Origin of the sequence: Streptomyces poonensis, assembly GCF_014650915.1 — a bacterium.
Classification (GTDB): domain Bacteria; phylum Actinomycetota; class Actinomycetes; order Streptomycetales; family Streptomycetaceae; genus Streptomyces; species Streptomyces poonensis.
The window spans coordinates 228,038-285,708 of sequence record NZ_BMVW01000007.1 but is presented as its reverse complement, the minus strand read 5'-3'; the positions used below and the strand labels follow the sequence as shown (position 1 = coordinate 285,708).

The 57,671-nt window shown below is 71.0% G+C and carries 46 protein-coding genes, 1 tRNA gene and 1 riboswitch (2 of these 48 running past the window's edge); of the genes, 17 read left to right on the top strand and 30 right to left on the bottom strand.

The genetic code is table 11. From position 1 onward, the window contains the following. The 10 genes from eno to IE242_RS19860 all read right to left on the bottom strand — a co-directional run. Window positions 1-130, bottom strand: the beginning of a protein-coding gene (gene eno, locus IE242_RS19905) for a phosphopyruvate hydratase (protein WP_189861111.1). Its footprint begins 1,151 nt before the window's first position; 130 of the gene's 1,281 nt are visible here — the first part of the coding sequence; it begins with the start codon at window positions 128-130; its stop codon lies off the left edge, out of view. Window positions 131-579: 449 nt separating this feature from the next. After that, window positions 580-1,302, bottom strand: coding sequence for a LysM peptidoglycan-binding domain-containing protein (locus IE242_RS19900; RefSeq protein WP_189861109.1), 723 nt, complete (start codon window positions 1,300-1,302; stop codon window positions 580-582). Between the two features lie 5 nt (window positions 1,303-1,307). Then, a riboswitch (cyclic di-AMP (ydaO/yuaA leader) is annotated at window positions 1,308-1,486 on the bottom strand. A 218-nt stretch (window positions 1,487-1,704) separates the two neighbouring features. Next, on the bottom strand, window positions 1,705-2,787 hold the full coding sequence (locus IE242_RS19895) for a LysM peptidoglycan-binding domain-containing protein (RefSeq protein ID WP_189861107.1): 1,083 nt from the start codon (window positions 2,785-2,787) through the stop codon (window positions 1,705-1,707). Window positions 2,788-2,938: 151 nt separating this feature from the next. Next, on the bottom strand, window positions 2,939-4,282 hold the full coding sequence (locus IE242_RS19890) for a cytochrome P450 family protein (protein WP_189861105.1): 1,344 nt from the start codon (window positions 4,280-4,282) through the stop codon (window positions 2,939-2,941). A 121-nt stretch (window positions 4,283-4,403) separates the two neighbouring features. Further along, window positions 4,404-5,429, bottom strand: a complete 1,026-nt coding sequence (locus tag IE242_RS19885; protein ID WP_189861103.1) for a nucleoside triphosphate pyrophosphohydrolase — start codon at window positions 5,427-5,429, stop codon at window positions 4,404-4,406. Window positions 5,430-5,483: 54 nt separating this feature from the next. Continuing rightward, window positions 5,484-6,146, bottom strand: coding sequence for a SurA N-terminal domain-containing protein (locus IE242_RS19880; protein WP_189861101.1), 663 nt, complete (start codon window positions 6,144-6,146; stop codon window positions 5,484-5,486). Between the two features lie 148 nt (window positions 6,147-6,294). Further along, window positions 6,295-7,125, bottom strand: coding sequence for a glycoside hydrolase domain-containing protein (locus tag IE242_RS19875; RefSeq protein WP_189861099.1), 831 nt, complete (start codon window positions 7,123-7,125; stop codon window positions 6,295-6,297). Between the two features lie 87 nt (window positions 7,126-7,212). Next, window positions 7,213-8,706, bottom strand: coding sequence for a serine/threonine-protein kinase (locus IE242_RS19870; RefSeq protein ID WP_268249471.1), 1,494 nt, complete (start codon window positions 8,704-8,706; stop codon window positions 7,213-7,215). Between the two features lie 58 nt (window positions 8,707-8,764). Further along, window positions 8,765-9,427 carry a hypothetical protein gene (locus IE242_RS19865; protein WP_189861095.1) on the bottom strand — a complete coding sequence of 221 codons (663 nt, stop codon included), beginning with the start codon at window positions 9,425-9,427 and terminating at the stop codon, window positions 8,765-8,767. 147 nt (window positions 9,428-9,574) lie between these two features. Continuing rightward, complete coding sequence (locus IE242_RS19860) at window positions 9,575-11,707, bottom strand: N-6 DNA methylase (protein ID WP_189861093.1); 2,133 nt, start codon at window positions 11,705-11,707, stop codon at window positions 9,575-9,577. A 192-nt stretch (window positions 11,708-11,899) separates the two neighbouring features. On the opposite strand from IE242_RS19860, the gene IE242_RS19855 reads away from it, so the two are divergent. Continuing rightward, window positions 11,900-12,730, top strand: coding sequence for a DUF4190 domain-containing protein (locus IE242_RS19855; RefSeq protein WP_189861091.1), 831 nt, complete (start codon window positions 11,900-11,902; stop codon window positions 12,728-12,730). A 103-nt stretch (window positions 12,731-12,833) separates the two neighbouring features. Here the strand turns inward: IE242_RS19855 and IE242_RS19850 are convergent, their stop codons facing one another. From IE242_RS19850 to IE242_RS19830, 5 genes are all read right to left on the bottom strand, one after another. Further along, window positions 12,834-13,577, bottom strand: coding sequence for an HNH endonuclease family protein (locus IE242_RS19850; RefSeq protein ID WP_373299543.1), 744 nt, complete (start codon window positions 13,575-13,577; stop codon window positions 12,834-12,836). 60 nt (window positions 13,578-13,637) lie between these two features. Further along, window positions 13,638-14,099 (bottom strand): cupin domain-containing protein, encoded by a 462-nt coding sequence (locus IE242_RS19845; RefSeq protein WP_189861089.1) that lies wholly within the window; start codon window positions 14,097-14,099, stop codon window positions 13,638-13,640. 137 nt (window positions 14,100-14,236) lie between these two features. Next, the gene (gene mfd / locus IE242_RS19840) at window positions 14,237-17,767 is read right to left on the bottom strand and encodes a transcription-repair coupling factor (RefSeq protein ID WP_189861087.1); all 3,531 of its coding nucleotides are present in this window, start codon (window positions 17,765-17,767) and stop codon (window positions 14,237-14,239) included. A gap of 299 nt (window positions 17,768-18,066) precedes the next feature. Then, on the bottom strand, window positions 18,067-20,646 hold the full coding sequence (locus tag IE242_RS19835) for an ABC transporter permease (protein ID WP_189861084.1): 2,580 nt from the start codon (window positions 20,644-20,646) through the stop codon (window positions 18,067-18,069). Next, window positions 20,643-21,431 (bottom strand): ABC transporter ATP-binding protein, encoded by a 789-nt coding sequence (locus tag IE242_RS19830; RefSeq protein WP_189861082.1) that lies wholly within the window; start codon window positions 21,429-21,431, stop codon window positions 20,643-20,645. The genes IE242_RS19835 and IE242_RS19830 overlap by 4 nt, the downstream gene beginning before the upstream one ends. A 463-nt stretch (window positions 21,432-21,894) precedes the next feature. Here IE242_RS19830 and IE242_RS19825 point away from each other — a divergent pair, with 463 nt between their 5' ends. Further along, a complete protein-coding gene (locus tag IE242_RS19825) occupies window positions 21,895-23,391 on the top strand; it encodes an MFS transporter (protein ID WP_189861080.1) in 1,497 nt (498 codons plus the stop codon). A 79-nt stretch (window positions 23,392-23,470) separates the two neighbouring features. Here the strand turns inward: IE242_RS19825 and IE242_RS19820 are convergent, their stop codons facing one another. The 4 genes from IE242_RS19820 to IE242_RS19805 form a co-directional block, all read right to left on the bottom strand. After that, window positions 23,471-23,860, bottom strand: coding sequence for a hypothetical protein (locus IE242_RS19820; RefSeq protein WP_189861078.1), 390 nt, complete (start codon window positions 23,858-23,860; stop codon window positions 23,471-23,473). 110 nt (window positions 23,861-23,970) lie between these two features. After that, complete coding sequence (locus tag IE242_RS19815; RefSeq protein WP_189861076.1) at window positions 23,971-24,855, bottom strand: cellulose-binding protein; 885 nt, start codon at window positions 24,853-24,855, stop codon at window positions 23,971-23,973. A gap of 335 nt (window positions 24,856-25,190) precedes the next feature. Next, complete coding sequence (locus IE242_RS19810) at window positions 25,191-27,923, bottom strand: SUKH-4 family immunity protein (RefSeq protein WP_189861276.1); 2,733 nt, start codon at window positions 27,921-27,923, stop codon at window positions 25,191-25,193. Window positions 27,924-27,931: 8 nt separating this feature from the next. Continuing rightward, window positions 27,932-28,921, bottom strand: coding sequence for an SMI1/KNR4 family protein (locus IE242_RS19805; protein ID WP_189861074.1), 990 nt, complete (start codon window positions 28,919-28,921; stop codon window positions 27,932-27,934). Between the two features lie 235 nt (window positions 28,922-29,156). Between IE242_RS19805 and IE242_RS19800 the strand changes: the two genes are divergently transcribed. Next, a complete protein-coding gene (locus IE242_RS19800; protein ID WP_373299542.1) occupies window positions 29,157-29,666 on the top strand; it encodes a YwqJ-related putative deaminase in 510 nt (169 codons plus the stop codon). 101 nt (window positions 29,667-29,767) lie between these two features. Continuing rightward, window positions 29,768-30,337 (top strand): SUKH-3 domain-containing protein, encoded by a 570-nt coding sequence (locus tag IE242_RS19795; protein ID WP_189861069.1) that lies wholly within the window; start codon window positions 29,768-29,770, stop codon window positions 30,335-30,337. Window positions 30,338-30,448: 111 nt separating this feature from the next. Here the strand turns inward: IE242_RS19795 and IE242_RS19790 are convergent, their stop codons facing one another. After that, window positions 30,449-31,894, bottom strand: a complete 1,446-nt coding sequence (locus IE242_RS19790; RefSeq protein WP_189861068.1) for a sensor histidine kinase — start codon at window positions 31,892-31,894, stop codon at window positions 30,449-30,451. A 167-nt stretch (window positions 31,895-32,061) separates the two neighbouring features. On the opposite strand from IE242_RS19790, the gene IE242_RS19785 reads away from it, so the two are divergent. From IE242_RS19785 to IE242_RS19755, 7 genes are all read left to right on the top strand, one after another. Beyond that, window positions 32,062-32,925, top strand: a complete 864-nt coding sequence (locus IE242_RS19785; RefSeq protein WP_189861067.1) for a hypothetical protein — start codon at window positions 32,062-32,064, stop codon at window positions 32,923-32,925. 14 nt (window positions 32,926-32,939) lie between these two features. Next, window positions 32,940-33,012: transfer RNA gene (locus IE242_RS19780), tRNA-Gln, on the top strand. A 129-nt stretch (window positions 33,013-33,141) separates the two neighbouring features. Next, complete coding sequence (gene glmU, locus IE242_RS19775; RefSeq protein WP_189861065.1) at window positions 33,142-34,590, top strand: bifunctional UDP-N-acetylglucosamine diphosphorylase/glucosamine-1-phosphate N-acetyltransferase GlmU; 1,449 nt, start codon at window positions 33,142-33,144, stop codon at window positions 34,588-34,590. A 103-nt stretch (window positions 34,591-34,693) separates the two neighbouring features. After that, window positions 34,694-35,674: a ribose-phosphate diphosphokinase gene (locus tag IE242_RS19770; RefSeq protein ID WP_189861064.1), complete on the top strand. Its 981-nt coding sequence runs from the start codon at window positions 34,694-34,696 to the stop codon at window positions 35,672-35,674. Window positions 35,675-35,900: 226 nt separating this feature from the next. Then, on the top strand, window positions 35,901-36,494 hold the full coding sequence (locus IE242_RS19765) for a 50S ribosomal protein L25/general stress protein Ctc (protein WP_189861062.1): 594 nt from the start codon (window positions 35,901-35,903) through the stop codon (window positions 36,492-36,494). A 159-nt stretch (window positions 36,495-36,653) separates the two neighbouring features. Beyond that, complete coding sequence (gene pth, locus IE242_RS19760) at window positions 36,654-37,256, top strand: aminoacyl-tRNA hydrolase (RefSeq protein WP_189861060.1); 603 nt, start codon at window positions 36,654-36,656, stop codon at window positions 37,254-37,256. Between the two features lie 114 nt (window positions 37,257-37,370). After that, entirely contained in the window at window positions 37,371-37,880 is a 510-nt protein-coding gene (locus IE242_RS19755) for a hypothetical protein (protein WP_189861058.1), read from the top strand. A 69-nt stretch (window positions 37,881-37,949) separates the two neighbouring features. Here IE242_RS19755 and ppc read toward each other — a convergent pair whose 3' ends face one another. Continuing rightward, complete coding sequence (ppc, locus tag IE242_RS19750) at window positions 37,950-40,682, bottom strand: phosphoenolpyruvate carboxylase (protein WP_189861056.1); 2,733 nt, start codon at window positions 40,680-40,682, stop codon at window positions 37,950-37,952. 303 nt (window positions 40,683-40,985) lie between these two features. On the opposite strand from ppc, the gene IE242_RS19745 reads away from it, so the two are divergent. The 3 genes from IE242_RS19745 to IE242_RS19735 all read left to right on the top strand — a co-directional run bounded on the left by IE242_RS19745 (window position 40,986) and on the right by IE242_RS19735 (window position 43,496). Next, window positions 40,986-42,092, top strand: a complete 1,107-nt coding sequence (locus IE242_RS19745) for an acyl-CoA desaturase (RefSeq protein ID WP_373299541.1) — start codon at window positions 40,986-40,988, stop codon at window positions 42,090-42,092. Window positions 42,093-42,099: 7 nt separating this feature from the next. Next, window positions 42,100-42,765 carry a TetR/AcrR family transcriptional regulator gene (locus IE242_RS19740; RefSeq protein ID WP_189861054.1) on the top strand — a complete coding sequence of 222 codons (666 nt, stop codon included), beginning with the start codon at window positions 42,100-42,102 and terminating at the stop codon, window positions 42,763-42,765. A 101-nt stretch (window positions 42,766-42,866) separates the two neighbouring features. Next, window positions 42,867-43,496 carry a Uma2 family endonuclease gene (locus tag IE242_RS19735; protein WP_189861272.1) on the top strand — a complete coding sequence of 210 codons (630 nt, stop codon included), beginning with the start codon at window positions 42,867-42,869 and terminating at the stop codon, window positions 43,494-43,496. Here IE242_RS19735 and IE242_RS19730 read toward each other — a convergent pair. Next, window positions 43,483-44,298 carry a trans-aconitate 2-methyltransferase gene (locus IE242_RS19730; RefSeq protein ID WP_189861053.1) on the bottom strand — a complete coding sequence of 272 codons (816 nt, stop codon included), beginning with the start codon at window positions 44,296-44,298 and terminating at the stop codon, window positions 43,483-43,485. The genes IE242_RS19735 and IE242_RS19730 overlap by 14 nt on opposite strands. 124 nt (window positions 44,299-44,422) lie before the next feature. On the opposite strand from IE242_RS19730, the gene tamR reads away from it, so the two are divergent. Then, window positions 44,423-44,920, top strand: a complete 498-nt coding sequence (gene tamR, locus IE242_RS19725) for a MarR family transcriptional regulator TamR (protein WP_189861051.1) — start codon at window positions 44,423-44,425, stop codon at window positions 44,918-44,920. Here tamR and IE242_RS19720 read toward each other — a convergent pair. Further along, window positions 44,879-45,646 carry a LuxR C-terminal-related transcriptional regulator gene (locus IE242_RS19720; protein WP_189861049.1) on the bottom strand — a complete coding sequence of 256 codons (768 nt, stop codon included), beginning with the start codon at window positions 45,644-45,646 and terminating at the stop codon, window positions 44,879-44,881. The two genes, tamR and IE242_RS19720, sit on opposite strands and share 42 nt — an antisense overlap. A 301-nt stretch (window positions 45,647-45,947) precedes the next feature. Here IE242_RS19720 and IE242_RS19715 point away from each other — a divergent pair, with 301 nt between their 5' ends. Continuing rightward, the gene (locus IE242_RS19715) at window positions 45,948-46,403 is read left to right on the top strand and encodes a GNAT family N-acetyltransferase (protein WP_189861047.1); all 456 of its coding nucleotides are present in this window, start codon (window positions 45,948-45,950) and stop codon (window positions 46,401-46,403) included. A gap of 36 nt (window positions 46,404-46,439) precedes the next feature. Here the strand turns inward: IE242_RS19715 and IE242_RS19710 are convergent, their stop codons facing one another. The 7 genes from IE242_RS19710 to IE242_RS19680 form a co-directional block, all read right to left on the bottom strand. Beyond that, a complete protein-coding gene (locus IE242_RS19710) occupies window positions 46,440-47,537 on the bottom strand; it encodes an endo-1,4-beta-xylanase (protein ID WP_189861045.1) in 1,098 nt (365 codons plus the stop codon). Window positions 47,538-47,582: 45 nt separating this feature from the next. Continuing rightward, window positions 47,583-50,702, bottom strand: coding sequence for a glycosyl hydrolase 115 family protein (locus IE242_RS19705; protein WP_189861043.1), 3,120 nt, complete (start codon window positions 50,700-50,702; stop codon window positions 47,583-47,585). 208 nt (window positions 50,703-50,910) lie between these two features. Beyond that, window positions 50,911-52,104 (bottom strand): elongation factor Tu, encoded by a 1,194-nt coding sequence (gene tuf / locus IE242_RS19700; RefSeq protein ID WP_189861042.1) that lies wholly within the window; start codon window positions 52,102-52,104, stop codon window positions 50,911-50,913. Window positions 52,105-52,279: 175 nt separating this feature from the next. Next, the gene (gene fusA / locus IE242_RS19695; RefSeq protein WP_189861040.1) at window positions 52,280-54,406 is read right to left on the bottom strand and encodes an elongation factor G; all 2,127 of its coding nucleotides are present in this window, start codon (window positions 54,404-54,406) and stop codon (window positions 52,280-52,282) included. 39 nt (window positions 54,407-54,445) lie between these two features. Beyond that, window positions 54,446-54,916, bottom strand: a complete 471-nt coding sequence (rpsG, locus tag IE242_RS19690) for a 30S ribosomal protein S7 (protein ID WP_003998848.1) — start codon at window positions 54,914-54,916, stop codon at window positions 54,446-54,448. Between the two features lie 2 nt (window positions 54,917-54,918). After that, on the bottom strand, window positions 54,919-55,290 hold the full coding sequence (gene rpsL, locus IE242_RS19685; protein WP_003948652.1) for a 30S ribosomal protein S12: 372 nt from the start codon (window positions 55,288-55,290) through the stop codon (window positions 54,919-54,921). Between the two features lie 347 nt (window positions 55,291-55,637). Beyond that, window positions 55,638-56,684, bottom strand: a complete 1,047-nt coding sequence (locus IE242_RS19680) for a glycosyltransferase family 2 protein (protein WP_268249470.1) — start codon at window positions 56,682-56,684, stop codon at window positions 55,638-55,640. A gap of 136 nt (window positions 56,685-56,820) precedes the next feature. Between IE242_RS19680 and IE242_RS19675 the strand changes: the two genes are divergently transcribed. Beyond that, window positions 56,821-57,671, top strand: partial view of a putative hexosyltransferase gene (locus tag IE242_RS19675; protein WP_189861036.1) — the 5' portion only. It continues 460 nt past the right edge of the window; 851 of the gene's 1,311 nt are visible here — the first part of the coding sequence; the start codon lies at window positions 56,821-56,823; the stop codon falls past the right edge of the window.

The window sequence follows — 57,671 nt, the reverse complement described above, 5'->3', positions numbered from 1 at the left end:
CCGTGGAGGCACCGGACGGAACGGCGGCACGACCCGTGCTGCCGTCGTCGAGGCCGACCTCGACCTCGACCGTGGGGTTGCCTCGGGAGTCCAGGATTTCCCGGGCTACGACGACGTCGATGGACGGCACGAGCATCTCCTTCTGGGATGTGACGCGGGTACGAGGGCAGTGGCCCTGCGGGATGAGCCTAACCGCCCCGGGGGGATCGGCCAGCCTGCCGGTCACCCCGTGGGCGAAACCGAGAGTAAATTGTTTCTGAACGGAACAAACGCGGTTCCGGTGAAGTCGGCGCTCTCCCGGCGCCCTCCGGCGCTCTCCCGGCGCTCTTTCACCGCTCCCCCGACGCCCTCGCGACGCTCTCCGGCCGCGGTTCACGGCCGCTCACGCGAAAAGCCCCGCCCCGGTGCGTACGGGGGAACACGCACCGGGGCGGGGAGCCCGTGGGGTCGGGGGGTGGCCCTCACGAGGCCTCCAGTGTGGAGGACCCGGATATGAGGGCGCTGTGTTCGGGCTGGGAGCCGACTGGGCGATCGGCCGGGAACCGGCGGGCGGTCCGGCCGTCACCGGTTCGGCCGTCGTCAGCTCAGGTGCAGCTGCTGGCCCGGGTAGATGACATCGGCGTTCTCGACGATGTCCTTGTTCAGCTCGTAGAGCTTCTCCCAGCCGCCCGCGACGTTCTTCTCCTCGGCGATGCCGCTCAGGGTGTCACCCTTGACGACCTTGTACTCGCCGTCGCCCTTCTTGACCTTCTCACCGGTCGGCGTCTCGACGGTGGCCCGCTCCGAGGAACGCGAGGCCCGCTGCTCCTGGGTGCTCTCGCTCTGGGCGCTCTCGCTCGGCGCGCTCTGCTCGGTGGAGGCGGAGCCGGAGTCCGGGGTGGACGGGGCGGCCGCGGCGCCGTCGTACGCGGCGCTGGACAGGCCCGTGCCGCAGACCGGCCAGGCGCCCTTGCCCTGGCCCGCGAGGACCTTCTCGGCTATCTGGATCTGCTGGGTCTTGGAAGCCTGGTCGGCGGTGGCGGCGTACTGGGTGCCGCCGTACGCGGCCCAGGTGGAGGCCGAGAACTGCAGACCGCCGTAGTAGCCGTTGCCGGTGTTGATCGACCAGTCGCCGCCGGACTCGCACTGGGCGACGGCGTCCCACTCGGAGGAAGTGGCGGCGGAGGCGGAGCCGGCCGCCAGCAGCGGGGCGGCGATGGCGGCACCGGTGACCCCGGCGAACGCGACGACCTGGGCGGCCCTGGACGGACGGCGGTGCTTGCCCTTGGTGCTCTCGGTGCCCTTGTTGCAGGAACGCAGCATGAAGTTGATCCCCTCACCGACGCCTGCGAGGTGAGCTGTCGGGTTCGGGCCGGTTGAGTTGCCCGGCCGCGCGTCCTCGTCCTGCGACGCGCGGCTTCACCCCAAGCCGTTCCCGGTGTCTCTCGACTCCCGGGTCCGGCGCCTACCTTGGTTCCCCCGCTCCTGCCCACGGCGCTTACGCGTCGACTGTCCCGTACGGCCGTTGGCAGGATTCGGCGTGACGACCGCAGGGGCCCGCTGTGGCGAGCGATCACGACGGTAGACACGTGTTGCGCCGGATTTCAAAGACGATCAGGGCTTCTGTGACTCATCTCCCATGGAGATCAAATCGGGCATTCAGCGCTAATACGTACCTGAACTACCGCCGGTCCGGGCGCCTTTCGGAGGCTCGTCGCCTCCTCTTCACTCACCGGACCGCTCGTCGACCTCCAGCGTCTGACCGGGGAGGATGCGATCCGGGTCGGCACCGATCGTCTCCTTGTTCCCGGCGTACAGCTCGGTCCATCCGCCGTCCACGCCGAGGGAGTCGGCGATGGACCACAGATTGTCGCCGGAGCGGACGGTGTACGAGCCGTCCGCCGCACCCCGGGAGGCGGTGCCGGACGAGTCACCGTCACGGGAGGCGTGCCGTCCGGCGGAGTCGGCGGATCCGTCCGCGAGGGCGTCGGCCGGGTCCTCGTCGGCGCTGTCGCCGCGGTGGCGTCCGGTACCCGCGGCCGCTTCCCCGGAGCCCGTGGCGGAACCGGCGGCGAGGTCCTCGTCGGTGCCGCTCGCGCCGCTCGAAGAGCCGCTGTTCTTCGTCGGGTTGCCCGCGGCGTCCGAGTCGTCGTCCTGCGCAGCACTGCCCGACTTGTCACTCTTGGTCGTGTTGTCCGTGTCGTCGGCGCCAGTGCCGGACTTCCGGCTGCCGCTGCCGCCGCCCCGGGAGGCGTCCTCGTCGGAGTCGGCGGAGTCCTTGCCGGCGGAACCGGTCTTCCCGGTGTCCGCCTTGGTGGACCCTTCGGCATCCGAGGAGTCCGAGGAGTCCGAGGAGGAGTCCGAGGAGCCGGACCCGTCGGCCGATCCGGAGGAGTCGGCCGCCACGCCGGTGTCGACGCCCGCCGCCTGCTCGTCGTCCCCGAGTCCGGAGAGGAGCCCGCAGGTGGGCCAGGCACCGGCACCCTGGTCGGCGAGGATGTTCTCGGCCACGGCTATCTGCTGGGAGCGGCTCGCCTGGTCGGCGCTGGGCGCGTAATCGAGACCGCCGTACGCCTCCCAGTCGTCCTGGGACAGCTGAAGCCCGCCGTAGTAGCCGTTGCCGGTGTCGGCGCTCCAGGAGCCGCCGCTCTCGCACTCCGCCACCTGGTCCCAGGTCGATCCGCTGGCCGCGCTCGCCCCGGTGGCGCCGAGCAGCGGGATCGCGATGGCGGATCCGGTGACTCCCGCCGCGACGAGCAGGGCCGGAGCCTGGCGGGGGCGACGGTGACGACCGTTCCCGGAGAGCATGCGGTTGCCTTTCACACGACAGCAGGGAGCAGCGTGACGGACGCGACATCGAGGCGCCGATCACGCTGATGCGTGAACGTAGCCGCAGTGGATCACTTGTCACAAGTCAATGCAGCACAGATCACGTGCAGATCACAGAGTTGAGAAAGTGTCACTTTTTTGTGTGGTCCGTGGTCCCGGGAAGCGTGTCTGACGTGCACTTCCGGCGTGTCTGCCGAACCGGTGTGAACTCCACGGGAAGCGTGCGCAATCCCCGCATAATGAGCCCGCCGCGCCAGCGCAAATCGGCCGGATCCGTCGCAAGTTCCAGGTCGGGGAGACGGGTGAGGAGCGTCGCGAGCGCGGTCTGTCCCTCCAGCCGGGCGAGGGGGGCACCCAGGCAGTAGTGGATGCCGTGCCCGTATCCGAGGTGTTGGTTGTCACGGCGGGAGAGGTCGAGGACATCGGGGTCGGCGAACCGCTCCGGGTCGCGGTCGGCCGCCGCGAGCACGACGAGCACGGGGTCCCCGGCGGCGATGTCCTGGCCGCCGATGGTGAGCGGCTGGGTGGCGAAGCGCCAGGTGGCGAGCTCCACGGGGCCGTCGTAACGCAGCAGCTCCTCGACCCCGGTAGCGAGCAGTCCGCGTTCGCCGGCGGCCAGGGACCGCTGGAGCCTCTCCCGCTGGCCGGGGTGGGTGAGGAGGGCGTACGTGCCGTTCCCGATCAGGTTGACGGTGGTCTCGAACCCGGCGAACAGCAGGATGAACGCCATCGCCGCCGCCTCGTTCTCGGTGAGGTGCTCGCCGTGGTCGGAGGCGCGGATGAGCCCGGAGATGAGGTCCTCGCCGGGGGCGGGGGTGTCGGGGAGGGCCTCGCGCTTGCGGTGGATGAGGTCGGCGAGGTAGCCGCGCATCTTCTTCACGGACCGGGCGACGCCGCCCCGCGGCCCCCCGCCGTGCCGGATCATCATGCCCGCCCAGTCCCGGAAGTCGTCCTGGTCCTCGCGGGGGACACCGAGCAGGTCGCAGATCGCGTAGATGGGGAGCGGGAAGGCGAACTCGTGGATGAGGTCGGCGCTGCCGCGCTCGGCGAACCCGTCGATGAGCTGATCGGTGAGTTCCTGGACGCGGGGGGCGAACTCGGCGACGCGCCGCGGGGTGAACGCCTTGGAGACCAGCCGCCGCAGCCGGGTGTGGTCCGGGGGGTCGATGTTGAGCAGGTGAGTCATCAGGTCCGCCTTGCGCTCGCCGGGGATGCCGGTCTTCCCCTTGGCGTGGGCGGGCTCGTCGTGGTGCGCCGGGTTCTTGCTGAGCCGCGGGTCGGCGAGGGTCTGCCGGGCGTCGGCGTAGCGGGTGACCAGCCAGGCCTCCACCCCGCTGGGCAGCCGGGTCCGGTGCACGGGCGCGTGCTCGCGCAGCCAGGCGTAGGCGGGGTAGGGGTCGGTGGCGAACTCCCAGGTGAAGAGGTCGGGAGCGGGGTCGGGAGCGGGGTCGGCGGGCTGAGGCTGGTGGGTCACCTTTCGACGGTATCCGGCAGGCCGCGGACGCAGGATGTCAGCCCTCGTCGGTCCTCCCGGTCCGCGCCCTCGTCAGCTGTCGTCGGCCTCGCCCGCGTTCCCGGTCAGCCCGCGTTCCCGGTCAGCCCTCGTCCTCGCCGCCCACGCCCTCCACGGCCCGTATCGCGTCCCGGTACACACGGGCCGCCGCCCGCAGGGCCGCCTCGGGGTCGACGCCCGCGGCTTCGGCGCGTGCGGCCAGGGCCAGCAGCTCGTATCCGATGCCCTCGCCCGGGTCCTCGCCGTCCCCCTCGGGAAGCGGGACGTCCAGTCCCGCGGTCCGCACGCGCGACGCCAGCTTCGCCGCCAGGGCCAGGCCCGGCTGGCCCAGGGGGATGCCCTCGGTGACCGACGTCCGCTGCTTCTCCACCGCCTTGGTGCGCAGCCAGTGCTCCTTGACCTCCTCGGGCGTCGTTGCGGTCTCGTCGCCGAAGACGTGCGGGTGGCGGTGGATCAGCTTGGCGACGATGCCGCCGGCCACGTCGTCGACGGAGAAGGGCGCCTCGGGGTCCTCCTCGGCGATACGGGAGTGGAAGACCACCTGGAGCAGGACGTCGCCCAGCTCCTCGCGGAGCTCCTCCCGGTCGCCCTCCTCGATCGCCTCGACGAGCTCGTACGCCTCCTCGATGCCGTACTTCGCCAGGCCCTTGTGGGTCTGCCGGGAGGACCAGGGGCACTCCACCCGGATGCGGTCCATGACCTGGACGAGGTCGAGGAGACGGGCGCCCGGGAGGTCGTAGGAGGCGGGGAGCAGCTCCAGCTCCGGCATCCGGACGCGGCCCGAGCCCGCGAGGCGTGCCAGGCCGTCGGTGAGCCGCGGCTCGCCCTCACCCGTCGCGACGACCACGACCGTACGGCCGCCGGAGCAGGCGTCGACCAGCTCCTCGGCGGTGGGGGTCCCCTCGTCCACCGCCGTGCCCGCCTCGCGCAGGTACGGCAGCTGGGGATGGGCGCTGTCGGCGCACAGCACGCGGTCGGCCTCGCGCAGCGCCTGCCAGGCCGGCCAGGACAGCAGTCCGGGCGCGACGCGGTGGCTGGTGGTGAGCAGGACGATACGGCCGGGGCCGGGGACATCGGGGATCGCGTTCACCCTTCGAACGTAACCCACGTCACCCACGGCACCGGAAGTTGTCCACAGGCTGTGCGCGGAGCCCGGCCTTCCCTACGCCGGCTGCTGCGCCGCCGCCGTCACCTCACGGATCCAGGGCGTCTTCGCGTCCGCCCGGCCGCTCCGCTCGACGTCCCAGGTGCCGTAGCGCGGGTTGAGGTCCACGTCGAGCTCGCCGGACGCCTCCGACAGGGTCCGCCAGAACGCGGCCTTGCCCTGCTCGGTGTTCATGTCGACGCCGAGCGCGGCGGCCAGCTTCTGGGCCTGGACCTCGGTGCGGAGGTTGTCGTCGAGGTGCCGGGGCGCGACGCCGTACTGCTGCAGCCAGGCCGTCTCCAGAGCCTGCGCACCACCGGCCTGACCCTCCAGGGAGGCGCGGAAGTCCTGGACCTCCTTGCGGGTGACGTCCACCCCGGCGTCCGCGGCCGCGCGGTCCAGGACCCGGTCCAGGACCATGCCCTGCAGGGTGCTGCGGGTGAGACCGCCGGTTCCGGCGACGGCCTGCTCGTACTGGGCGTCGTCGGGGGCGGCGGCCCGCTGGGCGGCACGTACCTCGTTGACCCGGTTCTCCAGCTGCGCGACCGTGATCCGCTGACCGCCGACGACGGCCGCCGCGCCGGGATGCGCCTCGCCTCCGCAGGCGGTGAGGAGGGGGGCCGCGGCGGCGATCGCGGCGGAGAGGAGGAGCGCGGTGCGACGACGACGACGGCGGTGCAAGGTGGCCTCCCGAGGAGATTGTGCGGCGGTGCACAAGGTCTTGCGGTGATCGATGGTAGGCAGTGGCCCCGCTCTCGGCCAGCCATTCGACCAACGATTCACCGTCACTTCGGGCACCGCGCACCACCGCGCACCGTCGTGCGCGGTGTCAGCCGACGATGGCGACCGGCGCGTCCCACGCGTTGCGGTCCACGGTGATCGTGTAGCCGCCGCGCGTCTCCTTGCTGTTGACCATGTACTGGTGGCCGCGGCTGTGGTCGGTGTACAGCGACGGCTTCCAGGGCCAGTCCGCGGTGGTGGTGTTCTTCCCGTTCCACAGCGCGTACCAGAGGTTGCCCGGCAGGTCCGTCCTGTCCTTGGCCGTGGCGACGGCCGCGGCGCTGGAGCTGGAGAAGCCGTAGAGGCCGGCGCGGTAGGTCTTGGCGCGCAGCGTCTTGGAGAAGGAACGGACGTACTTCAGCGTGGCGTCGTTGCACGCCTTGTCCTCGATGTCGTACGACTCCATGTTGAGGTAGATCGGGCTGCCCTTCTTCATGCCGAGCGCCGCCGCCTTGGCCACCGCGTCGTTCGCGTTCTTCGCGCCGACGGACGCGGCGGTGGAGGCGGTGAACCTCTCCGGGTTCCTGCTCTTCTGGCAGGGCGGCTGGGCGCCGACGTAGAGCGGGATGAGCTTCCAGCCGCCCGCGTTGACCGACTTCACCCAGGAGGCGGTGAGGTTGGGCTGGGCGCAGCCGCGGTTCTTGCCGCCGATGTAGACGGCGGCGGCGCCGTAGAAGCCGTTCTTCTTCCACGCCTTCATGGCGTTCAGCGACGGCGCGGTGCAGGTGTCGAACGCACGGCCGGTGTACGTCTTCTGGGCGGGCCAGGTGGTGGCCGCCATGGAGGTCTGCGCGTAGACACCGCCCCCCGCCACGACGACCGCGCCGGCCGCGGCCCACGTGATGTATCTGCGCTTCCTCGACTGCCGGTGCTCGGCCATTCCCCACCCCTGTGTCATGTGTACGTCCCACCCGCCCGTCCGGCGCGCGGGGCGGATCGCACGCTAATCGAACGGCATCCTGCGACGCTAGCCGCGCACCTGTCCCAGCCACTGCAGCGTCCGCCGTACGTCCGCCGCCAGCGGGTGCCCGGGTCCCCGCAGCCGCTCCACGTCGTGCAGCAGGCGGACCAGGGTGTCGTGGGCGGCGGGGCGATCGCCGAGGGCCAGCAGGAGGTGGCCGATGCGGCGGCGCACGTCGAGGGAGAGTTCGGGGTCGCCGGCCACGTACTGGTTCTCGTAGTACGGCAGCAGGGCGCGGTACTCGGCGAGCGCGGCGGCCGGTTCGCCGAGCTGTTCGAGGCACTGGGCGGCGTCGTAGCGGAAGCGCAGGGCCTGCGGGTCGGCCTGGCCCGCCTCGGTGGCCCGCTCGTCGGCGAGGCGGCGCAGCTCGGGCAGGGCGCGCCGGTACTGGCCGTCGTCCATGAGGGTGGCCGCGTACTGCTTGCGCAGGGTCCGTACGACGGGTGAGTGCTCGCCGTGCTGGGCGGCCGCGGCCGGGAGGATCGCGCCGAGGATGTCGACGGCCTGCGTGATGCGGCCCTCGCCGAGCAGCCGCTTGACCTCGTCGACGGCGCCCGCGACATCGGGCTTGTCCGCGGCCGCGGCGGGCGCGGCCTGCGGCTGCGGCCCGGGCGCGGGGATGCGGGCGCGGTCCGGCCAGGGGGCGTGCGGCCGCAGGAACGGCCGGGTCGGGTCGAGGGGGGCGCCGGTCGGCATCCCGCGCGCGGGCAGCAGCGGGAGCAGCTGCTCGTACGTCTCCTGCGCCGACGCCGGACGGTGCTGCGGGTCCTTGGCGAGCAGGCGCAGCACCAGCGCCTCCAGGCGTTCGGGCACCTCGGGGCGGAGCCGGCGGACCGGGACCGGCGGCTCGTAGAGGTGGCGGTGCAGGACACCGAGGGCTGTGGAGCCCGCGAAGGGGACGTTGCCGCTGAGCAGTTCGTGTATCAGCACGCCCAGCGCGTACAGGTCGGTGTACGGGCCGACCGCGCCGCCCATCGCCTGCTCGGGGGCCATGTAGGCGGGGCTGCCGATCGGGGAGCCGGTGTGCGTGAGGCGGGTGGTGTCCGTGTCCATCACGGAGGCCACGCCCAGGTCGAGCACGGTGACCGTGCCGTCCTGCTTGACCATGACGTTGCGCGGCTTGAGGTCGCGGTGGACGATCGGCACCGCGTGCACGGCGGACAGCACCGCGCACAGCTGGGCGGCGACCGCGACGGTCCACTGCCAGGGGTACGGATCGTGCTCGGCGAGGTGGTCGGAGAGGTCGGCGCCGTCGACGTACTGCATGACGAGGAACAGCTCCTCGCCCTCGCTGCCCGCGTCGTGGACCGTGACGAGGCCGGGGTGGTCGACCTGCGCGGTGACCCGGCACTCCCGTATGAAGCGGCGGCGCAGCTCGTCGGCCTCCTGGCCCGCGACCTTGTCGGGGCGCAGCAGCTTGACGGCCACCCGGCGGTCGAGACGCTGGTCGTACGCCGTCCAGACCTGGCCCATGCCGCCCTGGCCGATGAGCGTGGACAGTTCGTAGCGTCCGGTGATCAGGCGCCCGCTGCCCTGGGTCCTCCCCTGGGTCACCGGGTCACCTGTCTCCCTCGTGCTTGCGCAGGTAGTCGCTGAGTTCGTCGAGCTCGGCGCGCACCTGGTCGATGCGCGCGGGCGCCGGGCGCTGCGACTGGGGCTGAGATCGCGGCTGGACGGGCGGCTGCGCCGGCGGGGCGGGCGCGTAGGGCGGCTGCGGCTGCGGCTGTGGGGCCTGCGGCTGGGGCTGCGGGGCCTGCGGCTGCGGGGCCTGCGGCTGGGGTGCCGGGTAGCCGTAACCGGCCTGCTGCCGGCCGAAGAGGGTGGTCGCGGTGTGCGGGTGGGTGTGCGCGTGCACGTTCCCGTACGGCGCGAGGGCGGGTCTGCTGAAGTGGCGTATGTCCGCGTACAGGTAGTACGCCACGGTCACCAGCATGCCGGTGAGCAGCAGTGACATGCCGACGTCGCCGCGCCAGGTGGTGAACTCCTCCTCGCCCGGGTCGGTGATCAGGATCAGGAAGCACAGGGCGACGTGCGCGACGGAGGCCGTGAACAGGATCCAGTCGATCCTCCTGCGGGTCACGACGGCGAGTCGCAGCATGCTGGCCCATGCCAGGAATCCGCAGCTGAGGACGGCCAGCACCACGAAGAGCACCCGCAGGGTGATCAGCGCGCCCGGCGAGGGGCGGTGAGGCGGTGGCGGCGCGTAGCCGGGGCCGTGCATGACTGCTCCTGAGGCCTGACGAGGGCGGACGTGCGATGTTCGTATTGAGCGTATAGGCCGATGACCACAAGCCGTTAAGGGTTGTGGACAACCGTTGCCGCACCGATTCGCACGCCGGTGGCGGAGGGCCCCGGTCCGGTACGCGCCTCAGTCCGGTGCGACCGTGCCGTCGGTCAGGCCGTCGTGCATACCCCGCACGAGCTGTTCGCCGAGGCGGCCGGCGAGCCGGAGCGCGTCCTCGAACCCGGCGAGCGCGCGGAAGCGTTCGCCGTAGCGGCGCTGCTCGTCCAGCGGGAGCCGGGGCAGTTGGAGGCGGCGCACGTCGAGCCGGGTGGCGGTGGAGGCGTAGCTGCTGGCGCGGCGGCTGCCCGCGGTGCCGCGCAGGAAGCCGGCGAGGAACCACGGGTCCAGTGCCGCCGGATCGGGGCGCAGCAGCGTCAGATTGCGGCCGAGGGCCGCGCCGGCCGTCTCCTCGTCGACCACACGCGCGACGCCGCCCCCGCCGAGGACGGGGACGACGACGTCGCCCGCCGTCACGAGGACGGGGACCTCGCCCGTGTCGGGCAGCGTCCCCGAGGGTGCCGTACCGGCCAGGACGTCGTGATCCGTGAGCACGCGCGCGTGGGCACCGTTCCCGCCCGTACGCAGCGACAGGGCGCCCGCGCGCGCGAGTTCGCCGACCGTGGTGAGCGGCCAGCGCGCGGGCCGGCCGGTGCTCCCGGGGGCGTTCCCGGGCTCCCCCGGCTCCCGCTCCGACGCCGGAACAGGGGGGCTGGGCGCGAGGTCGGCGGTCAGCCGCAGGGTCGCACCGAGGCGTTCCCGGACGGCCGCCAGCTCCTCGGCGCCGCCGCCGACGGCCGGGGGCGGCAGATGGCGGGCGGGCGTCACGTCCACGTCGTCGTCGAGCAGGTCGATGACGGGCAGGGCACGGCTCAGCCCCGGACGCTCCACCGTGCCGCCCGGGTGTTCCGCCGCCGTGCCCGTGCGTTCGAAGGCCCGCCAGATGTCCAGGACGGCGGCGCGCACGGCGGCCCAGTCGAGGCCGCGGCCGCTTGCGGCCGTCTCCCGGCCGGGAGCGGCCGGTGCCGTCCCGCCGTCGGCGAGCCGGCCGGTGTCCACAAGCAGCAGTTCGGGCCGCGCGGGCACCTGGCCGGGCCGCCGCAGCACCCACAGGTGCAGCGGGATGCCGTGCGGGGGCGCCGCGCCGGCCGGCAGGGCGATCACCGCGCGCAGGGCGCCCCGGCGCAGGAGGTCGGCGCGGATCCGGCGGCCTGAGCGGCGGCCGGCCGCGGCGGGCGGCATCAGCAGCACGGCGGTGCCGCCGTCCCTGAGGCGCGCAAGCGCGTGCTGCGCCCAGGCGAGCTCGGACTCCGTGCGGGCCGGGAAGCCGTACTCCCAGCGGGGGTCGTAGGCGAGTTCGTCGTGCCCCCAGTTGCGCTCGTTGAACGGCGGGTGGCACAGGACGGCATCGGCGCGGACCGTGCCGTACGCGTCCGCGCGCAGGCTGTCCCCGGCCGCCGTGCGGATCGCGGCCCGAGTGTGCAGGGCGAGGCGGAGCGCGGTGAGGGCGGCCGCCTCGGGGGCGCCGTCCTGCCCGTACAGCTCCTGATCCGGCCGGGACTCGACGGCGCGCAGCAGGGCGCCGGTGCCGCAGGCCGGGTCGTGCACCGTGCGCGCGGGACCGGCGAGGTCGGCCATCAGCCGGGCGAGGGCGTCCGGGGTCGGTGTGTACTGCCGCGAGCCGGTGTCGAGGTGCCGGCCGAGCAGGAACTCGAAGGTGCTCCGCGCGCCGAGATCGGCCGCGAGCTCGGCGGCACCACGCAGCAACGGCACGGAGGGCAGCAGCGCCCCGGCCGCCGGGACGGTGAGCGCGGGCGGGCGGTCCGTGCCGAGGCGCGAGGCGAGCACCTGTTCCAGGGCGTCGGTCAGCAGGCCGGCGAGCCGCTCGTCGGAGCCCGCGCTCGCCTCCAGCCAAACCGGGTGACGCTCATGCAGGAGCAGCAGGACGCAGCCGGTGTGCACCAGGGCCGTGGCGGGTCCCGCCGGATGGCCCGCCACCTGCTGCCAGACGCGTTCACGCAGCGGCACCTCGCCGAGCTTCCCCTGTTCTCGCAGCCATCGCTCGACCTCGGGCAGCGAGAACGCCGGGCTGGTCTCCGTACCACCGACGGGCTTGGGGAAGTCGGGGTGCCTGCGGCGCCAGTTGCTGACGGCTGCCCGCCCCACCCCGGCGAGCCTGGCGATCCCGGCCGCGGTCACTTCGCTTGCGTGGTCCGGCACTTGGCTGGTCTCCCGTCTCCGTGGGCGTCCCCGCACTGCTGTGCAGACACCATACCCACGCGTCCAGTGAACAGGCATTCACAGCGTGAATCAGACCAACCCGCGGAAACCTGTTGACCGAGTTCACAAGACATGCTGTGATTACCTCAACACTCACGCAGTTCGTCGTCAGTCCCGGAAAGGGGCCCACCCATGTCTCATCAGGTCTACGGCCAGACGCCGCCTCCCGCGGGCCCCTACGGCCAGCCGCCCGTCCCGCAGCAGGCGGCGCGCAACGGCCTCGGCGTCGCCGCGCTGGTCCTGGGCGTCATCGGCGCCCTCTCCGGCCTCATCCCGCTCTTCTTCTGGCTGGCCGGCATCCTGGGCGTCCTCGCTCTGATCTTCGGCCTGGTGGGCCGCGGCCGGGCCAAGCGGGGACAGGCCACCAACAAGGGCATCGCCACCACCGGCGCGGTCCTCGGCCTGGTCTCGCTCATCCTCTCCGTGGTCGGCCTGGTCATCACCGTCAACGCGGTCGACGACGCGGTCGACGAGATCGACAAGGCCCTGCAGGAGACTCCCGCCGAGAAGAAGGCCGACACGGGTGCGGCCGACGACAAGGGCGCGGGCACGGACACGGAGAAGAAGTCCGAGACCTTTGCCGCCGGTGACACCGCCGTGTACGACGGCGACATCGAGGTGACGGTCTCGAAGCCGACCGCCTACACCCCCAACGAGTACGCCGTCGGCCACAGCGCCGGGAACAAGGCCTACAAGGTCACCGTGCGCATCCAGAACAAGGGCGCGGAGAAGTACAGCGCCGACCTCTTCACGATCGAGGCCCGTGCGGGCGAGAGCGGCACGAACGCCGAGGAGATCTTCGACGGCGACACGCTCGGCAACGGCTTCTCCGGCTCCGTCCTCCCCGGCAAGACCGCCACCGCCGAGTACGCCTTCGACGCCCCGGCCGACGCGAAGAACCTCGACGTCGAGGTCTCCCCGGGCTTCGACTTCGAGGACAACACCTGGGAGCTCGAGCTCTGACGAGCTCCCACTCCGACCCGGGCCGGTCCTGGGGCGGGACCCGCACACGGAGGGGGTGTGCGGATCCCGCCCCGGGGCCGGCCTTTTCGTACGACCGCCGGTGTCAGCCGCCGCACTGCGCGAGCATCGTCTGTTTGTCCGGCGCGGTCACCGGCATCTCGTACTTCTCGGCGACCTGTGCGAACCGCACCGCGTACGCGCACCGGATCCGCTTGCTCGGCGGCAGCCAGGAGGCGGGCCCGGAGTCGCTCTTCGCCGAGTTGGCGCGGCCCTCGACCGGGAGCAGGTTGAGCGGGTCGTTGGCGAGCTGCTCGCGCTTGGCCTCCGGCCAGCGCGACGCGCCCATCTGCCAGGCGTACGACAGCGGCACCACATGGTCGATCTGCACCTCGGCGGCGTCCTGCTTGCGCCACTCGATCGCCTTGCCGGTGTACGGGTCGTCCAGCGTCATGCTGATGACCACGCAGTCCGAGCCCTCCCGGAACCGCACGTCCTCCCCGTCGCGTCGCAGCAGGTCGTTGCGCGTGTCGCAGCCGTTCCGCGCGAGCGGCACCCCGTCGGCGGTGTCCATCCAGGCGTAGCCGAACTCGTCGCGCTCGTAGCCCGTCCGGGGTCCCCGGCCCTTCGTGGCGAGGGACTCGATGAGCTCGCGGGCCTCGGCCGTGTCACCGGCCGCGGTCACGGGCGCGAGCCCGGGCTTCGTACCGTCGGCGTTCTCCAGGGGGCCGGCCGCTCGCCCCTCCGGCGCGGCCGAACCCGGTCCGGACCCGTCCAGCGCGCCGGGCGAGCAGCCGGCGGCGACAAGGACGGCCAGCGTGGCGGCAGCGATGCAGCGGACACGTATCACGAGTTCTTCCAGCCCCGTCCGGTTCGGGAAACCGACCCGTGCAGCGTAACGAGTCGGGCGTCACCGTTCCGGGAAGGGCCCCAGGATCTCGATGCCGTACTTCCCTGCGATGTCGGCCACCTGCGCCAGAGACCCCTCGGCGGGCCGGATGTCCGCCACGTCCCGGGCGAAGTGCTCGAAGCCGGAGGGCACGCAGAACGCCATGACCCGCGCCGACTCCGAGACCACCTTCAGGCCGTGCGGCACCGCACGCGGCAGATGGACGAAGCCGCCGGGCCCGGTCTCCCAGCGCTCCTCGCCGCACACCACCGCGAGTTCGCCGTCCAGGACGTAGAGCGCCTCGTCCTCGTTGCGGTGCACATGCAGCGGGGTGCTGAAGTCCCGCTCGTGGAGCAGCTCCACCACAGTGAACGCACCGTCGCTGTCCCCGCCGTCCACCAGCATGCGCATCGGGGCCCGCAGCATGCGGCGCTCCCCGCCCCTGCTCTGTCCCGGCGGGACCAGGAATCCGTCACCGGCCATGGTTCCTCCCCGAACGGAGTGACCGGGCGGCCGGAGAGGCCGCCCCGCCGCCCAGTATCCGCCGCGGAGGCCCTCCTCACAGGACGGTAAGCGGCCACCGGCGGCCCCGGACCGGGGCCGCCGGCAGGAGACACCCGTCAGGACCCGAGGACCGACGTCAGGAACTCCCCGACCCACCCGAGCAGTTCCCGCCCGACGAGCGGCTTCCCGCCCACCTTCGCGGTCTTCGGGCGCGGCACCAGCACCTGGTGCGCCGCCGCCTTGATCACGGTTCCCGGGTACAGGCGCTTCAGGCGCAGCTCCTGCGACTCCCGCAACTCCACCGGCGCGAACCGGATGTTGGTGCCCTGGAGCACGATCTCCCCGACGCCGCACGCGCGCGCGAGCATGCGCAGTCCGGCGACCAGCAGCAGGTTCTCCACCGGTTCCGGCAACTTGCCGTAGCGGTCGACGAGTTCCTCGCGTACGGACTTGATGTCCTCCTCCGTGTTGACGGAGGCGATCGCCCGGTACGCCTGGAGGCGCAGCCGCTCGCCGGGGGCGTAGTCGTGCGGGACGTGCGCGTCGACCGGGAGCTCGATCTTGACCTCCAGCGGCGGCTCCTCCTCCACGCCGCCCTCCAGGGAGGCCCGGTAGTCCGCGACCGCCTCGCCGACCATGCGGACGTACAGGTCGAAGCCGACGCCCGCGATGTGGCCCGACTGCTCGCCGCCCAGCAGGTTGCCCGCGCCGCGGATCTCCAGGTCCTTCATGGCGACGTACATGCCGGCGCCCATCTCCGTGTGCTGGGCGATCGTGGCGAGACGCTCGTGCGCGGTCTCGGTCAGCGGCTTCTCCGGCGGATACAGGAAGTACGCGTATCCGCGCTCCCGGCCACGGCCCACGCGCCCGCGCAGCTGGTGCAGCTGGGACAGGCCGAAGTTGTCGCCGCGCTCCACGATCAGCGTGTTGGCGTTGGAGATGTCGATGCCGGACTCGACGATCGTCGTCGAGACGAGCACGTCGAACTTCTTCTCCCAGAAGTCGACGACGACCTGCTCCAGCGCCTGCTCCGACATCTGGCCGTGCGCCGTGGCGATCCGCGCCTCGGGCACGATCTCGCGCAGCCGCGCCGCCGCCCGGTCGATCGACTCGACGCGGTTGTGGATGTAGAAGACCTGGCCCTCGCGGAGCAGTTCGCGCCGCACGGCGGCGCCGATCTGCTTCTCCTCGTACGGCCCGACGAACGTCAGGACCGGGTGCCGCTCCTCCGGCGGGGTGGTGATCGTGGACATCTCCCGGATGCCCGTCACCGCCATCTCCAGCGTCCTCGGGATCGGCGTCGCGGACATGGTCAGCACATCGACGTTCGCCCGCAGCTTCTTCAGCTGCTCCTTGTGCTCGACACCGAACCGCTGCTCCTCGTCGACGATGACCAGACCCAGGTCCTTGAACTTGGTCTCCGACGAGAACAGCCGGTGCGTGCCGATGACGACGTCCACCGAGCCGTCCTTCAGCCCCTCCAGGACCGCCTTCGCCTCGGTGTCGGTCTGGAACCGGGACAGCGCCCGCACGTTCACGGGGAACTGCGCGTACCGCTCGCTGAACGTCCCGAAGTGCTGCTGCACCAGCAGCGTCGTCGGCACCAGCACCGCGACCTGCTTGCCGTCCTGCACCGCCTTGAACGCGGCCCGCACCGCGATCTCGGTCTTGCCGTAACCGACGTCGCCGCAGATCAGCCGGTCCATCGGGACCGTCTTTTCCATGTCCTCCTTGACCTCGGCGATCGTCGTCAGCTGGTCGGGCGTCTCCGCGTAGGGGAAGGCGTCCTCCAGTTCGCGCTGCCAGGGCGTGTCCGGGCCGAACGCATGGCCGGGTGCCGCCATCCGCGCGCTGTACAGCTTGATCAGGTCGGCCGCGATCTCCTTGACGGCCTTCTTCGCCCGCGCCTTGGTCTTCGTCCAGTCGGCGCCGCCGAGCCGGTGCAGGGTCGGGGCCTCGCCGCCCACGTACTTGGTGATCTGCTCCAGCTGGTCGGTGGGGATGTAGAGCCGGTCGCCGGGCTGGCCGCGCTTCGCGGGCGCGTACTCGACCACCAGGTACTCGCGGGTCGCGCCCTGCACGGTCCGCTGCGCCATCTCGATGTAGCGGCCGACGCCGTGCTGCTCGTGGACGATGTAGTCGCCCGCCTCCAGGGTCAGCGGGTCGATGGTCTTCCGGCGGCGGGCGGGCATCCGCGTGCCGTCCCGGCCGGCCGCCTTCTGCCCGGTCAGGTCGGTCTCGGTGAGCACGGCCAGCTTCAGCGCCGGGTCGACGAAGCCGTTGTCGATGCAGCCGCAGGAGACATGGACGACGGAGGGGGAGATCTCCGCGAGGTCCGCGTCCAGCCGGGCGGCGATGCCCTCGCCGCCCAGTACCTCGACCGTGCGGGAGGCCGGTCCGTGCCCCTCCGTCACGAAGACCGTGCGCCAGCCCTCGGCGAGCCACCCCTTGGTGTCGGCGAGGGCCTTGGCGGTGTCGCCCCGGTAGGTGTCCGGGGCGTGCATGCCCAGCTTGAGGGTGTCGGCGTCCGTCTCGACGTCCGCCGCGAACGGCGACACCGACCACCACATCATGTCCAGTTCTCTGGCCCGGTCGCGGACGTCCGCAATGGACCACAGCGAGGCGGCGCCGACGTCGATGGGCGCCTCTCCCCCGCCCGCGGTGGCCGCCCAGGACGCCTGCAGGAACTCCTGGCTGGTGGCCACGAGGTCGGCGGCCCGGGTGCGCACCCGCTCGGGGTCGCACACCACGGCCATCGACCCCTTGGGCAGCACGTCGAGCAGCAGCTCCATGTCGTCGACGAGGACCGGCGCCAGGGACTCCATGCCCTCGACCGCGATCCCCTCGGCGATCTTGCCGAGCAGTTCGCCCAGCTCGGGGTGGTCCTCGGCGAGCGCGGCGGCCCGCTGCCGCACCTCGGCCGTCAGCAGCAGCTCCCGGCACGGAGGCGCCCACAGACCGTGCTCGGCGACCTCGAGGGATCTCTGGTCCGCGACCTTGAAGTAACGGATCTCCTCGACATCGTCGCCCCAGAACTCCACCCGCAGCGGATGCTCCTCGGTGGGCGGGAAGACATCGAGGATCCCACCCCGCACGGCGAACTCACCGCGCTTCTCGACCAGCTCCACCCGCGCGTACGCGGCCGCCGCCAGCGCCTCCACCACATCGTTCAGATCAGCGCTCTGCCCGGTCCGCAGCGCCACGGGCTCCAGCTCGCCCAGCCCCTTGACCTGCGGCTGCAGCACTGACCGCACGGGCGCGACGACCACGGCCACCGGCCCGGTGGCGGGATCGTCGGAACTCGGGTGCGCCAGCCGCCGCAGGACGGCGAGCCGCCGCCCCACGGTGTCGCTGCGCGGGCTCAGCCGCTCGTGCGGCAGGGTCTCCCACGACGGGTACTCCGCCACCGCGTCCTCCGGCAGCAGCGACCGCAGCGCCGCCGCGAGGTCCTCGGCCTCCCGGCCGGTGGCGGTCACCGCCAGTACGGGACGGCCGGCGTCCCGGGCCAGCGCGGCCACGGCGAAGGGGCGGGCCGCCGGAGGACCGACGATGTCGACGTGCATACGGTTGCCGTCGCCGGCGGCGCTCACCGCCTCCGCGAGGGCGGCGTCCTGGACGACGACGTCGAGCAGACCGTGCAGGCTCATGAAGGACTTCCATCCCGGGGAGTGGGCAACGCGAGCGACCCGACACGTCACACGGGCCGGGGCCCTCAAGACTACGCCGGGCCACCGCACCGACCGGGCCGAAGCCGACGGGTACCCCCGCACCGCGAGAGCACCCATCCGCCGGCAGCCGCGTACGGCGGGGCGGGCCGACCCACCACGGGCCGACCCACCGCGGCCGAACCCGGCACCACCAGCCGAAGCCACTCGATGCGGGACGGCTGGGGTGTGGGGTGCCGCCCGGCACCCCACACCCCCGGCACCCCCGCCCGCCGCCGGAACTACTCCGTGGCGATCGCGTTCAGCACGTTCATCCGGCCCGCGCGGAACGCCGGTATCAGCGCCGCGAACAGCCCCACGAACGCCGACCCGATGAACACCCCGACGATCGTCGGCCACGGGATCTCCAGGACGGTCAGCCCTTCCAGCGCCAGCAGCTGCTGCGCCGTCGCACCCCAGCCCATGCCCAGCCCGAGCCCCAGCAGCGCGCCGAACAGGGCGATCACCACCGACTCCAGCCGGATCATCCGCCGCAGCTGCCGCCGCGACAGCCCGATCGCCCGCATCAGGCCGATCTCCCGGGTGCGCTCCACCACCGACAGGGCCAGCGTGTTCACCACACCCAGCACCGCCACGATGATCGCCAGCGCCAGCAGCCCGTAGATCATGTTCAGGAGCTGGCCGATCTGGCTCTGCAGGGCGTCCTTGTAGTCGGCCTGGTTGCGCACGGTGTACTGCGGATAGTCGTCCAGCGCCGACTTCAGCGCCGTGTACGCGGCCTCCTCCTGGCCGTCCTTCGCCGCGGCGAAGACCAGCATGTCCAGCGGCATCTTCTCCGCGGGCACGTACTTCGCGAGCGTGTCGATCGACGTGTACATCGCGCCGGCGTCGATGACGACATCGCTGCTGGTGATCGCCCGGACCGTCAGCTCGGCCGTACGGCCGCCCTCGAAGGCCACCGAGATCTTCGACCCGATGCGGACGCCGTGGTCCTCGGCGAACTTCTCGTGGACGGACATCGAGTCCGGACGGTAGGCGTCCGCCAGCTTCCCGGCGACCGTCTCGGTGCGCATGTCCGTCGCGTAGGTCGGGTCGGCAGCCGTGATCGCCGTCTTCTCGAGCTTCTTGCCGTCGGGAGTGGTGAAGTCGGCCTCCATCCACTTGTACTCGGTGACCCGCTCCACCCCCTCCGCGGACCGCACCGCCTGCACCGCCTGCGGCGTGATGAGCTGCCCGCTGTCCGACTGCACGATGAAGTCCGTGCCGACCGACTTGTCGAGCTGTTCCGTCGCCGAGGCCACCATCGACGACCCGACCACCGACAGGCACGCCACCAGCGCCAGCCCGATCATCAGCGCGGCGCCCGTGGCACCGGTACGACGCGGGTTGCGCAGCGCGTTGCGCTCGGCCATCCGCCCGACCGGCCCGAACACCCGCAGCAGCACGGCACCGAGCACCCGCACCACACCGCCGGCGAGCACCGGCCCGACCACGACGAACCCGATCAGCGACAGCACCACACCGAGACCCAGCCACAGCGAGCCCTCGCTCGCCTTGTCCGCGGCGGCCGCGAGGAAGAGCGACCCCACTCCGGCACCCGTCAGCACCAGGCCCAGCACGGCCCGTACGACACCGGCCTTGGCGTCGGCCGGGGCACCGGCGTCGCGCAGTGCGGCCATCGGGGAGACCTTGCCGGCCCGCCGCGCGGGCAGGTACGCGGCGAGCACGGTGACCACGACGCCGAGGACCAGTCCGGCCACCGGGGTGGTCCAGGCGACGGTCAGATCGTCGGTGGACAGCTCCATGCCCATGGAGCCCATGAGCTCCATCAGCCCGATCGCCAGGCCGACGCCCGCGGCGACACCGAGCACCGAGCCGACGAGCCCGAGCAGCAGCGCCTCGACGAGCACGGAGCGGTTGACCTGCTTGCGCGAGGACCCGATGGCCCGCATCAGGCCGATCTCACGGGTGCGCTGGGCGACCAGCATCGAGAACGTGTTGATGATCAGGAAGACGCCGACGAGGAACGCGATCCCGGCGAAGCCGAGCATCGCGTACTTGATGACGCCCATGAACTCCTCGACGTCGGCGGCGTTGGCGTCGGCGACCTCCTTGGCCGTCTGCACCTTGTACGCGCCGCCGAGCCCGGCCGAGACGTTCTTCTTCAGCTCCGCGTCGCTGATCCCGGCCGCCGCCGTGACGTTGATGTTCGTGTAGACGCCGCTCGCGCCGACCAGGGTCTTCTGGGCCGTCTCCGTGTCGAGGTAGAACATCGCGGCACCCGGGTTGGTGACCGTGAACTCGACGATGCCGGAGATCTTCGCCCGGTGCGTGCCGACGACGCTGATGACGCCGATCTCGTCGCCCAGCTTCAGACCGTGCTTGTCGGCGGTGTCCGCGTCGACCATGACCTGGTCCGGTCCGCGCGGCGCCTGCCCGGAGGAGAGCTTCATGGTGCGGGCGTCATTGGCGTTCCAGTTGCCGACGATGGTCGGGCCGCCGCTCGTGGGCGACAAGCTGTCCTTGTCGGCGTCGACGACGGTCACCGAGGTGGAGAAGACGGTGCCCTCGGCCGACTTCACCCCGTCCGCCGCCCGCACGTCCTCCAGCACGGAGGCGGGCATGACGGGCGGCTTGCCGGTGTCGGAGGTGGTCTCACCGGTGTCCGAGGAGTCCTTCGTGCTGACCGTGACATCGGACGCGGTCGCCGCGAACAGCTTGTCGAACGTCGTGCTCATCGTGTCCGTGAAGACGAGCGTCCCGCAGACGAACGCCACCGACAGCAGCACCGCCACCGCGGACAGCGCCATCCGCCCCTTGTGCGCGACGAAGTTGCGCATCGAGGTCTTGAGGACGGTCATGACGTACGCCCCCGCGCGTCGAAGTCCTTCATGCGGTCGAGCACGCCCTCGGCGGTCGGCTGGTGCATCTCGTCGACGATCCGGCCGTCCGCGAGGTAGAGCACCCGGTCCGCGTACGAGGCGGCCACCGGGTCATGGGTGACCATGACGATGGTCTGGCCCAGCTCGTCGACCGACCTGCGCAGGAAGCCGAGCACCTCGGCGCCGGCCCGGGAGTCGAGGTTGCCGGTCGGCTCGTCCCCGAAGATGATCTCGGGCCGGGCCGCCAGCGCCCGCGCCACCGCGACACGCTGCTGCTGGCCGCCGGAGAGCTGGGTGGGCCGGTGCTTGAGCCGCCCGGCGAGCCCGACGGTCTCCACGACCCGGTCCAGCCACGCCTTGTCCGGCTTGCGGCCCGCGATGTCCATGGGCAGCGTGATGTTCTCCAGCGCGTTCAGCGTCGGCAGCAGGTTGAACGCCTGGAAGATGAACCCGATCCGGTCCCGCCGCAGCCGGGTGAGCTTCTTGTCCTTGAGCCTGGTTATCTCGGTCTCGTCCAGGTAGATCTCACCGCTGGTGACGGTGTCGAGCCCGGCCAGGCAGTGCATCAGCGTCGACTTGCCGGACCCGGACGGACCCATGATCGCGGTGAACCGCCCCCGGTCGATGTCCACGTCGACGTGGTCGAGGGCGACCACCCGGGTCTCCCCGGACCCGTACGCCTTCACGACCTGCCGCGCCCGCGCGGCAACGGCCGTAGGCCCTCCAGTGCCCCCGGTCCTGGGAATGCTTACAGCCGTTGTCACGGTATGTCTCCTAAGTCGGTCAGTGACGGATACGAGAAGTCGTCACTTCGGTATGGATGCGAAGCAAGGAAGCGGTCCCACGCAGGACGTCGGACGTGGCGTGCTCGGTACATCGACGAGTCTGGCGTCCGAGGACGGTCCGCCGCGCTGGTGCCGGACCCCGTCTTCTGCTGGGGATAACCCCACCCCCCGACCTGCGGTCCGTACGACCCCCGTACGTGCCGACCGCTCCCCAGCGACGTAAGGACAGGCTAAGGACGATGTCGCCCCCGGCTCGTCCTCCGGCGGGACGAACCCTCCCCGGTCCGTAGTACGGAGATACCCCTAAGGGTCTCCACCGACAGGTGGAGCGGATCTCAGGGTTCCCTCCGCCCACCGGCCCACCCAGCGTCCACCCTCCCCCTGCGGGAGGCTCAAGTGGCAAGCTGTCGGCGGCCGATGAGTGCAGGGGGAAAGGATTCCGGTGGGCGACACGAGACCGGCGACACGCGACACCGCACAGCGCACCGGGACCGCCAGACGCGGGGCCGTGGTCGCCGCGCTCATGCTCGCCATGGCCCTGGCCGCGCTGGACGGCACGATCGTCTCGACCGCCGTCCCGCAGATCGTCGCCGACCTCGGCGGCTTCTCGATCTTCTCCTGGCTGTTCTCCGGCTATCTGCTGGCCGTGACGGTCACCCTGCCCGTCTACGGCAAGCTCTCCGACACCTTCGGCCGCAAACCGGTGCTGATCGCGGGCGCCGCACTGTTCCTGCTCGGCTCCCTGCTCTGCGCCCTCGCCTGGAACATGGCCTCGCTGATCGCCTTCCGCATCGTCCAGGGCCTGGGCGGCGGCGCCCTGCAGGGCACGGTCCAGACCCTGGCGGCCGACCTCTACCCGCTGAAGGAACGCCCCAGGATCCAGGCCAGGCTCTCCACGGTGTGGGCCACGTCGGCGGTCGCCGGCCCCGCGGTCGGCGGACTGCTGGCGGCGTACGCGGACTGGCGCTGGATCTTCCTCATCAACCTCCCGGTAGGAGCGGTGGCGCTCTGGCTCCTCGCCCGCCACCTGCACGAACCCCAGCGCAGGACAGCGGCCCCGCGTCCCCGCATCGACTGGGCGGGCGCTCTCGCGGTCTTCCTCTGCGGCAGCGTGCTGCTGACGGCGCTGGTACAGGGCGGGGTCGCCTGGGACTGGCTGTCGGGCCCGTCACTCGCGCTCTTCGGTACGGGCCTGGCCCTGGCCGCCGCGGTCGTGGTGATCGAACGCAGGGCCGCCGAACCGATCATCCCCGGCTGGGTGTGGCACCGCCGTACGATCGCCGCGGTCAACCTGGCCCTCGGCGCCCTCGGCCTGATGATGGTGGCCCCGACGGTCTTCCTCCCCACCTACGCGCAAGCGGTCCTGGACCTGGACCCCATCACGGCCGGATTCGTCCTCTCCGTCTGGACCCTGAGCTGGCCGATATCGGCGGCGCTCAGCCAGCACGTCTACCGCCGGATCGGCTTCCGCGACACGGCGATCCTGGGCATGGGCACCGCCGCCCTCCTGCTCCTGGCCTTCCCCTTCCTCCCCTACCCCGGCGAGGCCTGGCAGCCGGCCCTGCTGATGCTGCTCCTCGGCGCGGCCCTCGGCCTCTTCCAGCTCCCACTCATCGTGGGCGTGCAGTCGACGGTCGACTGGGCGGAACGCGGCACCGCCACCGCCTCGATCCTCTTCTGCCGCCAGACCGGCCAGACGGTCGGCGCGGCGGTCTTCGGCGCCGTCGCCAACGGAGTGCTGGCCGCGCGGCTCGGCGGTTCCCACGACCTCGACTCGGTGACGCAGGGGCTGGACGCGGGCACGGCCACGGAACCCGTACGGCGGGCGGTCGCCGACGCGGTCCACGCGGTCTACCTGGGCGCGGCGGGCGCGGCGGCGCTGGCGTTCCTGGTCCTGCTGACGCTGGCGCCGCGCCGCTTCCCGGTCCTGAAGGACTGAGCACCGCGCAGTACGGCCAGAAGCAGCAGGCCCCCGGCGCCACCGGACCTCCCGTTCGCCGGCAGACCGGCGGACTTCGTCACCTCTCCCGTTCGAACCAGTCCCTGGCCTCCGGGAGGAACAGCAGCACCACTGCCGGCAGCCCGAGTGCGACCCGCAACGCCGCGTCCACGAACGCGGCGGGATCCTCCGCGCCGAAGACCTGGTCGAGCGATCCGACGACGACGAACACCATCAGCACGATGGTCGTCATACGGACCCCGCCCCGCGCCCTGCCGTCGTACGTGACAGCGAGCAGCGCGCACACCCACACGAGGAGCCAGGGCGCCAGCAGTTCACCCATCCCGTGATACGTGAGCCCGTCCTGCAGGGCGAGCAGGACCACCACCCCGACGAACGCCAGGGAAAGCAGAAGCAGTTGAGCCGCGCGCACCTGCCGAGGCGGAACAGCCTCACGTATCTCACTCATCGCCGTCCGCCCTCACACCCGGGTCACATCCGCCTCACAGACATGATGACGCACCACGCCTCCCACAGGCACCCGGTGCCCGGCCGACCGGTACGGAGCCGGCAACCCCGTCACTCCACCGGCGCGTTCCCCGTCAGAGACGTCAGACTCGCCCGGATGTGATCCATGTGAGCACGCACGTTGTCCTCCCGCTCGCCGTGCTCGCGCAGTACCCGGTCCGTCTCCCGGGCGATCCGGTCCTCCCGGACCCGGGCCCCGGCGACCAGCTCCGCCGCCCGGGCCTCGGCCTCGGCCTGGAGCTGCGCGGCGGACTCCTCCGCGTCGGCGAAAGCACGCCTGGCCTCGGCGAAGGCGGCCTCCGCACGCTCCACGAGCTCCGTGTGACGGGCCTCCAGCGCGGCGGCCCGTTCGGCCTCCTCGCGCTCCGCCCGCGCCCACCGCTCCGCGTGCTCCGCCTCCTGCTCGCCGAGCAGCTCCTCCGTGCGCTCCCGCACCTCCCGCAACCTGGCCAGCGCCTCGCCCCGGTTCTCCTTCACCTCGCGCCGCGCCGCGATCCGTACGTCGTCCGCCTCGGCCCGCGCCGCGAGCAGCACCTGACGCGCCCAGTCGTCCGCCTCCGCGCGCACCCCGTCGGCGTACGCCCGCGCGGCCTCCCGCACCCGGTTCCCCTCCGCCTCCGCCTCCTCGGCGGCCCCCTCGGACTCCCGGCGGGCGTCCGCCCGCACCGCCCCGGCCTGCTCCACACCCAGCTCGAAGATCTCCCGGGCCCGCCCGCCGAGCGCCTCGTACGTCTGCGGGGCCAGCCGCGCCACGGTCTCCCGCAGCCGGACCGCGTCCTCCTCCATCTCCCTGGCCAGCACGGTCAGCCGCGCGGCCCGCTCCCACGCCGCGTCCCGCTCCGCGGAGAGGGCCGCCTCGTACGCGTCGACCTGCTCGGGACGGTAACCGCGCCGTACGACCCCGAAGCCGTACCGCGCCAACGGCTCGCCGCTCATCCCTGGACCCCTCTCCGCCGTACCCACACCACATGACGACCATGACGACCGCGACCCGCTGAACAACGACAAGTCGCGCACATCTTGGTGGATCAGACGGAAGTGTCCATAACGCGACACTCCGCCTGCGGGTAACGGCGGACGGGCACACACGAAGGGGGTACACGGCTAGGGGCACAACGCCGAAGGGCCGGGCCGGTCGTATGACCGGCCCGGCCCCCTAACGGGTGAGGAACGGATGCGGCACGGGGAGCCCCTCAGCGCTCCGCGTCAGCGCTCCGCCGCAGCGCTCCGCGTCAGAACGGCGCGACAGAATGACGCGTCGGAGCGACGCATCACAGCAGCCCGTCCCACATCTGCTCCAGCAGCACCGACCACCAGCTCTCCGGCGAACCGAGCGCCGCCGGGTCCAGCGCGGCCAGCTGCGCCTGGAAGTCGACGGTCCAGCGGCCCGCCTGCTCCTGGTTCAGCCCGTACCGCAGCCGCCACATCCGGCCCAGCAACGCCAGACAGCGCTGGAACTCGGGCAGCCCCGTGTTCACGAACTGCGGCGGCACCGGAGCACCGCCCGGCCCGGCCTCCACGGGCACGGCCACGATGTGCGCCGTCCCGTACTGCACACAGAGCGCCTTGCCGAAGTCACTGCCCACGACCAGGTACGAGCCCGCGTCCGGAGCCGGCTGGACACCCCGCTCCTGCGCCAGCTCCGCCAGCGTCGGCACCGGCCGCCCCGGCTGCGCCTGCGCCCAGAAGAACGGACCCATGTCGACGGGCAGTCCGGCCACCACCAGCGTGTGCGCCACGATCGGCGGCACACCCTGCCTGGCCACGGCCTGCTGGTCGAACCGGAAGATCCCCGGACCGAACGCCGCACCCAGCTCCTGCGCGACGCCCTCCGGCGGGACCAGCGGCGCGGGCTGCACCGGCGGCAGCGGCGCCCGCACCGGCGCCGGCCGCGCCGGGCCGTCGGCCACCTCGTGCAACTCCCCCTGGTGCGCCAGCAGCTGGGCCATGCCCTGCTGCCGCGAGGCGTGATCGGTGCCGTACGGCGCGATGGACGTGATGCGCGCGTTCGGCCACTGCTCACGGATCATCCGCGCACAGTAGGCGCCCGGCAGCTCGCACGACTCCAGCTCCGTGTGCAGCTCCAGAACCGCCTCCGGCGGGACGTTCAGACCGCGCAGCTCATGGAAGATCTGCCACTCCGGATGCGGCATGCCCGGCGCGGACCGCCGGATCACCTGCTGCTCGGAGCCGTCCGGCGCGCGGAACCGCAGCACCGCCTGGTAACCCGGACCGACGGTCGGCTGCCCGGCGGGCTGCTGCGGATAGCCGTACGCCGGGGCTGAGACCGGAGCGGAGATCGGGGCGGAGACCGGAGCAGCGGCCGGGGGCTGCCCGGGCACGGCCTGCGGCGGCACGCCCGGAGGCATACCAGGCATACCGGGCGCGCCGGGAGAGGCAGGCGGGACAGGGGGACCGGAAGAAGCGGGCGGACCGGGCGGACCGGGCGGGCCGGGCGGGCCGGGCGGCTGCGGGACGCCGGGCGCATGCGGGCCGGCGACCGGGGGGCCGGCCAGCACGGTCTCGGCCTGGTGGACGGACCCGGGAGTGCCCGGCGCACCGGGCACACCGGGGGCACCCGGTGGCTGATGCGCGCCCGGGTGGCCGACCGGGGGACCCGCCAGCATCGTCGGCGCATGGTGCACACCACCCGCAGGCGTACCGGTCGGAGGCGCCGGAGGCCCCGGAGGTCCCGGAGGCTGCGGAACGCCCGGCGGGCCGGGAGGCGCCGGAGGCTGCTGCGGCGCATTCAGGACCGCGGGGCCGCCGTTCGTGCCCTCGGGATCCTGCGGACCGAGCTGGGAGACGAGCTGCGTCGGCACGTACCCGCCCGCCGGAGTGCCCGGAGCACCCGGGCCGGACGGCGGAGGCATACTGCCCGGCCGCGCCGACGTGCCCTGCGGCTCACCGGGAGCGGACGTACCGAAAAAGGGAGTTCCCGGAGCGGGAGTCCCCGGAGCGGGCGTACCCGCAGCGGGAGTCCCCGGCGCAGGCGCACCCGCAGCGGCGCCCGCACCCCCCAGGGAAGCACCGGTGGCGGCATCCGGCATCGCCCCGGGCGGAGTAAGTCCCTCGTCAGGGGCCAGGCCCTGGACCGGGGCCGGGGCCTGGACCGGGGCCTGGACCGGGGCCGGATCCACAACCGGAACCGCGTCCGAGACCAGCTCCGGCGCCGGTCCCTGCTCCGGCTCCGACCCCGACTCCGGCCCCGACTCGCTCAACTGCGACGCGAACACGGTCTCCGGCAGGGGCACCGAACGGTCCTCCTCGGCACCGGCGTTCGTGTCCGTCCCCGCCCACGGCGTCGCCCCGGCGGGCACCCCCGGCAGGCTGTCCCCTGGCGACCCCGCCTGCGGCGTCCCGGCCGGCGGAGACCCGGCCTGAGGAGACCCGGCCTGCGACGACGCATCCCGCGACGATGCGTCTCCCTGGGGCGACGCATCCCGCGGAACCGCACCCTGCGGAACCGCATCCCGCAGAACCGCATCCCGCAGAACCGCGTCCTGCGGCGAACCGTCCCGCGGAACCGCGTCCCGCACCTCGCCGGTCCCGCCCGCGGCGGGCCACCGCGTGGCGTCGCCCGGCCCGCCGCCCCCACCCTCGGACGCACCCGCCCGGCGATCCGGAATTCCCAGCTTGTCGGCCGCCTCCTGCAACCACTCCGGCGGAGTCAGCAGGAACGACGTCTGGTTCAGATCCACCCGGGCAGGAGGCTTCGGTGCCGCCGGCGCCGGGACGGCGTCCGTACGGCCGTACTCCTCCTCGTACCGCCGGATCACCTCACCCACCGGCAGCCCCGGCCACAGTGTGGCCTCACCGCTGTCCCGGGCGATCACCAGCCGCTGCGCACCGCCCTCCGACCGCGGACCGTCCGCCCGGTCCTCGGCCCACACCACGAACCCCAGCTCGAACTCCCGCACCCGCACCTCACGGTGCTGGTAACCAGGCACGTCCCCGTTGATCCACTCTTCCGCACGCTCCTGCGCCTGCGCGAAGGTCACCATCGCGACGCTCACTCCCCCATCGAAGAGACGGGCACGGCACGCGCGAAGCCACCGTCCACCATCAGGTTCGCCACGGTCTCCAGCTCCGGCGGATTGCCCGCGAGCCGAGCCAGGAAGGCGTCGAAGTCGTCACCGCACGGCAGCAGCAGCCGCTCCACCCGCTCGGCCGGCGTCCACGAGGCATCCACGTCACGGGCGTCGTCGTACGCGCAGAACCACACCGACCCCGCCCGGTCGCCCCGCACCTTCACGGTCAGCAGACCGCCCTGTACGAAGGCCACACCCAGGTAGTCCTTCGTCAGATGGTCCCGCAGACACTTGTTGACGTACACGAGGTCGTTGACCGCCGCCTCGTCCCGCACCGTGAAGAACGGCTGGTCCACCAGCAGCCCCAGCTCGGCGTCCAGGGCGACCCCCACCGGAGCGCACCCGCCCGCCGCCTTCAGGAACGACCGGTACGCCCCCGGAAGCCGGTACCCCAGGTCCTCCTCCACGGCCAGCACCTGCTGCTCCGTCACCGACACCAGCGACTTCGGCAGCCCGAAGTGCGCCGGCCGGGTGTCCTGCAACGGCCGCGTACCCCGCTTGCCCTGATCGACCGCCGCCGTCGCCACCCCACCGTGGTGCCGCAGCAACGCCTTCACCTCGACCGGGACCAGCTCCAGCCGCCGGCTCCCCACGACGTGGTGCCAGGTCCAGCCGTGCGGAGTCGCCACCGACGGGATCGTGTCCCACAGTTCATGACCGGACGCCGCCAGCGCGGCGTTCGCCGACACATAATCCGTCAACCTCAACTCGTCGACCCCGAACCCTTCCGGGGGATCGGCGATCTCCGCGGCGGCACGCGCGTACGGCGAGAAATCCGGGAAACCATGCGCGTCAACACGCACACCCCTCGGATGACGCGCGGCCCGGACCGGATCCGGGAACTGCACGACCTGCCCGGCGTAGGCCGCGTTCGGCGGCGCGGCTCGCTGCCCGAGCCGACCTGTCGTCATGGCGGTTGCCCCCTGCGGCATTCTGTACGGCTGTGGTGGATCGCTGGATCGATCGCGGTTGCCGACAGCCTAAGCGGTACGGCGACACCGGTCACCGGAGCTCCGCTTCCGTGACCAGCCGTCACCTCGCGGTGACGGAGTGGCCAAGCCCGGGCGTGTCGAACGGACCCAGCTTCCGCTTCAGCCACGGCGTTTGGCAGTCTGTGTCCGCTGTCGTGGGGATGACAGGGAGGGGATGACAACCATGAACGCAACACAGACGAACGCACTTGGCGACCCCCGGGTCGGCTGGAGCGCCGCCGAGGCACCACACGCTCCCGCCCTCCTTCACCGCCGCGACGGCATACTTCCCACCGTCGCCGCCGCCCTCTCCGTACGCGGCGCCACCCTCACCGGCACCGCCGCCCGCAGCGACACGCCGCCCTCCCTCCACCCCCTCGTCCAGGACTTCCTGGACTCCCTCGCCGCCGACCGGCGCGACCGTTTCACCGGCCGCTGCGCCGAGGCCATCCTCATCTCCCGCCACATCACGGCCGTCGACGCCACCCGCAGCAAACGCGCCTCCCGCAGGCCCATGACCAACGGCGAGGCCCGCAAAGCACTCAAACACGCCAAACTCACCGCCCGCCGCATCCGCGAGGACGGCGACCCCCTGCACGGCAGCTTCGCCGCCCCCTGCCGCGCCTGCGAAGCCCTCAGCGCCCACTTCGGCGTACGCATCGTCGACCCGGCCCAGAAACCCTGACCCGCACCACGACACCTCCTGAACACAACGCACACCACGCACCACGGCGGAAGCCGCCACCGGCGCCCGCCCAGCCCCACCCCTCGACGAACGAAGGGCAGATGCAAGCCGACCGCTCCTCCTCCCCCAAGCTCTCGACGCCTCCCCCACTCTCGGCTTCGCTCGAGCGGGGGGACCCCCATGAGCCGGGGGGACGCCCGTCCCGCTTCGCCGTCCCCGTGGAGGCCGCCCTCCGCGCCGCCGGCTGGCAGCCCGGCCGCTGGGACATACGGCAGGCCGAGATCTGGGCCGACGCCCTGCGCGACCACGTCTCACCGGCCGGCCACCGCCACGCCGTCTTCCCCGCCGCGGTCGAGGCCTGGGCCGAGTTCGGCGGCCTCCGCATCACCTCACAGGAACCGGGCCGCCAACTGGCCCCCGCCACCCTCCACCTGGACCCCCTGCACGGCCTCCACATGGCCCGCACCCTCGGCGACCTCGGCCGCGCCCTCGGCACCGAGGTCGCCCCCCTCGGCCGGGAGCCCGACACCCACACCCTCCTCGCCATCGACGCCGCGGGCCGCGCCTACGCCGTCGACCACACCGGCGACTGGTACCTGGGCCCCACCATCGACCAGGCCCTCACGACCCTCGTCACGGGCATCCCCCCGGTACGGCTGACAGCGGGCTGACACGCAGCACCCCCCACACACCCCCCCACGCACCACCCCCCACGCACCACCCCCCACGCATCAGCCCTCAGGCATCAGCCCTCAGGCCGGGCGCCGCGTACGGCAGCAAAGTCACCCCCCGGACGGGATGACCGCCGACACCCGGAAACCCCCCGCGTCCGTCGGCCCCGACACGAACACCCCGCCCAGCGCCGCGACCCGCTCCTTCATCCCGAGCAACCCGTTCCCCCCGGACGGCAGCCCCGCCGACGACGCGGCCCCCGGCTCCGGCGGCGGCTCGTTCTCCACCTGCATGGCGATCTCCGCGTCCCGATGCGCCAACCGCACATGCGTCCTCGCCCCCGCCGCATGCTTGTGCACGTTGGTCAGCGCCTCCTGCACCACCCGGTACGCGGTCTGCTCCACCTCACGGGCGTACGCCCGCACCTCCCCCATCACCGACAGCTGTACGACCATCCCCGCGGCCGCCGACTGCCCGACCAGCTCCTCCAGCTCCGCCAGACACGGCCCTTCACCGGCCTCCACCACCCCCCGAGACCCGGCAGAACCGGCAGACCCGACAGAACCGGGAGACCCGGCGGATCCGGCAGGCCCATACGACCCGGCCGACGCACTGGCGGCAGCCGCAGCCGCCGCGACCCCCACCGCGGCCAGCGGCACCGACCCGGACTCCGACTCCGGAACCCGCCCCGCCCGCTCCACCCGCTCCGCCCGCCGCGGCGCCACCTGCCCGTCCCCCGACCGCAGCACCCCGAGCATCTCCCGCAGCTCCGTCAGCGCCTGCCGCCCCATGTCCCCCACGAGCGCCGCGTTCCTCACGGCCTTCTCCGGGTCCTTACGGGCCACCGCCTGCAACGCCGCCGCGTGCACCACCATCAACGACACCCGGTGCGCCACCACGTCGTGCATCTCCCGGGCGATCCGCCGGCGCTCCTCGCCCCGCGCCCACTCCGCCCGCTCCTCGGCCCGCTCCGCCAGCAACTGCAGCTCCCGCTCCAGCGAGTCCGCCCGCTCCCGCAGGCTCTCCATCAGCCGCCGCCGCGCACCCACGTACAGCCCCAGCAGCACCGACGGCGCCGTCAGCCCTATCGCCATCGTCAGCGCCACGAACGGCGGGAACCACTCCGCGCCCAGTTCAGGGGTGTCCCGCACACTCCGCGTCGTCTGCACGAACGCGACGATGAAGACCCCCACGAAGGACATCCCCGACAATGCGGCGATGATCCGCCGAGGCGCCTCCGACGCGGCCAGCGTGTACAGACCGACGATGCTCAGCAGATAGCCCATCTCGGCCGGCGTGATCGCGACCGCCACCAGCACCACGGCGACCGGCCACATCCGCCGCACCACGAGCACGGAGCCGGCCACCAGCCCGAACAGCACCCCCACGGCCACGGGCAGCCCCGCGTCCCGCGCGAAGCCCACACCTTCCGCCGCGCACTCCAGCGCGGACACCAGGGCGAGCCCCACGTCCAGCACCGCGCTGCGCCTCTGCCCCCACCACCACGGACCCGCCCTGGTCCCGGCCCCGTGGTGGTCTTCCCCCGTCGTGGTCATGCCTCCAGCCTACGGTCGCCCCGTGCGGCTTTTCCGGCGAGTTTCCCGGACTGGCCTACACCACACTCCGTGACCGGACGGAAGCGAAACCGACCGATATACCTCGAACTGCTGAATCGCTCATCGTTCGACCCCGGAAGGGATCATTCCCCCCGGACGGTGAGCGCATGACACGCACCACCACCGGCAAGTACGCCGACTTCGAGGCGCTGCGGGAACAGGCGGTCGCGCTGCGGCGCAGCGGCCACAGCCTCCGGCAGATCCGCGACGAGCTGAAGATCTACAACAACGACATCCTCAACCAGCTCGTGAAGGGCGAGCCCCCACCCGAGTGGACAAAGCGCCCCCGCGCCAAGGACGACCTCCGCGCGAAGGCCCGCGAACTGCGCCTCCAGGGCTGGACGTACGACCAGATCGAGGTGGAGCTGGGCTGCTCACGGAGCTCGGTCTCGCTGTGGGTGCGGGACCTGCCGAAGCCCACACCGCGCTACACACCCGAGGAACAGCGGGCCCTCATGAACGATGGACTGGCCCGGCTGCGTGCGACACGGAATCAGGAGCTCGAAAACGCCAAGACCGCAGCCCAGCGGGACATCGGCGAGCTCACGGACCGCGAGCTGTTCACGCTCGGGGTCGCGCTGTACTGGGCAGAGGGCGCCAAGAGTAAGCCGTACGACCGCCGCGAACGTGCCGTCTTCGTCAACAGCGATCCCGGCGTGATCCTCACCTACCTTGCGTGGCTGGACCTGCTCGAGGTGGATCGGGACCGCCTTGGCTACCGAGTACTCATTCACGAGTCGGCGGACATCGAAGCGGCGCACAGGCACTGGGCAGATCTCGCCGACGTGGACACGACCGTCTTCGCGAAGCCAACGCTCAAGAAGCACAACCCCAAGACCGTCCGCAAGAACACCGCCGACGACTACCACGGCTGCCTGGTCATCACCGTGGCGAGGAGCGCTGATCTGTACAACCGCATCGAGGGTTGGTGGAACGGAATCGTGGCCCAAGCGAGAGAACGTCTCCGGTAAGGTCTGATGTGCTGTCCCCCGTGGTGTAACTGGCAGCACACTAGGTTTTGGTCCTAGCAGGACAAGGTTCGAATCCTTGCGGGGGAGCTCACAGCACACACCACCTCAGTTCGGGTCCTGACCCCAGTCAGGACCCGTTCACATTTCCCCCCACCTACGCCCCGGTATCCTGCGGATGTCCACACCCCACCCATCCAAAGCCGAAGGGCACACCCCGTGAGCGCCAACCGCCCGGCAGCCGTCGTCGTACTCGCAGCGGGTGAGGGCACCCGTATGAAGTCGGCCACCCCCAAGGTCCTGCACAGCATCTGTGGCCGTTCTCTCGTCGGCCACGTCCTCGCCGCCGCCCGCGAGTTGGAGCCGGAGAACCTGGTCGTCGTCGTGGGTCACGCCCGCGAGCAGGTCTCCGCGCACCTCTCCGAGATCGACCCGCACGTCCGTACCGCCGTACAGGCCGAGCAGAACGGCACCGGGCACGCGGTCCGCATGGCCCTGGAGGAGCTCGGCGGGACCATCGACGGCACGGTCGTCGTCGTGTGCGGTGACACCCCGCTGCTCACCGGCGGGACGCTGACGCAGCTCGCCGCCACCCACTCCGCCGACGGCAACGCTGTCACGGTCCTCACCGCCGAGGTCCCGGACGCGACCGGCTACGGCCGTATCGTCCGCGACGGCGCCTCCGGTGCCGTGACGGCGATCGTGGAGCACAAGGACGCCTCCGAGTCGCAGCGGGCGATCCGGGAGATCAACTCGGGTGTGTTCGCGTTCGACGGGCAGCTGCTCGCGGACGCGCTGGGCAAGGTCCGTACGGACAACAGCCAGGGCGAGGAGTACCTGACGGACGTCCTCGGCATCCTGCGTGAGGCCGGTCACCGCGTGGGCGCCTCCGTCGCGGCCGACCACCGTGAGATCGCCGGGATCAACAACCGTGTGCAGCTGGCCGAGGCGCGCCGCACGCTCAACGACCGGCTGCTGACCGACGCCATGCTCGCCGGCGTGACCGTGGTCGACCCGGCGACGACCTGGGTGGACGTGACGGTGACGTTCGAGCAGGACGCGGTGGTGCACCCGGGCACGCAGCTGCTGGGGGCGACGCATGTCGCCTCGGGTGCCGAGGTCGGGCCGAACACCCGGCTCAAGGACACCAGGGTCGGCGCGGGTGCCCGCGTCGACAACACGGTCTCCGACAGCGCGGAGATCGGCCCGCAGGCGTCCGTCGGGCCGTACGCGTACCTGCGGCCGGGCACGCGGCTCGGGCTGAAGTCGAAGGTCGGGACGTACGTCGAGACGAAGAACGCGTCGATCGGTGAGGGCACGAAGGTGCCGCACCTGTCGTATGTGGGGGACGCCACGATCGGTGAGTACTCGAACATCGGCGCGGCGAGTGTCTTCGTGAACTACGACGGTGAGGCGAAGCACCACACCACGGTCGGGTCGCACTGCAAGACGGGCTCGGACAACATGTTTGTGGCACCTGTCACGATCGGGGACGGTGCCTACACGGCCGCGGGGTCCGTGATCACGAAGGATGTGCCGCCCGGTTCGCTGGCCGTGGCCCGCGGTCAGCAGCGGAATATCGAGGGTTGGGTGGCTCGTAAGCGTCCGGGGAGCGCGGCGGCGAAGGCGGCCGAGGAGGCTCGCCGGGAGGCGGCCGGCGAAAGCTGACCGGAAACGGGTACGTCCGGGACGGCGTACCGTGATAGGTGCAATCACCCCCCAGCTGAGACGTTCTCTCATGCCCAGCTGAGACCTCTGAGGAGACTGTGCTGTGACCGGGATCAAGACGACCGGCGAGAAGAAGATGATGTTCTTCTCCGGCCGCGCCCACCCCGAGCTTGCCGAGGAGGTCGCCCAGCAGCTGGGTGTCGGGGTCGTCCCGACGAAGGCCTTCGACTTCGCCAACGGTGAGATCTACATCCGCTACCAGGAGTCGGCGCGTGGTGCGGACTGCTTCCTGATCCAGAGCCACACGGCTCCCATCAACAAGTGGATCATGGAACAGCTGATCATGATCGACGCTCTGAAGCGGGCCTCCGCGAGAAGCATCACGGTGATCGTGCCGTTCTACGGTTACGCGCGGCAGGACAAGAAGCACCGTGGGCGTGAACCGATCTCGGCGCGTCTGATCGCGGACCTGATGAAGACGGCGGGTGCGGACCGGATCCTCACCGTCGACCTGCACACGGACCAGATCCAGGGCTTCTTCGACGGTCCGGTGGACCACCTGTTCGCGCTGCCGCTGCTGGCGGACTACGTGGGCAAGAAGGTGGACCGCGACAAGCTCACGGTGGTGTCCCCGGACGCGGGCCGGGTGCGGGTGGCGGACCGCTGGTGCGACCGGCTGGGCGCGCCGCTGGCGATCGTGCACAAGCGGCGTGACAAGGACGTCGCGAACCAGGTGACGGTGCACGAGGTCGTCGGTGATGTGAAGGGCCGGGTGTGTGTCCTGGTCGACGACATGATCGACACGGGTGGCACCATCTGCGCCGCCGCGGACGCGCTGTTCGCGCACGGTGCGGAGGACGTCATCGTGACGGCGACGCACGGTGTGCTGTCGGGTCCGGCGGCGGACCGGCTGAAGAACTCGCGGGTGAGCGAGTTCGTGTTCACCAACACGCTGCCGACGCCGGCCGAGCTGGGCCGTGACCTGGACAAGATCTCGGTGCTGTCGATCGCGCCGACGATCGCGAGCGCGGTGCGTGAGGTGTTCGAGGACGGTTCGGTGACGAGCCTGTTCGACGAGCAGTAGGACGCTCGGCGGGGCCGGCCGCGAGGCGGCCCCGGTTGATCGATTTTTCTGCGGCCTCCCTGGCCGAGTACCCTGTTGAGGTTGCTCGGCGAGGGAGGCCGTTTCCGTTCCGCGGAAATCGGCGGTCCGTTATCGACGCGCTCTTCGTAGCAGGCCGTTCGTGGCCGGGTGACTGACCACGACCTTTCTCTCGTGTTCCCACGAGTCCTGATTACGAGGAGTGAACATGTCCGAGGTGAAGATCGCCGCCGAGACGCGCACCGAGTTCGGCAAGGGCGCCGCCCGTCGTATCCGCCGTGACAACAAGGTTCCGGGTGTGCTGTACGGCCACGGTTCCGAGCCGCTGCACCTGACGCTGCCGGGTCACGAGCTGCTGCTGGCGCTGCGTACGCCGAACGTCCTGATCGCGCTGGACATCGACGGCAAGGGCAACGAGCTGGCGATCCCGAAGGCCGTGCAGCGCGACCCGCTGAAGGGCTTCCTGGAGCACGTCGACCTGCTGCTGGTGAAGCGCGGCGAGAAGGTCAACGTCGAGATCCCGGTCCACACCGAGGGTGAGCTGGCCGCCGGCGGCAATCTGCTGGAGCACGTGCTGAACGCGCTGCCGGTCGAGGCCGAGGCCACGCACATCCCCGAGTCCGTGACCGTCTCCGTCGAGGGCCTGGAGGCCGGTGCCTCCGTCCTCGCCAAGGACATCACCCTGCCCAAGGGTGTCTCGCTGGCCGTCGAGGCGGACACGGTGGTCCTCCAGGTGCTGGCCGCCCAGGCGGAGGAGCCGTCGGCCGAGGGCGCCGAGGGCGTCGAGGGCACGGAGGCCTGATCTCCGTAAGGGATTCCCCTCAGGGGTCCTGAAGGCTCCGGGGCAGAATCTTCGTCAGCCGCCGGGCCCGCGCCGCGAGCGCGGGTCCGGCGGCTGACGTGTATGAACGAGATGCGAGCGACGGCGCGAGACGGCGGCTGACCGCTTGGGTGAGGAGACATGGACGTGACGACCGACGCGGGCGCTCCCTGGCTCGTCGTGGGCCTGGGCAATCCGGGTCCGGGGTATGCCATGAACCGGCACAACGTGGGGTTCATGGTGGTGGATCTGCTGGCGGAGCGGATCGGCGGGAAGTTCAAGCGGGCCCAGAAGGCGCAGGCGCAGGTGGTCGAGGGGCGGGTCGGTCCGCCGGGGCCGGGCAGCCGACGGGTGGTGCTGGTCAAGCCGATGTCGTACATGAATCTGTCGGGCGGTCCGGTGAACGCGCTGCGTGAGTTCTACAAGGTGCCGGTGGCGAACATCGTGGCGGTCCATGACGAGCTGGACATCGACTACGGCACGCTGCGGCTGAAGCTGGGGGGCGGCGACAACGGTCACAACGGGCTGAAGTCGATGACGAAGGCGATGGGTGCGGACTATCACCGGGTGCGGTTCGGGATCGGGCGTCCGCCGGGCCGGATGCAGGTGGCGGACTTCGTGCTGAAGGACTTCTCGGCGGCGGAGCGCAAGGAGCTGGACTGGTTCGTGGACCGTGCGGCCGACTCGGTGGAGTCGCTGCTCACGGAGGGGCTGGAGCGGGCGCAGAGCGCGTACAACTCCTGAGAGGCGGGCGTGCCGGGTGGGGGCGGGTCGATGTACGTGGACAACTGCGGACTTGTCCTCCGCTTTTTCCCCGCTCCTCTCCTCAGGAGTTGACCGGCCGCAGTGTCATGGCCAATGATCCCGGCCATGCCTGCCAGCTCCGCGTCCCGTAAGACCCGCCAGGGCACCCAGGCCGTACTGCGCTTCGGACGTCTCGCGGCGATGGGTGCGGTGACGGCGCTGATCCTGATCGCGGGCGTGTGGGCGTCCTGGGGCACGGCCCAGCACGTGCTGCTCACCAAGGGGCGCGAGCGCGGCACGGTCGAGGTGACGCGGTGCGACGAGGGCATGTGCAGGGGGCCGTACACGCCGGTGTCCGAGGGGTCGAAGGCCCGGGAGAGCGTCGAGATCGAGGATTCGGTCGCCGTGGCGGAGGGGCGGACGTACGCGGTCGTGCTGAAGCCGAGCAGCGGTGAGGCGGTGCGCTCGGGGGCGGGCGGCATGCTGTACGCGTGGGTCCCGCTGAGCGGGGCGCTGCTGCTGGCGTCGGTGGTGGTCGCGGGCGGGCTGCGGCGGACGCGGGCCGCGTGGGTGATGGCCGTCTCCGGGATCGTGCTGCTGACGGCGGCGTTCGTGGCGGTCTGAGGCCGGATGTGACAGTGCCCCCGTGCTCATGGCGAGCACGGGGGCACTGTGCTGAGTACGTGCTGTGCCTCAGCCGGTGTTGCGCAGTCCGGCCGCCACGCCGTTGACGGTCAGCAGCAGGGCGCGGGCGAGCAGCGGGTCGGGGTCGGTGCCCGCGGCGGCCGCGTCGCGCTGGCGCTTGAGGAGCGCGACCTGGAGGTAGGAGATCGGGTCCAGGTAGGCGTCGCGGATGGCGAAGGTCTGCTGGAGGACGGGCTGGTTGTCGAGCAGCTTCTCCTCGCCGGTGACGCGCAGGACCTCGCGGACGGTGAGCTCGTGCTCGGCCTCGATGGTGGCGAAGACGTGCTGGAGCTCCTCGGGGACGAGGGTCTCGACGTAGTGGCGGGCGATCCTGAGGTCGGTCTTGGCAAGCGTCATCTCGACGTTGGAGATGAAGTTGCGGAAGAAGTGCCACTGTTCGTGCATCTCTTCGAGCACGCTGTCGAGGCCGGCCTCGCGCAGGGCCTTCAGTCCGGAGCCGACGCCGAACCAGCCGGGGACGATCTGCCGGGACTGGGTCCAGCCGAACACCCAGGGGATGGCGCGCAGGCCGTCGAGCGAGACGCCCGAGCCGGGCCGGCGGGAGGGCCGCGAGCCCAGGTGCAGGTCGGCGAGCTGGTCCACGGGCGTCGACGCGAGGAAGTACGTCGGCAGGTCGGGGTCCTCGACCAGCTTGCGGTAGGCGGCGTGGGCGGCGTCGGAGACGACGTCCATGGCGGCGTCCCAGCGGGCGAGGGCCTCGTCGGACTGGCGGGGCGCGGTGTGCAGGGCGGAGGCCTGGAGGGTGGCCGCGACGGTCAGTTCGAGGTTCTCGCGGGCCAGGGACGGCACGAGGTACTTGTCGGAGATGACCTCGCCCTGTTCGGTGACCTTGATCTCGCCTTCGAGGGTGCCCCAGGGCTGGGCGAGGATCGCGTCGTGGGAGGGGCCGCCGCCGCGACCGACGGTTCCCCCGCGGCCGTGGAAGAGGCGCAGGCGTACGCCGTAGCGGTGGGCGACGTCGCGGAGCCGGCGCTGGGCGCGGTGGATCTCCCACTGCGAGGTGGTGATGCCGCCGAACTTGGAGGAGTCGGAGTAGCCGAGCATGACCTCCTGGACGTCTCCGCGGAGCGCGACGAGCCGCCGGTAGGAGGGGTCGGAGAGCATGTCCTCGAGGATGGTGTCGGCGGCCTTGAGCTCGTCGGTGGTCTCGAGGAGGGGCACGATGCCGATCTTGGCCCAGCCGGCGTGGAGGTCGATGAGTCCGGCCTCGCGGGCGAGGACGGCGGCGGCGAAGACGTCGTCGGCGCCCTGGCACATGGAGATGATGTACGACTCGATGACCTCGGGTCCGAAGACGTCGAGGGCCCGCTTGACGGTCTCGAACACGCCGAGGGTCTTCTGCCCGGCCGCGTCCAGCGGGGCGGGGGTCGGCGCGAGGGGCCGCCTGGAGCGCAGCTCCTTGGCGAGCAGCTTGTGGCGGTACTCGCGGGGCATGTCCTCGTAGCGCCAGGACTCCTCGCCGAGGCGGTCGAAGAGCTGGCCGAGGGCGTGGTGGTGGGCGTCGGCGTGTTCGCGGACGTCCATGGTGGCGAGCTGGAGGCCGAAGGCGGCGAGGGTGCGGATGGTGCGGTTCATCCGGCCGTCGGCGAAGAGGCCGCCGCGGTGCTCGCGCAGGGAGGTCTGGACGAGGGTGAGGTCGGCGAGGAGTTCGCTGGTGCCGAGGTAGTCGCGGCCGGGCTGGTGGGGGGTGCCCTTGGCGAGGCGCTCCTTGGTGTTCTCCAGCTTCTGCCGGATGGCGGTGGCCTTGAGCCGGTAGGGCTCCTCGGCGTTGAGGCGCTTGTAGCGGGGGCTGATCTCGGGGAGGGCCTCGAGGTCGGCGTTGAGCGAGGCGAGCAGCTCTTCGGTGGCGCCGGTGTAGCGGATGGAGTTGGAGAGGAATCCGCGGAGTTCGTCGATGAGGTCGAGGGCGTCGTTGATGCCGTGTTCGTGCTGGAGGATCAGCACGTCCCAGGTGACCTCGGGGGTGACGTTGGGGTTGCCGTCGCGGTCGCCGCCGATCCAGGTGCCGAAGGTCAGCGGGCGGGTGTCGTCCGGGAGGGTGACGCCCACGCGTTCGAGTTCGGCGGTGAGGTCCTCGAGGACGTCGCCGACGGCGCCGGCGTGGAGCTCGTCGAGGTAGTAGATGGCGTTGCGTGCCTCGTCGGCCGGTTCCGGGCGGACGACGCGCAGCTCGTCGGTCTGCCAGACGAGGTCGATGTTCTCGGCCAGCCGGGTGTCGTGGCGGCGCCGGTCGGAGGCGATGACCGGGGTCTCCAGGAGGGCGGCGATACGGCGCAGCTTGTTGAGGACGGAGCGCCGGGCGGCCTCGGTGGGGTGGGCGGTGAAGACGGGCCTGACGTTGAGGTTCTTGACCGTCTCGCGCAGGTGTTCGGGATCGGCGTCCTTGAGGCGGTCGGCCGTACGGGCGAGGAGGCCGCCCTCGGCGGAGCGCTTGGCGCGCAGTTCGCGGCCGCGGTGGACCTGTTCGGTGACGTTGGCGAGGTGGAAGTAGGTGGAGAAGGCGCGGACCAGCTTGGCCGCGGTCTCCAGTTCGGTGCCGCGCAGCAGCTCGGCGGCGGCTTCGCCGTCCTCTCGGGTGAGGTGGCGGACTCGTTCGACGAGTTCGAGGAGCTCGGGGCCCTCCTGCCGGACGAGGGTCTCGCCCAGCAGGTCGCCGAGGCGGCGGATGTCGGCACGCAGCTCACTGCTGACCGTCGTGGTCTGGTCGTCGGCACTGCTCACAGGTGCGGCTCCTTGCAGGTGCAGTGTTGAAGCTCGTCTGGAGGGAACCCGGGTACCAGGCCGGGCGGCTGAGCCGCGTGCGGCCGGGCATCCGGGCAGGAAATCACAGCGGACCGCGCTGTCCGACCGATCACAAGGATAGGTGTCCATGGGGACGCGCAGGTTCACGGGCTCTTGCCGCCGGGCGCCGCGCTGCCATACTTACGTTGCCGTAGGTTACGGAACCGTAGGGAACGCCTCCGTGCCCCACAGGCCGTTGCCACAAGCACCTGCCTCGACCCTCGACCCCACAGGGGACGCCCCATGACCACAAGCTCCGATGTGATCGAAGACGCCCCGGAGGCGAACGATCCCAAAGGAACCAAGGCATCCAAGGCATCCGGGACGACCAAGGGATCCGGGGGCGCCACGGGCCCCGAGGGTTCCGCGGCCGCCTCGACGACCGACGACGCCGCAATGCCCTCGGCCACGCTGGGCGGCGAGCGGAAGCGTTCGATCGAGCAGATCACGCTGCTGCTGTTCATCACCGTCCCGTTCCTCGCGCTGATCGCGGCGGTGCCGCTGGCCTGGGGCTGGGGCGTGAGCTGGCTGGACCTCGGCCTGCTCGTGTTCTTCTACTACCTGGGCTGCCACGGCATCACGATCGGTTTCCACCGGCACTTCACGCACGGTTCGTTCAAGGCGAAGCGTCCGCTGAAGGTCGCGCTGGCGATCGCGGGCTCGATGGCGGTCGAGGGGCCGCTGGTGCGCTGGGTGGCGGACCACCGCAAGCACCACAAGTTCTCCGACGCCGAGGGCGACCCCCACTCGCCCTGGCGCTACGGGGAGACGGTCCCGGCGCTGCTGAAGGGCCTGTGGTGGGCGCACGTCGGCTGGATGTTCGACGAGGAGCAGACCTCGCAGGAGAAGTACGCACCGGACCTGATCAAGGACCGGACGCTCCGTACGATCTCCCGCCAGTTCGTCCTGTGGACGACGGCGTCCCTCGCCCTCCCCGCGCTGATCGGCGGCCTGGTGACGATGTCGTGGTGGGGCGCGTTCACGGCGTTCTTCTGGGGCTCCCTGGTCCGGGTGGCCCTCCTCCACCACGTCACCTGGTCGATCAACTCGATCTGCCACGCGGTCGGCAAGCGCCCGTTCAAGTCGCGTGACCGCTCCGGCAACGTGTGGTGGCTGGCGGTCCTGTCCTGCGGCGAGTCCTGGCACAACCTGCACCACGCCGACCCGACCTCCGCGCGGCACGGTGTGGAGCGCGGCCAGCTGGATTCCTCGGCCCGGCTGATCCGCTGGTTCGAGCAGTTCGGCTGGGCGTACGACGTGCGCTGGCCGTCACGCTCGCGTATCGATTCGCGGCGCAACACGGACCGGGACGGCTCCCGGCGCAAGAGGGAGGCCGTCAAGGCGGCATGATGGGCGGGTGGCGACCGACTCGAGCAATACCTCCAGCAGCGACAAGCAGCGGCGCACCCGCCGCACCCGGATGACGGGCGCCGAGAGACGCCAGCAGCTGTTGGAGATCGGTCGGACCCTTTTCGCCGCCAAGGGTTTCGAGGGCACGTCGGTGGAGGAGATCGCGGCGAAGGCCGGGGTCTCCAAGCCGGTGGTGTACGAGCACTTCGGCGGCAAGGAAGGCCTGTACGCGGTGGTGGTGGACCGCGAGATGCGCCGCCTCCTCGACATGGTGACCAGCTCCCTCACGGCCGGCCATCCCCGTGAGCTGTGCGAGCAGGCGGCCTTCGCGCTCCTGGACTACATCGAGGAGTACACGGACGGCTTCCGCATCCTGGTCCGCGACTCCCCGATCCCCCAGTCCACGGGTTCCTTCGCGTCGCTCATCTCGGACATCGCCACGCAGGTGGAGGACATCCTGGGCCGCGAGTTCAAGAGCCGCGGCTTCGATCCGAAGCTGGCCCCGCTGTACGCGCAGGCGCTGGTCGGCATGGTCGCGCTGACGGGCCAGTGGTGGCTGGACGTCCGCCGCCCGAAGAAGGCCGAGGTGGCGGCGCACCTGGTGAACCTGGCGTGGCACGGGCTGGACGGGCTGGAGCAGAAGCCGCGGCTGATAGGGCACCGGAAGAACTGACAACGCCGAGCATCTGATCACTCTTTGTGATGACCACTCGCTGGTTCCGGCGGCTACGGTGGTGGCGAAGGCCCAGTATCCCGTCCATGGGAGGGATCACCATGACTGCCGAGCCGATCGCCGAGCCGACCCCCGAGCCCGCCGACGAACGGTCCGGCACCCGCTGGCCCGTGCCGCCGCCCGAGGGTTACACGGTGGACGACCTGTTCACGCTGCCCGACCTCCCGCCGCACACCGAGTTGATCGACGGGAGCCTGGTCTTCGTGAGTCCGCAGCGACGTTTCCACAACAAGATGATGGAACTGCTGGTCAATGGCCTGCGGCCGACGCTGCCGGGTAGCTTGAGCATCGAGCGCGAGATGACCGTAGTGCTGGACCGCCGCAACGGCCCGGAGCCGGATGTCAGCATCGTCCGTTCGGAAGCCGTCACCGACTTCACGCAAACCCGGTTCCAGGCCCGGGACGTGCTGCTCGCTGTAGAAGTCGTCTCCCCGGACTCCGAGGCCCGCGACCACAACACCAAGCCCGCCAAATACGCCGCCGCGGGCATCCCGCACTTCTGGTTGGTCGAGATGACCGAGCCGAATCAGCACCCGGTGATCAAGACCTACGAGATCGACCCGGTGAACAAGACGTATGCACTGACCGGCATCCACCACGATCGGCTCAAGCTGGACGTCCCGTACACCATCGACATCGACATCACACTCGACGCCCTCAAGAAGCTGTAGCCCCCACCCGCCCCACCACGAACACCCGCCGGAACGGAAACACCGTCCCGTGCGCCCCCGCCGGATACGCCTCCCGCAGCAGCTCCCGGTACTCCTCGACGAACGGCTCCGCCTCCTCACCCAGCGCGGTGAGCACCGGCCTGAGCCCCGTCCCCTTCACCCAGTCCAGCACCGCGTCCTCCCCCTGGAGGATCTGCTGGTACGTCGTCTCCCAGACGTCCACCTCGCAGCCGAGCCCGGCCAGCGCCTCCAGATAGACGGCAGGGCTGTGCACCGCGTCCTCGTGGCGGAGCACCCCGCCGAGCCGGTCCTTCCAGCGCGCCGAGCCCGCCAGCTCGCGCATCAGCCGGTGGCTCGGCGCGTCGAAGTTGCTCGGCACCTGGAAGGCGAGGACGCCACCGGGCGCGAGGGCGTCCACCAGTACGGGGAAGTGGCCGAGATGCCCGGGCACCCACTGCAGGGCGGCATTGCTGACGATCAGGTCGTACGGCTGTGGGGGCGCCCACGTCAGGACGTCGGCGGACGCGAAGTCGAGGCGGCCGCCGCCCGGGGTGGGGCCGGCCAGGGGCTGTGCCTCGGCGAGCATCTCCGGCGAGTTGTCCAGGCCGGTGATGTGCGCGGTGGGCCAGCGGTCGGTGAGCAGGCGGGTGACGTTGCCGGGGCCGCAGCCGAGGTCGGCGATGCGGGGGCGTTCGGCGGGCAGGTCCGGTACGTGGGCCAGCAGGTCGAGGAAGGCGCGGGCGCGGTGGCCCGAGTGGCGGAGGTACTGGTGCGGGTCCCAGACGGGCGTGGTGGCGGGCACGGCGCGACTCCTCATGAGATGAGTGATCTCCTCGGTCACTCCCACTGTCCACCGCACTAATCTCGCCGTCAAGATACTTGACGCCAAGAGACTTCACGTCGACAAAACCACTACACTGATCTCCATGGAGGACGAGGTCGATCGACTGGTCGCAGCGTGGCGCCGCGAGCGCCCGGACCTCGATGTGGAGCCGCTGGAAGTACTCAGCCGGGTGAGCAGGCTGGCCCGGCACCTGGACCGCGCACGCCGGCTGGCGTTCTCCGAGCACAACCTGGAGCCGTGGGAGTTCGACGTCCTGACCGCGCTCCGGCGCGCCGGGTCCCCGTACCAGCTCTCGCCCGGTCAGCTGCTCACCCAGACCCTTGTCACCTCGGGCACGATGACGAACCGTATCGACCGGCTGGCCAAGAAGGGCCTGGTGGAGCGGCTGCCCGACCCCAGTGACCGGCGAGGCGTGCTGGTGCGGCTCACGGACGAGGGCCGGGACCGGGCGGACCAGGCCCTCGCGGGACTGCTGGAGCAGGAGCGGGCGATCCTCGCCGAGCTGTCGCGCGCCCAGCGGGGTGAACTGGCCGGGCTGCTACGCCAGCTGACCGCCCCGTTCGACAACATCCCCGGCTAGGTCGACGGGCCCGACCCCGGCGCGCCGGGCGAGGGCCACGGCGGCGAGGGTGGAGTGGACGCCCAGCTTCCCGAGGACGTTCTGCATATGGGTGCGGACGGTGTGCGGGGAGAGGAACAGCCGCTCGGCGACGGCCTTGCGCCCCAGTCCCGCCACCATGCAGCGCAGCACCTCGCGCTCGCGCGGGGTGAGGGACTCCACCAGCCGCTCGCTCTCGGTGCGGTGCTTGCGCGCGGCGGTGAGCTCGCGGAGCACGCCGGTGAGCAGCGCGGGCGGCAGATGCGTCTCGTCGCGCAGTACGCCGCGGATGACGGTGAGCAGCCGGGACAGCGAGCAGTCCTTGGCGACCCAGCCGGAGGCGCCGGCCTGCAGGGCGAGGGCGGCACGCCGCGGATCGTCCTTCTCCGCCAGCACGACGGTGCGTACGGCCGGCTGCCCGGAGCGCACTCCGGCGACGAGCGAGATGCCGTCGACGAGCCCGTCCTCGTTGCCCTCCTGCACGGGCACGGCGGGGCGTGACCCGGGGACGTTGCCCCCCAGGTCGGCGTCGACGAGCATGACGTCGAACTTGCGCCCCTCCGCCGCCGCGCGCTCCAGGGAGCGCAGCGCGGCGGGGCCGCTGCCGGCCGCGGAGACCTCGACGTCGGGCTCGGCGGCGAGGGCCGCGGCGAGCGACTCGGCGAAGATGCGGTGGTCGTCGACGACCAGGACTCGGATGCGAACCACGAAACCCCCTTCCCCAAGCTCCTTCAAGAGCAGGGGAGACCGAAAAGGTCGGTCGGAGGACGGCCGACGCAGGGTACGGCGCCCGGGGTTCTCCCGGAAGCTCTGTCTCCGCCCCGGGAACGGGGGTGCCGCAGCCGACACGGCCGCCGCCGTGTGCTGGAACTGCCGCCCCCCACCCGGGCGTCGTACCCGACTCTTTCGCCCCCTGATCGGCACCGGCCCCCACCGGTGCTGTTCATCAGGGTAAGGCCGGGCGCGGGGAGTGGAAGGTAATTTGCAGAACTGATTGGCCGATCCGTTTATGGTGAGCCGCATGTTTCGTATCGAGACAGAAGTCGACAAACAGCGCACCCAGTTGCTGCGTTCCCGGCTCAGGGACACCAACACGGCGGCGTCCCCGGTCCTTCGCGCACTGCGCGGTACGCCGGGCGAACGAGAGGTTCCGCTCCAGGTCTGGGCGCTGGACGAGGCCGGGGAGATGGCGGGCGGCCTGGTCGGTCACACCTGGGCGGCCTGGCTCCACGTGTCGTATCTGTGGGTCGACGAACCGCGTCGCGGTGCGGGTCTGGGGGCGCGGATATTGTCCGAGACGGAGCGCATCGCGCACGAGGAGCGCGACTGTGTCGGCTCCCGTCTGGAGACCTGGGGCTTCCAGGCCCCCGGTTTCTACCGGAAGCAGGGGTACGAGGTGGTGTGCGTGATCCCCGACTATCCGCCGGGGATCACGGAGTACACACTGACGAAGCGGCTCGGGTGACCCGGGCCGGTCAGCGGCCCGGGGGCACCGCCGCGCTCACCGCCCGGCCGCCAGCCCGTCCCGCACCGCCGCGTACGCCGGCTTCCGTCCGAACTCCTCGTCCATGAGCGTCGCCGCGCCCTCCTCCGGGAAGACGTCCGGCACCCACGAGTACTTGTCGGTGAAGCCCCAGACGGTGAACGACTTGCAGCTGCGAGCGTTCAGACAGGCGTCCAGCAAACCCCGGAAGTACGTCGCCTGGGTGGCGAGCTTCGCCTCGTCCGCGGGCATGAGCACGCGGACGTCGACCTCCGTGAAGGCGGTCTGCATCCCGAGGGCCCCGAAGCGGGCGAGGTTCTCCGCGACCTGTCCCGGGAAGCCGTACTGGGTCGCCAGGTGCCCCTGGATGCCGAAGCCCTGGACCGGGACGCCCTCGGCGAGCAACTGCTTCGCCAGGTCGTAGTAGGCGGTGGACTTCGCGTTGACGCCCTCGACGTTGTAGTCGTTCATGAAGAGCTTCGCCTTGGGGTCGGCCGCGTGGGCCCAGCGGAAGGCGTCGGCGATGTAGGACGGGCCGAGCTGCTGGAGCCAGATCGAGTTGCGGTAGCTGCCGTCCTCCTCGAAGACCTCGTTGACCACGTCCCACTGCTGGATGCGGCCCTTGTAGCGCTTGACCTCCGTGGTGATGTGGTTCCGCAGGATCGACCGGAGTTCCGCCTTGCCGATCGATCCGTCCGCGACGCCCGCCGTCAGCCAGGCCGGGAGCTGGCTGTGCCAGACGAGGGTGTGGCCGCGCACCACCTGGCCGTTGCGGTGGGCGAAGCGGACCAGCTCGTCCGCCTGCGTCCAGTCGTACTCGCCGCGCTCCGGCTCGACCGACTCCCACTTCATGGCGTTCTCGGCGGTCACCGAGTTGAACTCGCGGGCGGTGATACGGCGGTACGTCGCGTCCTCGGCCAGTGCCGTCCCGTCCACGGCGGTGCCGATCTTCACGTGGGCCCGGTCGGCGAGCGCGCGCAGCGTGGCCGGGGAGTGCGCGCGGTCGGGGGTGGCCGAGGCCGGCTGGACGGCGGCGCCCGTGACCAGGAGCGTGCCGCTCAGCAGGGCGAGCGCGGGGAGGCGGAAGCGGCGGGTCCGTCGGTTCCGTCGGTTCATGTGCGGGTGGTCCCTTCTCATCATGTACTGGGGTGTTCGGATCGGTCAGCTGATGCGGTGGCTCTCCAGGGGGCCGAGGTAGGTCGGCGTGAGCCCGCCCGTGTCGATCACCAGCCGTTGCAGCACGACCGTGGGGTCGACCATCCAGAACTTCAGCCGGTGGACCCCGGCGCGGGCGATCGTGTGCCGTGTGCCCGTCACGTTGACGTTGTCGGAGGTGTGGCGTGCCCACTGCTTGTTCATCAGGCCGTCGTCGGCGCCCGTGGACGCGATGACGTCGACGGTCTGCGGGGTGTCGTCGCCGAAGGAGACCGCGTAGCGCAGTCCGCTCGTCGGCAGGACGGGGTTGCGCGGGGAGAGGTGGGCGTAGACCGTCACCTCGCCCGCCGCCAGCAGGCTCACCTCGTACTCCAGGCGCGGGCCGGACCCGCCGGGGGTCTGCCGGGCCGCCGTGACCGGCCACGGGGTCATGCCCGCGCCCGTACGGCCGATGCGGTCGACGCGCCGCCAGCTCACCCCGCGCGCGCCGACCGCCCGCACGTGGTGCTCGGCGTCGACGGCCACGTATCCGCCGGCCTCCACGAAGCCCCGCAGCCCGCGCCGGGACGGCTTCTCGGCGACGGCATGGACGGTCACCGAGGCACCGGCCCCGTGCACGGTCACCGAGCCCTCCGCGCCGTCCTGTGGCACCCGCGCCCAGTCGACGCTCAGCTCCACCCGGACCTGCTGCTCGACCCGGCCCCGCGGGCGGTCGGCGCGCAGCCACGGCACCGACGGCTCGATCCGGTACTCGAAGGGCGTACGGCCCCGGTTGAAGACCTCGATGTACTGCTGGGGCCTGGACTGGTACGGGCTGAAGACGGGCAGCAAGGGCGCCTCCGACGCCCCGCCCGGCCACCACAGCCCCGAGTCGTCCGCGCCGTCGACGGCCACGCCCAGCTCGGCGGCCTCGGGCACCTCGATGCGCTCGACCGCGGGGAAGATCTCGTCCGGCAGCGCCACGTTGTCCTTCTCCGGCTGCTGCCAGCCCGCGTTCGGACCGTAGCGCTCCACGTCGCCGTACCCGATGTGCGGCTGCGTCTGGAAGCCGTTCCACTTGCCGTCCGCGACCTGGGTGTTGAAGCGGTCGGCGAGGGCGAGGTCGCGCTCCAGGCCGGCCTCCGCCTCCGCCGCCCGGTCGTTGGCCGCCGCCCTGCCCTGCGCGGCGTACAGCAGGTTCTGGAACTCGGCTTCGCGCAGTCCGTACAGATTGGCCGTGGCCTGCACCTGGTACCCGACCAGCTCGAACCACGCGTCCTGGGACCGCCGCGGCAGCCGGCGCCCGACCCGGTCCGCAGCCTTCGCCAGGTGCCGCCACTCGTCCGTCACCCGCTCCAGCTCGCGGTGCGCGAAGAAGAAGGGCGTCTCCTCGTCGTCGTAGACGATCGCGCTCTCGTCGCGCGTCGGATCCTTCGCCGGGTTCAGCGTGATGCGGCGGTTGAGGAGTTCCGGTTTGCGGCGGGCCTGGAGCTGCCCGTACGTGGACAGGATCTCCGCGATGGCCTCCGCGTGGGCCGCGCCGAAGTTCTGGCGCGCATAGCGGCGCTCCCACTCCTCAAGGTCCTCCTGCCCCCACCGCTCGGGGTTCCAGGCGTAGTCGAGGAAGAACTCGGTGGGCAGTTCGTTGCCCTTGAGGTCGCCCACGTTCGTCACCCACAGGCCGTGGTTGCCGTACGCGTGCGCCTGGTGGAGCTGCTCCCAGAGGTTGGCGAGGTTGGCGGTGTCGACCCACTTGTAGTTGCGGCCGACGCCCACGTAGTCGAAGTGGTAGTAGAGGCCGTAGCCGCCGGGGCGGGACTCCTTCGGGTCCGGGTGTTTGCGGATGTTGCCCCAGTTGTCGTCGGTCAGGACGACCGTCACGTCGTCCGGGGCGCGCAGGCCGCGGTCCCAGTAGCGCTGGACCTCCTTGTAGAGCGTCCAGACCTGCGGCACCTCGGCGAGGTCGCGGCCGGTCTCCTCGGCGATGATCTGCCGCTGGGTCGCGATGATCTCCTGCATCAGCTCGATGCCGTCGCCGTCGGGCAGGCTGGTGTCGCCGTTGCCGCGCATACCGAGGGTGACGACTCCCTCGAAGTCCTCGTCGACCATGCGCCGGATGCCGTCGCGCCAGTACTTCTTGATGGCCTCGGCGTTGCGGCGGAACGACCACTCCCCCGTACCGCCGTACGGGTCACGTCCGGGCGTCACGACGGCCCCCGAGGAGTCCCGGACCGCGGGGACGGCGTGCCGGTTCCACTCCTCGATGCCGCGCATCATGGGCGCCTCATGGGACGTGCCCATGACAATGCCGTATTCCTTGGCGCGGGCGTGGTTCTCCGGGTCGTCCTCGGCGAAGGCCCGCCCCCAGACCGCCGGCCACAGGTAGTTGCCCTTCAGCCGGAGCAGCACCTCGAAGACCTTGGCGTAGAAGTCCGCGGTGAAACCGCCGGGGTGGCCGGGTGCCTTGCCGTGGCCGAAGTACTCCGGTGCCCAGGTGCCGAGCGCCGGGTTCTCGTCGTTGATGAAGACGCCCCGGTACTTCACCGCCGGGGTGCCCTGGGTGAACCGTCCCGGCAGCACGTACAGCGCGTCCCGGTGCACCGGCTCCACGTCGTCCCACCAGTACCAGGGCGAGACCCCGATGCCGTACGAGAGGTCGTACACCCCGAAGATCGTGCCGCGCGGGTCGCTGCCGGCGATGACGAGGGCGCGCTCCACCCCGGGCATCGGCCGCTCGACGACCGTCTGCAGCGAGGTCTCCCACGCGCCGCGCACGCCGGTCACGTCGAGCTTGCCCGACGCCACGAGCCCGTCGATCAGCGGGCTGCGGCCGATCGTCCCGACGAGTACCGCCGTCCGGGCGATCGTGCCCCCCGGCCGGGCACCGGTGACCCGCTCGATGTCGTCGCGGAGGTCCCCCGCGGCCCGTACGGCTCCGGGGTGGTCGGCGTCGCTGACCACGACGGGCGCGCCGACGAGCGGGAAGGCCCCGGGCCGCGGCGCGAAGGAGACGTACGCCCCGGGGTCGGTCACCGTGAGGCCGGCGCTCCCTTTCCCTTCCGCCCGTGCCACGCCCGGCAGCGCGGGCAGCGCCGCCAGGCCGGCCCCCGTACCGAGCACGGCCCTGCGGCTGACGTGTCCAGACATGCCACACCCCTCGCACCTGTCGTCCTGCTGACGCCGAATTTGCTCAGCGGCATGACAAATAGTGGAGGGAGTGACGCGCGGGGGGAACGGGTCGTACGCGCCGAATAGTTTCGGTACGGGTCCGGTCGGGCCCGGGGATGCGAAAAGGCCCGTACGACCGAAGTCGTACGGGCCTTTTCAGGTCAGGCGACCCTCAAGCGAGCGGGACTCACTTGGTGATCTTGGTGACCTGGCCGGCGCCCACGGTGCGGCCACCCTCACGGATGGCGAACTTGAGGCCCTCCTCCATGGCGACGGGCTGGATGAGCTCCACCTTCATCTCGGTGTTGTCACCCGGCATGACCATCTCGGTGCCCTCGGGGAGGGTCACGACGCCGGTCACGTCCGTCGTACGGAAGTAGAACTGCGGGCGGTAGTTGTTGAAGAACGGGGTGTGGCGGCCACCCTCGTCCTTCGACAGGATGTAGGCCTGGGCCTCGAACTCGGTGTGCGGGGTGACCGAGCCCGGCTTGATGATGACCTGGCCGCGCTCGACGTCCTCGCGCTTGATGCCGCGGAGCAGCAGACCGACGTTCTCACCGGCCTGGCCCTCGTCGAGCAGCTTGCGGAACATCTCGATACCGGTGACGGTGGTCGAGGTCTTCTCCTGCTTGATGCCGATGATGTCGACGGTCTCGTTGACCTTCAGGACACCACGCTCGATACGGCCGGTGACGACCGTACCGCGACCGGTGATCGTGAAGACGTCCTCGATCGGCATGAGGAACGGCTTGTCGACGTCGCGCTCCGGCTGCGGGATCGCGGTGTCGACGGCGTTCATCAGGTTGAGAACGGAGTCGACCCACTCCTTCTCGCCCTCGAGCGCCTTGAGCGCCGAGACCTTGACGACCGGAACGTCGTCGCCCGGGAACTCGTACTCGGAGAGGAGCTCACGGACCTCGAGCTCGACGAGCTCCAGGATCTCCTCGTCGTCCACCATGTCGGCCTTGTTCAGGGCGACGACGATGTACGGAACGCCGACCTGGCGGGCCAGGAGCACGTGCTCCTTGGTCTGCGGCATCGGGCCGTCGGTGGCGGCGACCACCAGGATGGCGCCGTCCATCTGGGCGGCACCGGTGATCATGTTCTTGATGTAGTCCGCGTGACCCGGGCAGTCGACGTGGGCGTAGTGACGCTCCTCCGTCTGGTACTCGACGTGCGCGATGGAGATGGTGATACCGCGCTGACGCTCCTCGGGAGCCTTGTCGATGTTGTCGAACGGGGTGGCCTCGTTCAGGTCCGGGTACGCGTCGTGCAGCACCTTGGTAATGGCCGCCGTGAGGGTGGTCTTACCGTGGTCGATGTGACCGATGGTGCCGATGTTGACGTGCGGCTTAGTCCGCTCGAACTTCGCCTTCGCCACTGGGGTCCTCCTGTGGAGTGGTTCTGTACGCCTTACTTCATCGGCGCCAGGTGATCTTTGCTGTTAAATCCCGGGCCCGGGGGCATTCCTCCGCGTTCGCAGGCTTTCGCCCGCGTATCGGCGGAATGCCCCGTGAGGCTCCGGAGTCAAGCCTACGGCGTGGGAACGCTGTGCGTTACTCGCCCTTGGCCTTCGCGATGATCTCCTCGGCGACGTTCCGCGGAACCTCGGCGTAGGAGTCGAACTGCATCGAGTAGCTCGCGCGACCCGACGTCTTGCTGCGGAGGTCGCCGACGTAGCCGAACATCTCCGACAGCGGAACCAGGCCCTTCACGACGCGGGCACCGGCACGCTCCTCCATGGCCTGGATCTGGCCACGGCGGGAGTTGATGTCGCCGATGACCTCACCCATGTAGTCCTCGGGCGTGGTGACCTCGACGGCCATCATCGGCTCGAGCAGCACGGGGCTGGCCTTGCGCGCGGCCTCCTTGAAGGCCTGCGAACCGGCGATCTTGAAGGCGAGCTCGGAGGAGTCGACCTCGTGGTAGGCACCGTCGAGAAGCGTGACGCGCACGCCGGTCATCTCGTAACCGGCGAGGATGCCGAACTGCATGGCCTCCTGGCAGCCGGCGTCCACCGAAGGGATGTACTCCTTCGGGATACGGCCACCGGTGACCTTGTTCACGAACTCGTACGAGGCGTCGCCGCCCTCGATCGGCTCGATCGCGATCTGCACCTTGGCGAACTGACCGGTACCACCGGTCTGCTTCTTGTGCGTGTAGTCGACGCGCTCGACGGCCTTGCGGATCGTCTCGCGGTAGGCGACCTGCGGCTTGCCGACGTTCGCCTCGACCTTGAACTCGCGCTTCATGCGGTCGACGAGCACCTCGAGGTGAAGCTCGCCCATACCGCCGATGACGGTCTGGCCGGTCTCCTCGTTGGTGTGCACCTGGAAGGAGGGGTCCTCCTCCGCGAGACGCTGGATGGCGACACCCAGCTTCTCCTGGTCACCCTTGGACTTGGGCTCGATGGCGACCTCGATGACCGGCGCCGGGAAGTCCATGGACTCCAGGATCACCGGGTTCTTCTCGTCGCTCAGCGTCTCACCGGTGGTGGTCTGCTTCAGGCCCATGACGGCGACGATGTCGCCGGCGCCCACCGACTCGATCTCCTCACGCTTGTTGGCGTGCATGCGGTAGATCTTGCCGATGCGCTCCTTCTTGCCCTTGACCGAGTTCAGCACCGAGGTGCCGGACTCCAGGCGGCCCGAGTAGACCCGGACGAAGGTGAGCTTGCCCAGGTGCGGGTCGCTCATGATCTTGAACGCCAGGGCCGCCAGCGGCTCGTCCTCGGACGGCTTCCGCTTGATGACGACCTCGGGGTCCTTGACGTCCTGGCCCTCGATGGCCTCGACGTCGAGCGGGGTCGGCAGGTAGCGCACAACGGCGTCGAGCAGGGGCTGGACGCCCTTGTTCTTGAACGCGGTGCCACAGAACACCGGGGTGACCGTGGTGCCCTCGCTCTTGCCGGACGCGATGGTGATACGACGGATCGCGGCGTACAGCTGCTCCTCGGTGGGCTCCTCGCCCTCCAGGTACAGCTCCATGATCTCTTCGTCGTTCTCCGCGACGGCCTCGACCAGCTTGCCGCGGTACTCCTCGGCAGCCTCGGTGTGCGTGGCCGGGATGTCGACGACGTCGTACATCTCGCCCTTGGCGGCCTCGGCGGACCACACGAGCGCCTTCATGCGGACCAGGTCCACGACGCCCTTGAAGTCGGCCTCGGCACCGATCGGGAGCTGCATGACGAGCGGCTGGGCGCCCAGGCGGTCCGAGATCATGTCCACGCAGCGGTGGAACTCGGCGCCGGTACGGTCCAGCTTGTTCACGAAGCAGATGCGCGGCACGCCGTAACGGTCGGCCTGACGCCACACCGTCTCGGACTGCGGCTCGACACCGGCGACACCGTCGAACACCGTGACAGCACCGTCGAGCACGCGCAGGGAGCGCTCCACCTCGACGGTGAAGTCGACGTGACCCGGGGTGTCGATGATGTTGATGGTGTAGTCGTTGTCCTCGAGCGGCCAGTGACAGGTGGTCGCAGCAGACGTGATCGTGATGCCACGCTCCTGCTCCTGCTCCATCCAGTCCATGGTGGCAGCGCCGTCGTGGACCTCACCGATCTTGTACGAGACGCCGGTGTAGAACAGGATCCGCTCGGTGGTGGTCGTCTTGCCCGCGTCGATGTGGGCCATGATCCCGATGTTGCGGACCTTGGCCAGGTCAAGTGAAGTGGTAGCCATAAGGCTTCAGTCTTCTCTCGGTCTCGATGTGGGTAGCGACTACCAGCGGTAGTGCGCGAAGGCCTTGTTGGACTCGGCCATCTTGTGGGTGTCCTCGCGCTTCTTCACAGCGGCGCCGAGGCCGTTGGAGGCGTCGAGGAGCTCGTTGAGCAGACGCTCGGTCATCGTCTTCTCGCGACGGGCGCGGGAGTAACCGACGAGCCAGCGCAGCGCCAGGGTGTTGGCGCGGCCGGGCTTGACCTCGACCGGCACCTGGTAGGTGGCGCCACCGACACGGCGGGACTTGACCTCGAGGGTCGGCTTGATGTTCTCGAGAGCGCGCTTCAGCGTGATGACCGGGTCGTTGCCGGTCTTCTCGCGCAGGCCCTCCATGGCGCCGTAGACGATGCGCTCGGCGGTGGAGCGCTTGCCGTTCAGCAGCACCTTGTTGATCAGGGAGGTCACCAGAGGAGAACCGTAGACCGGGTCGATGATGACCGGGCGCTTCGGGGCGGGGCCCTTACGAGGCATTCTTACTTCTCCTTCTTGGCGCCGTAGCGGCTGCGGGCCTGCTTGCGGTTCTTGACACCCTGGGTGTCCAGCGAGCCGCGGATGATCTTGTAGCGAACACCCGGCAGGTCCTTCACACGGCCACCACGCACGAGCACGATGGAGTGCTCCTGCAGGTTGTGTCCCTCACCCGGAATGTAAGCGGTGACTTCGATCCCGCTGGTCAGACGCACACGCGCGACCTTGCGCAGGGCCGAGTTCGGCTTCTTCGGGGTGGTCGTGAACACACGCGTGCAGACGCCGCGGCGCTGAGGGGAACCCTCGAGTGCGGGCGTCTTGTTCTTCTCGACCTTGTCCTGCCGGCCCTTACGGACCAGCTGCTGGATCGTAGGCACTACTTCTCCGGTTTCTGTGTGCCGATGGGTGAAGCTAACCTGGAACGTCGCCGACCCACGCGGTCGGGTGTGTCGAATCCCGCAGACTCCCACCGCAAGGCAGAAAGGGCGCGAATTTCGGTGGCCGCTTACGGCTCCCTTTGCGGTCGAAGGCACGCTCGAGAGCCAGGGCACACCCCAGGCACAAGGTCTGAGCGTACCTACCGCACTGACTCCGGTCAAAACAAAAGCGACGCGACCGACACGCCGGGCGTTCCGGCCGGAGCGGTGTAGGGTCGCCCGCTCCATTATCACAGGTGCCGGGCGCCTCGGCCGGTCGGCCCGGTCGAAGCGCCCGGCGTCCCCGCTCACTCCCGCGGTCCCCGGTCCCGTCCCTGGGCCTGGACGGGGGCGGACGTGATCTGCGTGTTCGGGGGGTCCGGAGCGTTCGGGGCCCTGGGGGCCGGGTCCGCGGCCGTGTCGTGGCCGACGAAGTACGTCGGCCGGTTCTGCACGGCCGTGTAGATCCGCGCGATGTACTCGCCGAGCAGGCCCACGCAGATCAGCTGGACGGCGCCGATGAACAGGACCCCGGTGAACAGGGAGGTCCAGCCGGGCACGGTCCGCTCCCAGAGGTGGGCGCTCAGCGTGTAGACCATCAGCCCGAGGCAGACGAGGAAGGCGAGGCCGCCCAGCCAGGTGGCCAGGCGCAGCGGCGCCGCGGAGAAGCCGGTGACGCTGTCGACCGCGAGCCGGATCATCCGGCCCAAGGGGTACTTGCTGCGGCCCGCGGCACGGGACTCCCGCTCGTAGGTGACCTGCCCGCTGGGGAAGCCCAGCCACGGGACCAGGAGGCGATAGACCCGCTGCTGGTCCGGCAGGGCCTTGAGGGCATCCACGGCGGCACGGCTGAGCAGCCGGAAGTCACCGCCCTGTGCGGGGACCGAGGATCCCGCCAGCCGGCGCACGAGCCGGTAGTAGAGGTGCGCGGTCCACCGCTTGAACCCGGTGTCGCTCGTCCGGTCGGCGCGGATGCCGTAGACGATGTCGAGTCCCTCGGCCCGGGCCCGGGCGAGCATCTCGGGGATCTTCTCGGGCGGGTCCTGGAGGTCCGCGTCCAGGCTCACCACATAGGCGCCGGCCGCCCGGTCCAGGCCCGCGGTGAGGGCGGCCTGGTGACCGGAGTTGCGGCGCAGGCCGATCACGCGCAGTTCCGGCCAGCCCAGCCGCAGCGCGGCGAGCAGCTCGCCGGTGCGGTCGGTGCTGCCGTCGTCCACGGCGACGAACTCGTAGGGCACGCCGAGGTCCGCGAGGACCGGACGCAGCCGGCGGACCAGCGCGGGCAGGACCTCTTCCTCGTTGTACATGGGGACGACGACCGACAGGACGGTCGTCTCCTCCGTTCCTCCGGTCAGCTCGTCCCTCCCCCGCCGTCGCGCGTGCGCGACTCCGCATGTGATCTTATGATGGCCGGTTTGCGATCAGCCGGGCGGAGGGGGCCCGTGGTCCGGCGATCGGTCGAGAGTCGAGGGTCGAGGGGGGACAACAGGCATGAGCACCACATCCGCAGGCCCGGCGACGGCGGGCACTCCGGCATCCGGAGGACAGGGGGACGGATCCCGGTGGACCGGCCGTCTGTCCCTGGGCCGCCTGTCCCTGGGCCGGCTGCCCCTCCCGCCCGCTGTCCGGCCGTACCTGGCCCCGCTCCTCCTGTACGGCGTCACCAAGCTGGTCGGTCTCACCGTCTTCGCCGTTCTGCTGGACCGTTCCGGCGACTACCGCGGGAAGCAGCCGCGCTTCGGCGGCGGTGAACACTGGTGGGACGTCCTCGGCACCTGGGACGGCTGGTGGTACCTCCAGGTCGCCGAGAAGGGGTACGACCCGCACCCTCTGCAGCCGCTCGCCCCGGGCGGCGTGTTCACCGTCAAACAGGACTCGGTCGCCTTCTTCCCGCTCTACCCGGCCCTGATCAGGATGGTGTCCCAGGTCACCGGCCTGGGTCTGTACGGGTCCGGGATCCTGGTCTCGGTCCTCGCGTCGTTCGTCGCGGCCGCCGGGATCTACGCGGTGATCTCCCTGCTCGCGGGCGTCCGGGCGGGCACGATCGCCGCCGGTCTGTGGGCGGTGGCACCGGGTGCGGGCGTCGAGTGGGCGGTGTACTCGGAGTCCGTGTTCGTGGCGATCGCCGCCTGGTGCTGCCACTGCGTGATGAAGCACCACTGGAAGGCGGCCGGGGTACTCGCCTTCGTCGCCGGGCTCAACCGGCCCACCTCCGCCGTGCTCATCGGCGCCGTGGGGCTCGCCGCACTCGTCACGCTGGCGCGGCGGGACAGCAGACGCGAGCACGGGGTGGCCGGTCCGGTGTTCGCCATGGTGACCGCGCCGCTCGGACTGCTCGGCTA

Excerpts from the sequence above, each read along its gene's own strand:
- IE242_RS19900 (WP_189861109.1), bottom strand. The coding sequence starts at position 1,302 with ATGCTGCGTTCCTGCAACAAGGGCACCGAGAGCACCAAGGGCAAGCAC.
- IE242_RS19895 (WP_189861107.1), bottom strand. The coding sequence starts at position 2,787 with ATGCTCTCCGGGAACGGTCGTCACCGTCGCCCCCGCCAGGCTCCGGCC.
- IE242_RS19875 (WP_189861099.1), bottom strand. The coding sequence starts at position 7,125 with ATGGCCGAGCACCGGCAGTCGAGGAAGCGCAGATACATCACGTGGGCC.
- IE242_RS19865 (WP_189861095.1), bottom strand. The coding sequence starts at position 9,427 with ATGCACGGCCCCGGCTACGCGCCGCCACCGCCTCACCGCCCCTCGCCG.
- IE242_RS19855 (WP_189861091.1), top strand. The coding sequence starts at position 11,900 with ATGTCTCATCAGGTCTACGGCCAGACGCCGCCTCCCGCGGGCCCCTAC.
- IE242_RS19845 (WP_189861089.1), bottom strand. The coding sequence starts at position 14,099 with ATGGCCGGTGACGGATTCCTGGTCCCGCCGGGACAGAGCAGGGGCGGG.
- mfd (WP_189861087.1), bottom strand. The coding sequence starts at position 17,767 with ATGAGCCTGCACGGTCTGCTCGACGTCGTCGTCCAGGACGCCGCCCTC.
- IE242_RS19835 (WP_189861084.1), bottom strand. The coding sequence starts at position 20,646 with ATGACCGTCCTCAAGACCTCGATGCGCAACTTCGTCGCGCACAAGGGG.
- IE242_RS19820 (WP_189861078.1), bottom strand. The coding sequence starts at position 23,860 with ATGAGTGAGATACGTGAGGCTGTTCCGCCTCGGCAGGTGCGCGCGGCT.
- IE242_RS19815 (WP_189861076.1), bottom strand. The coding sequence starts at position 24,855 with ATGAGCGGCGAGCCGTTGGCGCGGTACGGCTTCGGGGTCGTACGGCGC.
- IE242_RS19810 (WP_189861276.1), bottom strand. The coding sequence starts at position 27,923 with ATGGTGACCTTCGCGCAGGCGCAGGAGCGTGCGGAAGAGTGGATCAAC.
- IE242_RS19805 (WP_189861074.1), bottom strand. The coding sequence starts at position 28,921 with ATGACGACAGGTCGGCTCGGGCAGCGAGCCGCGCCGCCGAACGCGGCC.
- IE242_RS19800 (WP_373299542.1), top strand. The coding sequence starts at position 29,157 with ATGACAACCATGAACGCAACACAGACGAACGCACTTGGCGACCCCCGG.
- IE242_RS19795 (WP_189861069.1), top strand. The coding sequence starts at position 29,768 with ATGCAAGCCGACCGCTCCTCCTCCCCCAAGCTCTCGACGCCTCCCCCA.
- IE242_RS19790 (WP_189861068.1), bottom strand. The coding sequence starts at position 31,894 with ATGACCACGACGGGGGAAGACCACCACGGGGCCGGGACCAGGGCGGGT.
- IE242_RS19785 (WP_189861067.1), top strand. The coding sequence starts at position 32,062 with ATGACACGCACCACCACCGGCAAGTACGCCGACTTCGAGGCGCTGCGG.
- IE242_RS19765 (WP_189861062.1), top strand. The coding sequence starts at position 35,901 with ATGTCCGAGGTGAAGATCGCCGCCGAGACGCGCACCGAGTTCGGCAAG.
- pth (WP_189861060.1), top strand. The coding sequence starts at position 36,654 with ATGGACGTGACGACCGACGCGGGCGCTCCCTGGCTCGTCGTGGGCCTG.
- IE242_RS19755 (WP_189861058.1), top strand. The coding sequence starts at position 37,371 with ATGATCCCGGCCATGCCTGCCAGCTCCGCGTCCCGTAAGACCCGCCAG.
- IE242_RS19745 (WP_373299541.1), top strand. The coding sequence starts at position 40,986 with ATGACCACAAGCTCCGATGTGATCGAAGACGCCCCGGAGGCGAACGAT.
- IE242_RS19735 (WP_189861272.1), top strand. The coding sequence starts at position 42,867 with ATGACTGCCGAGCCGATCGCCGAGCCGACCCCCGAGCCCGCCGACGAA.
- tamR (WP_189861051.1), top strand. The coding sequence starts at position 44,423 with ATGGAGGACGAGGTCGATCGACTGGTCGCAGCGTGGCGCCGCGAGCGC.
- IE242_RS19715 (WP_189861047.1), top strand. The coding sequence starts at position 45,948 with ATGGTGAGCCGCATGTTTCGTATCGAGACAGAAGTCGACAAACAGCGC.
- IE242_RS19710 (WP_189861045.1), bottom strand. The coding sequence starts at position 47,537 with ATGAACCGACGGAACCGACGGACCCGCCGCTTCCGCCTCCCCGCGCTC.
- IE242_RS19705 (WP_189861043.1), bottom strand. The coding sequence starts at position 50,702 with ATGTCTGGACACGTCAGCCGCAGGGCCGTGCTCGGTACGGGGGCCGGC.
- fusA (WP_189861040.1), bottom strand. The coding sequence starts at position 54,406 with ATGGCTACCACTTCACTTGACCTGGCCAAGGTCCGCAACATCGGGATC.
- rpsG (WP_003998848.1), bottom strand. The coding sequence starts at position 54,916 with ATGCCTCGTAAGGGCCCCGCCCCGAAGCGCCCGGTCATCATCGACCCG.